Consider the following 57,671-nt stretch of genomic DNA (forward strand, 5'->3'; position numbering starts at 1 on the left):
TTGTTTTTGCTGTTGTGCATTACTCTGCTCCACTTCCGCGAGTTCTGATTGTAATTTTTCGAACAGGGCCAGTTGTTGCTCTTTATCCGCTTTTTGTGTTTCACTTTGTGCTTTAGCTTGTTTTAGGGTGCGTTCGGTGTCTTGTAATTGCTGCTGCTTAACGGCTAACTCTTGTTGAATTTGTTGCTGCTGTGCTTGCCACTGATTTTCAGTTTCTGCCACTTTCTGCTGTTGTTGCTGGCTATGATGTTCCATCTCAGACAGTTCTTTTTGCAATATTTCTAATTGGTTTTGATGCTGCCCTTTAGCCAACTTTTCTTGTTCTGCCAACTGCTTCGTTTCATCTAAAGCTTTTTGAGTGTTTTGCAACTGTTGTTGTTTAGCCTCTAATTCTTGCACTAACTGGCTTTGTTGCTGGTGCATATCGCCTTTTTGTTGACTCGACATATCTTCTAATTTTTGCATTTCACTTTGCAAGTGTTCAACATGGCGTACTTTATTCGATAACTCTGACTCGGCTATCTTATAGGTCTGCTCGAGTTTTCTGCGTTGCTCCTCAGCTCCTTGGCTAGCCTTTCGCTGATTAACCAATAACTCACGAAGTTTTTCACTGGTATTGCCAGCATTCATCAACTCAGACTGAAGTGAATTGATTTGCCCGCCAACTTCATTAATCTGGTGATCTTTTTGTTCAATAGACTCTTTAAGCTCATCAATTTCTAACGCGAAATTATCCATTTTTGTTTGTTGACTGTGTTGTTCCTGTTTTAAATTCTCAGTATTACGTTCACTTTCAATCAGCGCTTGTTGAGCCAACTTATATTTTTTATCACTGTGTTGAAGAGCGTCTGAAATTTGATTACGCTGAACCTGTAAGCCAGTGACTTTAGCAGTGGACTTTTCTAATTGAATGGTCAACTCACTGTTAACATGTTGCGCCTCACTAAGCTGAGAACGACTCTTATTATAATCCTTTTGAAGCGCTTGAAGATTATCAGTGACACTTTGGTGAGCCTGTTGTAGGTCGCTGAATTCACTTTTTTTATCGAATAAATCATCTTCAGCAGTTTGTAATCTTGTTTCTGTATCTGCTAAATTCTTCACTTTAGTCGCCAGCTGATCTTGGCTGCTTTGTTACAGTTGTTGTTTCTGTGCGACTTCTTTCTCGGCAGCGTGATGTAAATTCATCGCCTCAAGACGTGCTTCATCGGCTAATTTTAAGTCTCTAAAATCTGTCCAAATACATAGGATTGAATCAAAGTCTTGGCCTTTATACATAGGCACATAGGTCGCTTGGCAGGGCAATAAAACCTGCCCCACTTCATGTTCCCATTGTAATGATTTAGCCTTCCCATCCAGTTTCACCTTGGTTATATGTCTTTCTAGTTCTTCGGATGCTTGTTGGTCTAGGTTTAACTCGCCGGCAAAAGGGGTGCTACCCAATAACTGATGCTCATTTTCTATATTAAAAAATGCGCAAGCGGCGGGATTCAATTTGCTAAAGCCTGTTTCACCCAAAACAGCCATTGGCATACTGCTATGTTGCAACAACCCGTCAAACTTATCTTGATGGAACTGCTCTTTAGTACTATCTGAAATCCAGCACAGATATTCTTTTTTTTCTTTACTTAATAAATCGACATGTAACTCACTGGGATGTAATTTGTCATTTTTACCTGTTAAGTGTGCAGAAAATCCTCGTAATCTCCCAGTCTGATGAACTTGTTTAGCTGCCTTAGCTGCATTATTAGCGTCGTTAAAGAGTTGATAAAACGTGTGTTTTTTCAGCTCTTTTTCACTTAAGTCTAATCTGTCAGTCATGGAGATATTGGCTCTAATAATCCGGTCTTCGGCGTCAATAATCGCTACGGCAAGAGGTGCTAAGTCCAATATAGTAATAAAATGTTTTCGCTCTTGTTCCAGCTTATCTTTGGTCTGTTTAAGTTCAGTCACATCTTGAATAACGCCTACTACACCAGCGCGTTTATTATTTTTATCTGAAAAGAACTTTAACTTTAAATTAAGTGTGTGGTTCACCTCATCAGCAAGCTGCAGCTCAAACTCTTTATTATGGCCTGAATTCACAGCACTAAAATTTGAATGATTGTCTATATGAAGTCGACTGATTTCAGCTGGCAATAAGTTTAATTCTTGAATACTTTTATATTCTATTTTTGACATGTGTAGTTTAAACATCATCTCAAATGCTGAGTTACAATCAACAAATTTACCCTGTTCATCAAGCAAATAAACAGGATTGGGACTGGTTGCTAGTAATGTTTTAACTTTTTGCTGGCTAATGAGTAGAAGACTTTTTTGTTGCTCCAGTTCTGACAGGTTTTGAACAATAAAATCTAAACACGTGGTTTTGCCCTCATCATTTTTATTCCTACTGAGTCCAATCAACCTTAAGGGAATAGTGTTCCAAACCTGCTTTTCTTTTGGCTCACTGCCTAGACTCTCTGTATGGTTTTCATCTAACTGTAAAAACTCACAACATATATCCATTTGATGCTGTTTTTTACTGGCTTCTAAAGCCTGCTCCCACTCATACACAGAATGATTGTTAAGCATTTTTTTTAGTTGATTGAGATCTCCACTCAAAGGCGCGGTTGCTAATAGAAAATCGGCAAATAGCTGATCTGAGGTAAAGGTATTGTCATCAAAATTGATAGTGAGCTTGGCTAAGCCACTTTGTTGTAATCCTTGATTTAAGCTGTTTAGGTGAGAAGACTGTTGGTCTATTTGATGCTGATAATTACTGACATCAGCAAGAGAAATTACACTGGCTATACCATGATGAATATCGGACTGCTGAGTGAATCCTAAATGCAAATGACGTTTACTCGCTGCCACATACGTTTGCATAGCCACATACTGATTAGATGTTAAAGCCGCACTTATTGTTCCTTGCAGCGCATTATCAAAGACCTCAATCAGAGGTCTATTCATTAATTTTTCCTCTTTACTGCCCAGAAAAAATGCGGCAACTCGATTGGCAAAAATAATCTCACCGGCCTGATTGATGTGCAACATGCCCACTTTAAAGTCATTAAGTAAGGATTGTTTATCTGCTGAGGTATTGTAGGATTCTTTTTGTTCTTTACGGGCGCTACCCAGTTGAATCTTAGTGAAAATGACAAGCAATAATAAAAAAACTAACACGGCAACTAACGCCATTAGTCCAATTTTCATGGTGTCAGGGCTTTGTTCAAGTATTTGATCGAGAACTGTTTGGCTAAATGCAAAACACACAGGACTGACTAATACTGAAATAAAGCATAAAACCCTTAAAAACAGACGATTCCAAACACGGGGAGTCATTGCACACTTTCCTTATAAACGAACAACACCTACCACAATATAGCAGTGATATAAATTTAAATAGTATTGATAGCTAAACAAAGTATGAAGATTAATAACTATAAATGTTTAAATTTGACCCCATTTCCTATTTTGAATAACTCAGTTACATAGATTAGTTTGCTGGTGTTAAAAGAGAAATGGGTAGTCGCTTAAATGCAATAGGATAACTTGAAATAGTCAGTACTGTGACAAACATTAATAATAGAATTTAACCCAATCTGACAGAGAGCTATGTGCCAATTACAGCCGTTCGTAGTCATAGCGATTCAAGAGCAAGAAGCTTAAGTTTTAGCAAATTAGGATGCCTGTCTCTGCAACTGCTGTAAGATGTTTTGAGTTCGTAGCGCACCTTGCCGTAAGTCGTTATTGCCAACCTTTTTTCTGATACCCAAAAGCGGGTAATATAACGGCACGGTCACTCGAATTTACACCTATTCTGTGCGCTTCTCATGACACCTGCATGGAGACTGAAGCCTGCCACTTTTGAGGCAAAGCCTGACGCAAGCCTTTACTCTGCCAGAGATGCAATAGTTTGTAAGGTAAAGACCTTTCGTCCTTGCTGTTTACCTGTAGCGATGCGACAAGTAATGGAATACACCTGAATTTGTAACATTGGAGCGTCTTCCTGTCCATCCAAAGCCAGGTAGTCAATGTCACCGCTATTTAGGTTTAGGGCAATATCAAAGTAGTGTCGTATTTTTAAATTGATGATAAATAGGCTTGACTACAGCTTTTTATGAAAGGATTTGCGAACAATAAATGAATAGAATGTAAAGCTCTATAAGAAAAAAACTTGGTAACTTTATTTTGTTCTTGACGAGTTTAAGGGTAGGAATGTTTTGAGCATCATCGCCCATCAGGTAATAAGTTCGAATGGTGTAATGAGTGCCAGCAGACGGCAGAAAAATGGCCGCCGCTGGCCAAAACATCTCCGTTATTTAAGGTGTAAACTCCAGCACAACTCCACTGAGGTCGTTTGGATTTACCGCGTCGAACAATTCATAATGGGTTCCACTGGCTAAGAAATTGCCCAGTGCATTAAGATCACTCGCTCCCGGATCCGTTACGCCACCACCTGGTGAGCTACCTGCTAAGCCATCAAGTGCAGAAATAGCACCATATTCAATGGTATAACTACCGTCAGCACGTAGGGTCAAAGTAAAGCTATTGGCACCCGTACTAACAAATTCGGGCACGCTATCAAAGTTCAGAATAAAACTTCCAGCTTCTTGAGCATAACTGACGTTACCACCATTATTCGGCGACAAATCATCCCATAGTGGCGCTATCCTCGGTTGATCGCTTAGCAGTTCACCAATGCTTTCACTGAAATCCGTGTCGCCAGTACCAAAGGTCATGTTGCCATTAGAATTAACAAAGGCAGTGGTATAATCTACTCCGTTGAAAGAAAAGGTAAATCCCAATGGGAGTTCAATCGAATTGTCATCCCCCATAGTTAACGGCACATTGTTACTCTCGTCGATTTCTAACACGTATCTGCCTCCACTGCTTCCGGCACCGATTAAATCTAGATCGGCAAAGGTTGTAACCGCCAGATAATAACGTCCAGCAGGTAAGTCCAAGGCGAGAATTTTTGACAAGATACCGCTACCACCATCATCATCCGTGATAATCAGATTGCCACTATTATCAAACAGGGCAATAAGTGAGTCCAGAGGACCTGCAGTAATTTCAATACTGAGCGCTTTGTCACCCTTAGTTTCAAATCGGTACCAGTCTATGTCATTTCCAATGGGCTCTATCTCGGTAAAGCGACCTACATCGGCACTGCTAAAGGGCAGATTAAGGCTACGGGCCTTTCTAAAGCTATTATTTTTGCCTGCCCAGTTGTCGTTGAAGGTAGTGGTACCGTTAAAGCGCAGCTGACTATTGGCCAAATCATTGCCATTGACGGCATAAAATAATTCGAATTTCGCTGGACTGTTATGCAAATTTATACGACCGTTATACTCGCTCAGATCTGACGTGCCTTCCATCCCAGAGGTAACGGTTGCACCACAGGACACCCCCACCAAAGCATCTAAAGACGTCATATCGCCGTATTCAATATCAATACCATTATTAGCTCGGCGCAAGTTGATGCTAAAGCTATTAGCACCCGAGCTAAAATACTCAGGCACACTGTCCCAACTTACCGTAAAGCTGTTTTTACTTTGTTGGTAACTGACCGTACCGCCATTAGCGGGATTGAGATCATCCCACCAACCCGCGATGCGAGGTGGTCCACTGAGCATTTCGGCGCTGCTCTCAGAGAAGTCGCCGTTGGGCGCACCAAAGGTCAGATTTCCATTAGCATTGACCGAGACAGATGAGAATGCCATACCACATAGCTCAAAGCTAAAAGGTAGGGCCAGATTGACTGAACCATCATCACCGACCAGCAGAGGGTCACCCGGTGCCGGCGCATTGAAGATAATATCGACATCACTACTATTGGGTTGCACAAAATCGAATGCGGAGACCGGGTCGGCAGAATCTAAGTTATTAGACTCGGTCAAATTGTAATATTCCTCTGGTCCCGGAAAGGGGCCGCTGAGCACAGTAGAAAAGCCTCCCGCAAGGATCTGGTCTATATATACCCGGTAATTTGCCCCGGGTGTCAGCCCTTCAATCTGGTATTCTCCATCGACACCAAAATCTCCTGAAATAGCAGAGACCGCATCATAGAAAGGGTTGGCATCATTACGAGCGATGACATTGACCCCGGTCACTGGGATCACACCATTGGCAAGTAAAATCTTGCCGCTAATCTTTCCTGTGGTAACGAAGCTCGCATCAGGATACAGGGTTGATAATGAGGCCATATCATCCTGATTTAAATTTTGTGTACCTGTATTTGGTCCAAAATAAAAAGGGTACATGGTTTCGATAGGCTCAGCAGAGGGATCGGGGATGCCATAGGGATCGTCTGTGCCAGCCCCTGAAGTGTCACCCGCGCCAATAAACAACTGGCCGTTGACCACTGTGTGACCTAAGCCAGAATAATGCCCAAACTCATGTACCATTACATCCAGCGCAGCAGTGGGGTCAACAAAAGAGGGGCCATTGAGAAAGGAAAGGCCCTCGGTGATGGTACATGTGGCAGGGGTCCCCCATTCAGGACCTGCGAAGCCGAGAATGCCAGATCCCGGGCCAAACAGCAGATCAAATATTGCACCAGTATCGTCAAATACAATAGCCGATAAGCCGTCAGGCGCAGCGGCATTTAGATAGGGGCTAAAGTTACTGATATCCACATCCACAGGCAATAAGCCGTTGTTACTGTAAGTAGCGGAGGAAGTCGCTGTTGCTTGCCAAACAGCAAAAGCATCGTTGACGGCGGTGACCGCTGCCGCATTACTTAATGGACCTAGGTCACCCTGATCTGGGTTAAAAGGAATATTACTGCCACCACTACCCCATACAAAGGGTTGACCTGGTTGACAGTCTGCAATTGGGCCACCCGCTAAGACGCTGGAACTGGCCAATATGGCGAAGGTTAATGCTGTGGCTCGCAAACCATGAGATGTATAAGTGTTCATGCTGCGCTCCTTAATTTAAGTTAGTGAAAATGGCGGCTTTGAGGTCATCGTAGCTCACAGGACCAGAGAAAAGTCCTTGATTGCCTAAACTATTAACAACCATGTCGCGACCATTGCTGTCGTTGGATAAGTGAAATAAGCCTTGCCCAAGGCCAACAGTAGTCGATAAACCAACCGAACTGCGCGCGGTGGTAAATAACACATAGTCACTGCCTAACTGCAGATCGGGGTTAATTTGCAAGTTGGTCAAACGTTTTTGAGTGCCTACAACAAGCGATGATTTCATGCTGCCAAGCATAATAAATTGAAGAACTTGTCCCTCTTTTCCTGAACCAAAATCGCCCTTTATTGGATCATCAATGCGCAGGGTGTAAATAATAGTAGACAACTCACCGCCGCCGGCTTGTAAAGAACCAGGCTCCTTGCTCATTACAGTAGCGCGGAACACTTTGTCTGCATTGCCTACCATTTCCGATAGACTCATTTTTTTAACTAAGGCAGCATGTGTCGTCCATGATGCCGTTACGACTATTAGTGTGAGTGATAACAACCACTTGAGTTTTGGGTAAGACATAATATTTCCCTCTGAATGTGTTGGATTGGCGCATGTCAGGTAGACATGCTTAATTCCGTTTTAGTCAGTTGACCGATTAACATAGGCCTTTTGGCCATGTACGTGCTTGGGTAATCCATTGCGACAATACGGCACCAAAACTACGAACAGAGGAAATTGAAAGGCAACGGAGATACTGAAGTGGCATAGTTAATTTGGCCACCTAACTAGAGATGTTATGCTATTTGCATAGCAAGATTAGGTGCCAAAGATGAGCAAAAGAACAAGACGGACTTTTAGTCCTGAATTTAGATTGGAAACAGCACAACTGGTTGTTGATCAAAGTTACACTCACGACGAAGCCGCTAAGGCAATGGGGGTTGGTTTTTCAACGATAGGAAAGTGGGTAAAACAACTTCAACAAGAACGTAAAGGCGTGAGAGTTGAGCAAACCCCAATGACGCCTGACCAGCTAGAAATAAAGGATTTAAAGAAGAAGCTTGCGCGAGCTGAGCTTGAGAAGGAAATATTAAAAAAGGCTACCGCTCTGTTGATGTCGGACTCCATGAACAACTCTCTCTAGTAGAGAAACTGAGTCAGAGTGATGAACGCCGTTATTCGATAAAAGTGCTATGTGAGGTATTTGGAGTCCACCGCAGCACCTACAAATATTGGCTTGGGCGAGATAGACGCTTATCACCAGAGGTCGCTAAATTGTACGGCCAGGTGAAAGAAGTGCATCGGCAAAGCAACGGCTCAGCGGGCGCAAGAACGATAGCGATTATGGCAACCGACAATGGTTTCCCTTTATCTCGTTATCGTGCCAGTAATATCATGAAGAAGTTGAATTTAGTCAGTTGCCAACTACCGCAACATGCCTACAAGAAGGCGACTAAAGAGCATGTGGCTATCCCGAACATATTGGATAGGCAATTTGCCGTCATTGAGCCTAATCAATTGTGGTGCGGCGATGTGACGTATATTTGGACAGGCAACCGATGGGCTTACTTAGCGGTCGTCATGGATTTATTTGCAAGAAAACCCGTTGGTTGGGCGATGAGTCATTCGCCTGATAGTAATTTAACCTGTCAGGCGTTGACCATGGCATTTGAAAGTCGTGGAAGACCTAAAGAGGTGATGTACCATAGCGATCAAGGAAGTCACTACACAAGTCGCCAATTTAGGCAGCTAGTATGGCGATATCGATTAACGCAAAGTATGAGCCGACGAGGAAACTGCTGGGATAATAGTCCAATGGAACGCTTTTTTAGAAGCTTAAAAACAGAATGGATACCAACAACTGGCTATTGTAGTTTTAGTGAAGCTAAGCACGGTATCAATGATTATATTATTGGCTATTACAGTGAGTTTAGGCCGCATTCATATAATGGTGGATTGACACCAAATGAATCGGAATATCGGTATCGAAAATACTACAAACCCGTGGCCAAAATGACTTGACCACTTCAGATATAATGCTGTTTTATTTATAGTATCTTCGCATCTATATATTTATGCATGTAAGCTTAATAAATATTCAATTAAAAAGGATCAAAATGAAAAAGTTATTATTGTTATTGGCTGTAGTATTTACTACGTCAACGTTTGCTCAAAATATTGTTCATATACAATATAGATACGTTGCTTCAGAGAATGTAGCTGAATTTGAAGCTTTAGAAACAGAACATTGGTCTAAAATCAAGAAAAATGCTATTGAAAATGGAGATATGTCAGTATCTGCATTTTTTAGACTTTATGGCCGTGTAGATAATGAATCACTACCAACTCACGCCTTTGTTCAAGTATATAAAAGCTTTGAGCAGTATGAAGCTCAAATGAAAATATGGAGTAATGCTGAGGAAATCCTAGGGTTTAACCCAGCACTTGCTTCAACTAATGATATTTCTAAAACACTTCATAACGATACATATAAATTAGTTTCTGAGCTTCCAATGGGAGAATTTAAATATGCAGTTTGGAATTTGGCAAAACCAAAGGACTTGAATGGATTTATTAATGAAAATTTAAACTTATGGATGCCATATTTTAAGAAGAATTTAGGCAAAGAGGGAGCAAGAACAGGCTGGGGAATTTTAGCAAGAGTACATCCAAAGGGTATGAACGAGTCAAGTGTTCTCACCTACGATCACTATAAAGATTTGTCGAGTGCTCTAAGAGCTTTATCTCCAATGGATGTTGTTTCAAGTGAAGAGATTGATGAAATTATATCGAAATCTGAAATGAGCAAATATGACCCCGATGGATTTCGGTACACAGATATTTGGGAGTTAATTGAATTTATTGGAAGCCCTCAATAATATTAAAGACAGGAATTTCCTTTGTCAGTTGTTGGTTGAAGCCCTCCTTTAGGGGGGTTATTTCACACTAATATCACTTAAAACAATACCCACACTTTATAAATTATAATCTAAAATATGATTAATTTTACTTTAAGTATTGGTAAAATAAAACGTCATTATATTGTGTATATCAATATCCCTTCTACATCATAATACCTGGTCTGTCGGCGAAATATCCTCTATTACTCACCGCTTTTACGTAATTAAGAATTCAAAAAAAGGGTCTCCGCAGATAAATAAAACAGCTCTGAGGATTGCAATTTTTTATGATGATGAACTTGCTTTTATTCAAATAGACTTATCTGAGGTGGCGCTCGATTTTCACCGTTAGATACCTTTTTCATCGCGAATTCGGTATTTAAACGGTTAAAAAAGGGAATTCTCTAACGGTCTCGGTCACACAAGGAGGCATTCAACAAGACTTTTATGCAGCTACTACAGACGCATCACCTCGGTTACATATTAAAACAACTGAGGTCAAGCTCTGATATATTTATACCCCGATTTAATCATCACCCATCAACAAAACTTGTTTGTCTAACTTATCCAAAACCTTCATTAAATTTCTGTGTTCACTGGCTTCCAATACACTAATAAATTGCTTTTCCCATTGTAGCGCTTTAGGTGCGATTTTTTGATACAGGCTCTGGCCTTTAACACTTAAAGATAGGTAAACCGCGCGGTTATCCTTTTTGTCTGTTTGTTTTATCAAATAGTCTTTACTTTCTAAAGCCTTCACAGCCCTCGATACTTTGGACTTATCCATAGAGGTGATTTCACCAATGTCTTTGGAATACAATTTTTGTTGTTCGGCTAACTGCGCCAACACACGCCACTCCGGAATGGTGATATCAAATGTTTGTTTATAAATTTTTGATAATGCCAAGCTTATATTCGATGCCAGTTGCACCATTCTGTAAGGCACAAATTGATTCAGTTGCACTGAATCAATTTGTGCCTTTTCTATGCAGTCATTATCTATGTCATCATTTTTCATATTTTCTTAGCTAACTGTTCTTCGTAAAGAATAAAATACAACACAACCAAATTGAATAAAGGTTGATAGTAACAGCCATATAGTTTCATATGAGAGTATATGTAAAAAGATGCTTCGGGATAAATCGATGATTGAGCCAAATAATATTTGTTATTCCCATGGGTTTAACAATGAACATGAATCTGAAGCGTTGCAAGGCGCGTTACCGATTGGTCAGTTTAATCCACAAAAGTGTGCGTACGGTTTGTATGCAGAACAATTTAGTACCACCGCCTTTACTGCCCCTAGACATGAAAATCGCCGCACATGGATGTATCGTATTCGGCCATCAATCAGTATGGAGGATTATTCTCCTATTGATAAAGGTTTGCTACGCACCGCCCCTTTGTCTGGCCCACCATGTCCACCCAATGTGATGCGCTGGGACGCACAACCTATTTGCGAAACCCCCACAGACTTTATTGATGGGCTCACCACTATCGCTGCCAATGGTGATGCGAATACCCATATTGGCATCGCCATTCATCTTTATTCAGCCAATAAGGGCATGGAAAATCGTTATTTTTGCAATGCAGATGGCGAGTTAATGGTGGTGCCACAGCAAGGTGAATTAATAGCTCGCACAGAGTTAGGATTGCTCAAAGTAAAACCTGGCGAAATAATGGTGATCCCCCGAGGCATAAAATTTCAAATAGACCCTATTGATGAGCCCATCCGTGGTTACGTTTGTGAAAATTACGGTGCGCCTTTTACCTTGCCAGAAAGAGGCCCAGTAGGTGCTAACGGACTTGCTAATCAACGTGACTTTCACTATCCGGTGGCATGGTTTGAAGACACAGAACAAGCCAGTTGTTTAGTCACTAAGTTTATGGGTGAGTTGTATCAAGCTCAGTTAGGTCACAGCCCACTAGATGTAGTGGCATGGGTGGGCAATAGTGCTCCCTATAAGTACGATTTATCCTGTTTTAATGTGATCAATACAGTGAGTTTTGATCATCCTGATCCCTCCATATTTACGGTACTCACTTCTCCATCAGATACCGCAGGTACCGCCAATATGGACTTTGTCATTTTCCCTCCCCGTTGGATGGTGGCTGAAAATACCTTCAGGCCACCTTGGTATCATCGTAATGTGATGAGTGAATTTATGGGGTTGATCCATGGCGTATATGACGCAAAAGAAACAGGTTTTGAACCCGGCGGTATGAGTTTGCATAACTGCATGACACCCCATGGACCAGAAGCTGTGGTATTTGAAAAAGCATCCAATAACCAGCTTACGCCACAGGAATACGCTAGTACCTTAGCGTTTATGTTTGAGTCGCGTTATGTGATTGCACCGACAGAATTTGCGTTACACACAGCAACGAGGCAAAAAAACTACCTCGGTTGTTGGGGAAATCTAAAAAAACATTTTGATGGGAAAGCTTAAGAGCAGCTGCGAGTTTCTAGCTACGAGCTTAATGTGAATAAATAATTGAGAGAAAAAAATATGCTAATGATCAACGAAACACATGATATCGACCTTACCAGTTGGGTTAGTTCTGCCAATAGTGATAGTGATTTTCCTATTCAGAACTTACCTTTTTCTATATTTAAGCGTAAGGGGCAAGAAGAAGCTTTAAGAGGCGGCGTGGCCATTGGTAATAACGTGCTTGATTTAGCCGCTGTAGCAAAAATGAACCTCTTCAGTGGCAGTGCTCAAACAGCATTAGAAGCCGCCAGCCAAACGACTTTAAATGCTTTAATGAACTTAGGTGTTGAAGCCAACTCTGCACTAAGACTGGCATTATCTAAAGCACTACGCACAGACTCCCCATTACAAAATACATTAACGCCAATCTTGATTGCTCAAGATGAGATAGAGTTTGGTATGCCTTGTCAGATTGGCGATTACACTGATTTTTATACTTCCCTATATCATGCCACCGCTATAGGAAAATTGTTCCGCCCAGATAACCCATTATTACCTAACTATAAATGGATACCGATTGGTTATCATGGCCGTTCTTCTACCATTGGCATCTCTGGCCAAACGTTTCACCGTCCAGTAGGGCAAACCAAGGCACCTGATGCCACAGAGCCTAGTTTTGGCCCCTGTAAGCGTTTAGATTACGAATTAGAAATGGGCTTGTTCGTAGGTAAAAGCACCCAGATGGGCGAACTGATAAACATCGAAAACGCCGAGAAACATCTGTTTGGCGTGTGTATTTTTAATGACTGGTCGGCGCGAGATATTCAAGCGTGGGAATACCAGCCATTAGGGCCATTTTTAGCGAAAAGTTTTGCCTCGACTATTTCACCGTGGATAGTCACCATGGAAGCATTAGCGCCCTATCGCAGCAATTTCAAGCGCCCAAAAACAGATCCTCAGCCATTGCCACACTTAAGCAGTGAGCAGAATACTCAAAATGGCGGTCTAGATATCGACTTAAGTTGTTTTATACAGACCCAAGCGATGTTTGAAAACAAGCAACCGATGGCGCAACTATCAAAGTCTAATTTTAAATATTCATATTGGACCCCTGCACAACTAATAACCCATCATGCGAGCAATGGTTGTGCGATGCGTTCGGGCGATCTTTTAGGTTCAGGCACGCAATCTGGGCCAACATATGAAGAAGCCGGATCGTTAATTGAATTGAGTAAAGGTGGCAAAACCCCTATTGACCTACCCAATGGCGAAAAACGCACCTTCTTAGAAGATGGTGACAGTATCATAATGCGTGCTTCTTGCAGTAAAGAAGGCGCAGTCAGAATTGGTTTTGGGGAAGTGGTTGCGACTGTTTTGCCAGCAAAGGTATAGGCCTTAAACATGAAACTATATAGTTACTATCGCTCATCTGCAGCTTACCGAGTCAGAATAGCCTTAAATCTAAAGCAGATTGAGCATAGTATCGAGCCAGTCAATCTGCTAAAAAAAGAACATAAAAGCACTGACTACTTAACGAAACAACCACAAGGGTTAGTGCCATGTTTAGAAACCGATACAGGGCAATTTTTAGCTCAATCAGGTGCTATTTTGAGTTACTTAGATGCTTTATATCCTAACTCTACATTAATACTGACTGATCCCTTTGAGGCAGCAAAAATGCAAAGCTTTGTGGATATGATTGCTTGTGACATCCACCCTGTGTGCAATTTACGGGTACTCAATTATCTAACCGAAATTCTAACAGTAGACAGTGAGCAAAAATTAGCTTGGTATCAACACTGGATAGTCATAGGGTTTGAAGCATTGGAAACCCTGTTAGATAAAACACAATATTGTTTTGGCGAACAGCCCACCCTCGCAGATGTTTATTTGATCCCTCAGGTCTACAACGCGCTGCGATTCGAGGTTGATATAACGTTATTCCCCAAAATCATGAATGCCTACCAAAACTGTAATCAACTGGACGCATTCATCATAGCCAAGCCAGAAAATCAGCGAGACACAATGTAACAAACCAATCCTTTATTGATTTGATATAATTGAGCAAAAAGCACTATTCTGTCTTCAGAAAAAATTAAGTGATCATCAAAAAATATGAAAATAACAGCTCGCCTGATGCACTTATGATAATGTTAATTCAATTATATTATATCCATCAGGTTATCTATGCCATTACCATTTTCACTGCTTGATCTTGCCCCTATTGCTGAAGGTTCAAGTATTGCCGACGCACTTGATAATTCCCGTAAACTGGCGATACAGGCAGAACAATCTGGTTACAACCGTGTTTGGTTAGCAGAGCATCATGGCATGTTTGGCGTGGCTAGCTCTGCGACAGCCGTGGTGTTGGGACATATTGCCGCCGCTACATCTAAAATTAGAATAGGCTCAGGCGGGGTGATGTTACCCAACCATTCTCCTTTAGTGATTGCAGAACAATTTGGTACATTGGCAACCTTGTTTCCAGGCAGAGTGGACTTAGGTTTAGGGCGTGCACCCGGAACAGATATGGCAACCGCTAGAGCATTACGACGCAATCTCAATGCTGATGCAGAAAATTACCCTGAAGATATTCGTGAACTCCAACATTATCTAGCCGCACCGCAATCAGGGCAAAATATTATTGCTGTTCCTGGGGCGAATACACACATTCCCATTTGGTTGTTAGGATCAAGTTTATACAGTGCTAAATTAGCAGGACACTTTGGTCTACCCTACTCTTTTGCTTCTCACTTTGCGCCGGATCAACTGTTCGACGCAATCAGTCTTTATCGGTCGAGCTTTCAAGCGTCAGAGCAATCCCAACAGCCTCATATGATGGCAGGGCTGATGGCAGTGGTTGCCGATAGTGACGAAGAAGCCCAATATCTATTTACGTCAGTACAACAACAATTTATGAACATGCGTAAAGGGGCGAACCGAGCTTTTGCCAGACCAGTAGATGATATATCAACCATCTGTACTGCAGCAGACCAAGCCATGTTATCGAATATCTTACGCTACGCCATGGTGGGCTCAAAGCAGACGGTCACCGATAAACTCAGCCAATTTATTGAAGCCACTAACGTAGACGAAGTCATCGTGTCTATGCCCATACATGATATGCAAGCGCGCTTAAAAAGTGTGCAGATGTTGGCAGAAACAGGTCTTATGCAAGCCTACTAGCTTTTTAACGCCATGCTTAATCAAAAAGCCTAACGGGGCTGGTGTGATATATCCACTATTTCTAATCTGCGTGGTCAGAAACGCTGATTTATCAGATAATCACCGGCCGTTATGACTACGATGAGGACCTTTCAGATTAAGTTGAAATATTAATATAATTTTTTAAGACTGCGTGCAAACTACCCCACATCACCCCAACAATAATTAAGCTATTTGCATAGCTGTGCTAGCGCACTTATTTCTAATGCCTCGTAAACATTATCAACAAACATCTTGATACTGATTGAAAATTAGAACTAATTGATACCCATCAATACTCGTAGGTCAGATTTGAATAAGCTGCCTTTTGTTTATATCGATTAATGTGTAACCAAGCTTTAATCCTTCTACTAAAAGATGATGATTGATGATCCACACACAGACTTTTATACAAGACGCCAGTGGCAGGTCAGATAAAAAGTTATGTTATGTCGCGAGCGATCACCGAATTAATCTTAGTAAAACATGTCAATGATGAAAAACAGACTGAAAAATAGACTGAAAAACTTTATATTTTTACCCCTTATTATTGCTGCTGCATTAGTTTTTGTGTTTATACAGTTCAAGTCCAAGCAAGCCATTGAGCATCAAAATGTTGAGTTTCCGGTAAAAACAGTTGAAGTGTTAACCGTTAAATACATTCCCTTTCGCACGCGTGCTGTGGCTTATGGCAATGTTGAGCCAGCAACGATGCTAAAGGCTAAATCTGAAGTAAACGGCAAAATTAGCTATATACACCCTGAGCTAAAATCAGGGGGGAGTTTATCTAAAGGTACAACGGTTCTAAAGATAGAAACCACCACCTTTGAGATTTCACTGGATTCGAGTAAAGCAGGCTTGGCAAGCAGCCAGTCTTCGTTGCAGCAAATAGAAGCAGAAGAAAAAAGTGCGAAACGTTCATTGCAAATTGCACAACAAAATTTAAATTTAGAATTAGCAGAGCTTGAAAGAGTCAAGGTGCTTGTAAAGGCGCGAACACTGGCAAAAAACCAGCTGGCTATTGAAGAACAAAAAGTCCTGCAACTGAGTTCTACTGTGCAAGACCTACAAGGTAAAGTAGATACTTACGCAAGCCGCAAAGCGTCAATACACGCCCAAATCAAACAATCAAAGAGTCAGGTTGACCAAAGTGAAGATTCCCTGATACGGACCGAAATCGTACTCCCTTTTGATGCTCGAATAGGATCTGTTTCAGTAGATGTAGGAGAATTTGTGGCTGCAGGTGCGCTGCTATTTGAAGCCTTGGGAATGGAGGCGGTAGAAATTAATGCACAATTACCCATCAAACATGTGCGCCCTCTCGCGACGACAATGAACGATAACGATAGCACGCAGTTAGTCAACTTTCAGGGTAGTGCCAATTTGCAAAAAGCGGTCGCACAGTGGGACTTAGAGGCAAAAGTGCGTATTGTGGGGGGGGATATAAAAACTGTATGGGATGGCGTGTTACTGAGGATAAGTGAGTCCGTCGACCCTACGCGCGACACGTTAGGTATGGTTGTTGCCGTTAATAAGCCTTATGAAGGTGTCATCCCTGGTGTGCGTCCCCCCTTGCTCAAAGGCATGTATGCTTCGGTAGAATTTCTAGCTCAACCTAGAGATTTGTTAGTGATCCCACGCAAAGCCCTGCATGAGAGTCGTGTTTATGTGGTCAGTAAGCAAAACACGCTATCCATACGCCCTGTTCAAGTTAGTTATTCACAAGGCCAGTTAGTGGTGATTAAACAGGGCCTCAAAGAGGGTGATAAAATTATCACCAGTGATATTGTACCCGTTATTGAAGGCATTAAACTTGAGCTGATTGAATCTGATGCACTCCAAAAAGAAATAGCCGCACTCGCTTTGGGCTCAAAATAGTGATCCGCTATTTTGTCTGTCATCCCACAGCCGCCAACATCTTAATGTGGGCGATCATCGCCGTGGGTTTAGTCGTCCTGCCTAGCTTAAATAAAGAAACCTTCCCCAAGATAGACCTTAATCAGGTGCAGGTGACTGTTGCCTATCCTGGTGCTTCCCCATCTGATGTGGAAGAAGGAATTTGTCACCCTTTGGAAGATGCCACAGATGGCATTGGTTTCACCAAAGAGCAGCGCTGTGAAGCACGGGATAACATGGGCATGCTCACCATGGAGATGCAGGAAGATGGAGACATACGCCAGTTTATTGATGACATCAAATCTGCGGTGGACGGCATCATAACGTTTCCACAAAACACCGAAGACCCGGTGATCATGGAATTAGGTCGCACTGAACCTGTTGTCACGGTAGCGATAACCGCAAAAAACCTCTCCTCGCCGGAACTCAAAATGCTAGCAGAGTATTACCGCGATCACTTACTGGCTTTACCGCAAGTCCCCATTGTGTCCATTTCGGGTTTTTCTACCCATCAATTGACTGTTTTAGTCACACCTGAGGCGATGCTTAAGTACAATTTAAGCATTCAAGATATTGCTGATTTGATTCAATCACAGGCATTGGATCTGCCTGTAGGAGTCCTCGAGTCCAAAGATACGGCGTATCAAATTCGCTTTGACAATGCGCGTAAAACAGTAGCTGAGCTGACGTCGTTGGTCATTATTAACACTGACAAAGGAGGGGAAATACGCTTAGGTGATATTGCCACCATTGTCGATCAATTTGAAAATGTAGAAGAACGGGTAGAGCTTGATGGTAAGCAAGCTGCATTGCTAAAAGTCAATAAAAACACCCGCGATGACACCATCACCATTTTTGATGCGGTAAAAGAATTTGTTGTTCAAGAAAATGCACGTTTACCCGATGGTACCAAGCTCACACTGACTCAAGATGCGGCAAGTATTGTTAAAGATCGCCTGCAGTTAATATTAAAAAATGCATGGCAAGGTCTGCTGCTGGCAACGTTGGCGCTTTTTTTATTCTTTAATTACCGCTATACCTTTTGGATTGCACTAGGCTTACCCGTTTCTTTTTTAGGTGGGTTAGCCGTGATGAGCATACTAGGTATCAGCATCAATATGATCTCAATGGTTGCCCTGTTAATGGCCATCGGTATTTTGATGGATGATGCCATTGTCCTGTCTGAAAGTATCTCTGATGAATATAACCATGGCAAAACGCCCATGGAAGCCGCAATTTCAGGTACACAAAAAGTCGCCCGCGGTGTATTTTCGTCGTTTCTAACCTCCGCCTTATTATTTGGCAGTTTGTTATTTATGACAGGCGATATGGGCCAAGTAATGGGGGTGCTGCCTGTGGTATTACTGGCTGTTTTGACCATTAGTTTACTCGAAGCCTTTCTTATTTTGCCCCATCACTTAACCCATTCTTTAAAGCATTCGCATGGAAAAAAGACACCACATTGGCGCACTATTTTCGATGCTAATTTCTTAGCACTTCGCGACCACTTTACAGCGTTTGCCCGAACAGCCATTACCTATCGCTACATGACGGTAGGCATTGCTTTTGCGTTGTTTATACTTTCTATCGGAATGTTGGCAACAGGCACGATCAAATTCAAAGCGTTCCCTGATCTGGAGGGTAATAGGCTTGAAGCCCGTGTTCTCTATCCACAAGGAACACCTCTGGCGAAGACTGAAGCCTTGGTTGAAAAACTCATCGCAGCCGCACGTAAAACACAGCAGCAATTTCAGGAAAATGAGTCAGCCCCATTAATTAAAAATATCCAAGTTGCTTATAGCGAGAATAAAGACGCCAGTGGATCCGGTGCCCACTTAGCCACCGTCAGTCTCGATATGTTAGACACTGAATTACGGCATACATCACTGCTAGATTATACCTGGGCGTGGCGTAAAAATACGGGGGCAGTGCCAGGCATCATCAGCCTACAATTTAAAGAGCCTTCATTTGGGCCCAGTGGACGTGCTATTGAAATTCAGTTAAGTGGTGATGATCTTAGTGAGTTATCCAAAGCCTCTTATGAAATTCAAAACTGGTTAATCGGTTACCCGGGTGTGTCCAATATTCTTGATGATTTACGTCCGGGTAAACCGCAATACAAAGTGACCTTATTACCGGGTGCACTTGCAGCGGGAGTGGATGCGAAAATGGTTTCGGCACAGTTACGCTCAGCCTATCAAGGAGCAAAAGTGAACGATATTTACCAAGGTCGAGAAGCCTATGAAATTAACGTTAAATTAGACAGCCGTCTTGAATATGCCCTTGCTGATTTTGACGACATGATTATCTTTTCGAAAACCGGACAAAGCATACCTTTGGTAAGTGTCGCCACCATAACGCAAGACCGGGATTACGCGCGTATTGGTCATGTTAACCATCAACGTGTGGTAAATATTTTGGGTAATATTGACTCTACTAAGGCCAACACTGCAGAAGTATTAAGTGATACCCAAAAGCGTTTATTCCCTGCGCTTCAGAAACGCTACCCCAACCTAAAAATCTATATAAAAGGTGAAATACAAAGCAGTACCCAAACCAACAATTCAATATTTATGGGGTTTTTTCTAGCGCTTACTGGGGTGTTTTTATTATTGAGTTGGCAGTTTAAAAATTACCGAGAGCCATTAGTGGTGATGCTAAATATTCCACTGGCATTGATTGGCGCTATATTGGGTCACTATATTATGGGACTCGATTTCACTATGCCAAGCATGATTGGTTTTGTATCACTGGCAGGTGTGGTGGTGAATGATTCCATTTTGTTGGTTGAATTTGTTAAATACCGCGTTAAGGAAGGCATGGTGTTACATGATGCAGCCAGTCAGGCGGTGCATGACCGCTTTCGTGCCATTTTCCTGACCTCAGTAACCACTATTGCGGGTATGGCACCACTGCTATTAGAAACCAGTTTACAAGCACAAGTATTGATCCCATTGGTGACCAGTATCGTGTTTGGTATGTTGACGTCAACCATGTTAGTGCTGCTGGTTTTACCTGCGGCTTACGGCGTTATGGAAGATATTGGATTTATAGCGTTAACAAATGCAGAGGAAGGCATAAAAGCAGCTGAAATCTAGGCTAAAGAACAAGGCTATCGTTTGTTACATTTGTATTTTACTTAGGTCGAGTTTCTATTACTTTTAACCATAATATGGATTGGTCACGTCCTAAAGGTGAAAGGAAACGTGCTTATTAACCACACACGGTGCAGTTGACTTTTTTAGGCACTTTAAAGGTCTGCCAAGTAGAGGTCATGCCATCGAACAGCATCAATTTATTAACGTGACTTTGTCCGTAGTCACACAACACTTTAATTGCCTCTAATGCTTGCATCGCCCCAATAACACCTACCACAGGTGACATCACGCCGGACTCTACACAACTTAAATTTTGCTCGCCAAAGTAAGCGCTGATACAAGCATAACAGGCAGAGTGTTGTTGCGGCACTATACTCATCAGCTGGCCTTCCATACGAATAGCTGCGCCTGACACCAAAGGCGTACCTGCCTGATAACAAGCCTGATTAAGAGTGTTCCTGCTAGCCAAGTTATCCGTGCAATCTAGTACCATATCCAGGGGCTGAATAAGCTCAACATAGTCACTTAATTCAAGACGGTTTTGAATAACATGGATGTTAATATCACTGTTGAGTTGTGCTAATGATGCTTTAGCCGACACACATTTATTGACGCCTACATCAGCTTCACCATGTAACACTTGACGTTGGAGGTTGGTTTTTTCAACGTGATCATCGTCGATTAATGTCATCTCACCAACCCCCGCGGCAACTAAATACTGTGCAGCAGCACAACCTAAGCCCCCTACCCCAACAATGAGCACTTTGGCGTTAAGTAGCACTTCTTGTTTGTCTAAGTCGAAGTTAGGCAAGACTATTTGCCGGTTGTAACGCATGGCTTGTTCAGTGGTCAGTATTTGTTTAGGCACGTGGATCATTTAATTGAATTTAATTGAATTATTAACAATGATGAATTTGTACCACTTGGATAGCGCGCTCGCAATGTGCAAATGAAACTGAGAACAGATAACGGTCAAAAAATGTAATTAATCGGTGTAAAAGGCATAGTAAGTCTATCCACTGTCTGACAAAAACAGTTTATTATGTGCCTAGTTTTTTATCCTTTATCTGCAACCCGAAGAGCACCCCTAATAAAAATATCATTTACATGTAAAATTCGCATTTATAATGTGTACGATAAATTTCGTATGATGAAATAATAACAGCCGGAAATTTAAACACATGACGTTTTCAGATATTAATATGATGCAATTTTTAGAGAGCGATAATGAAATACGCTAATGTGTTTATTTGTTCAATTTTAGCATTGGCTATCTTGTTTGCGTGTACCTCAACACCCTTTGAAAGTTCAGAGCCAATTTCATCCAGTCATATCCCAAAACATCATACTAGTGTTGGATATCAAAACTATCCGTTTGTGGAAACGGCGGCGCCTAAAGGTTTGCTTTTCTATTTACGAAGGGTTTGGGGTTCGGTATTTGTGCCTGATATTCCTGGTGGACATACATTGTCTGAGCGGGAGTCGATTGAGCTTCTAGACTCAATTGAAAGCGACAGTATAACCTGGTTGGGGCACGCTAGTTTTCTCATAAGAGTGGCTAACAAAACGATTTTGACTGATCCTTTTCTTTCAAAATACGCCAGTCCAGTTTCATGGGCAGGGCCAACAAGACTTGTTGCGTCGCCGCTCCCTATCAATTCATTGCCTTCAATAGATATTGTGATTGTTTCACATAACCATTATGACCATTTGGATGATGAAACGGTTAGTAATTTAAAAAACAAAGATGATATTCATATAGTGGTGCCTTTAGGGCTTAAACCTTTTTTTATCGAGCGAGGGTATAGTAAGGTCACTGAGTTAGATTGGGGACAGTCGGTATCTGTTGAAGGCATAGAAATGACTGCAGAGCCGGCAGTACATGATTCTGCTCGCAGTATAGCGGATCATAATGAAACCTTATGGGCTTCTTGGGTAATTAATAGTGCCCAACAACGTATTCTTTTTATTGGCGATACAGGGTACTCAGGCAGCATATTTAAAAATCTTGGTGATAAATATGGCTCGTTTGATTATGCTATTTTACCCATAGGGGCTTATGAACCTAGGGAGTTGATGTGGATGTCACATACCACTCCCGAAGAAGCGGTTTCCATTGGAATAGATGTGCGAGCAAAGACCTTGATTGCTTCTCATTGGGGAACAGTCAGCAGTTTGTCAGACGAACCCATGTTTTCTGCTGGGATACGTTTTAAACAATCAGCAGCGGATAGGGGTTTATCCAACAACGAGCTGTGGACCATGAAAGTGGGCGAGACAAGGCCGCTGTTACCAAACAATCATGCTAACTATGCAAACTATGCAGACTATGCAAAGCAGCAGTAAGATTAACGTTATATCAGTTTGACTAACAATATGATTAAAAAAGTACAACTTATATGCCAATATGCGTGGCGTAACACTATCCAACAATGATGAGGAATGAATGATGAGTGAGGCAATTCGAGCATCTGATACACCATATGCAGTAGAAGTAGAATCGGGTAAAAATTACTATTGGTGCTCTTGTGGTAAAAGTGGCAAACAACCTTTTTGTGATGGCTCACATGGCGGTACAGGTTTTACACCCGTGAAGTACACGGCAACCGACTCCAAGAAAGTGTTTTTTTGTGGCTGCAAATCGACAGCATCTCAGCCTATGTGTGACGGCAGTCACAAGTAAATAATAAGTAACTAGATAACTGAAGCAATCAACCTACCCAAACTCGCTGGCTGGTATTTCAAACAGATATGTTGAAATGAAAACCAACCCGTTTGGGTGAACGATTGTCCATTAACATTCCACCATCAAGGTTGCGGTTTTACAGTTCGGTATTGGCTGTCAGCTATAAAAAGTAGCGCTGAGTAGTTTCTGATGAACGCAATGTAGCCATATTGGACATTATTTTCAATTGGGTAATGAAACCCATTAGCAAGTATGGGTTTTCAATATTGAGACAAAGCATGGGCAAATATGCTCATGTCGCCTAAAGCTAAAAAATGTTAGCGAATTAGCAAAACTGTTATGGCATATCTTTTTATGCTAGTTTGATTGAAAAATAGTGTCTGTTGTCAATATGATATCGATAAGCTTAAAACAAAGTGTTGCCGCAATGCCCTCACAGGTCAGAGACACTTTGCTTGAACATGAACATTTACATCGATTTTTTAATGCTAGGTTTTTACTCTTAAAAACCCAAAATGCAGGTGATATAAGCGGTGGCAAAGGCTCGATTAGGCAAGTCAGTATGCTTGGCAGCCAATTTCAAGAGCAGATCATTAGCGCAGATGACTGTCATATTAGTTATCAAATAATGGGCAATAAACCTGTGGCCCATCACCGTGGCGATATATATTTTAATACCAGCAATAGTAGTGCAGTGCCGACAACTGACATCACCTACAACATAAGCTGTGAAGCGCCATGGTGGATACCCAGTATTGTACTTGGGTTTTTCATTAAAAAAGATATCACCCAAGCACTCAAAAAATTAGCCTCTCACTTTAAAGATGGTGCCCTATGACCATTGAAATCATTTTACTCGCCCTAAGCCCCGTATTTATGCTGTTTATCAGTTATGAATTTATTAAACATAGGCGCTATTACGATATAAAGGATAGCTTGGCCAATACTGCACTCGCACTTATGCACCAAGGCTCAGAGGCGATTGCTCTACTTTTATTAATGCCGTTTTTTTATTGGCTGTATGGGTATCGATTATTTGATATAGAGCTTTCAGCCATCAGTATTTTGGTTGCCTTTATATTGCAAGATTTTTTATATTATTGGTTTCATAAAGCGTCGCACCATATTCACTGGTTATGGGCTGCGCATGTGGTGCATCATAGCTCGACTAAAATGAACTTTAGCACTGCATTTAGACAAAGCTTAATGTATCCCATTGCGGGTATGTGGGTGTTTTGGATGCCTATGATATTACTGGGTTTTGACCCCATCACTGTCTTTACGGTCGTGGCACTTAATTTGGCCTATCAATTTTTTGTACATACTCAAACAGTGAATAAATTAGGCTGGTTTGAAAAAATATTTAATACACCTTCGCACCACCGAGTGCACCATGCGATTAATAAAGGTTATCTAGATAAAAACTTTGCAGGGGTGCTTATTATTTGGGATAAATTATTTGGTACTTTTGCTGAGGAAGACGCATCAAAACCCTGCAAGTACGGCATTATTGGTCAGCTAAATACTCACAACCCATTCACCATTACCTTTCACCAATGGGCTTATTTGGCTAAAACCACACTTAATTCAAAAGGCCTTAAAGCAAAACTAAAAGTGTTATTTAGTTACCCTTCAAGCGCCTAATATAATAAATAATCGTTTGTAGATATTTAGGTATGTGATGGATAAAACATGAAAGGGGCCGTGATTTTTAAGGTGTCAATGTTCTCACTTATCAATGCCAGCGCCTGTCAATCTCGTCTAGGTTGAGTAAACTACCAGCAAGCCAATGTTTAAAGATGATGCCAGGATGGTTAAGTGGCACCCTAGCCACTTTTTAATGCAAAAGAACCATCACCGCATAGCGTTTGCTTGCATTTCACATAACGACTTATATATTGGATTATGTAATTGAATGATAGAGAACAATATGCAAACCCAAGTCGTCATTAAGCCGTTTGAATCTGCCCTCGCCCACCATTTTGAAATCATTAACAAACAATGGATTGACGATATGTTTGTGTTAGAAACTGTCGATAAACAAGTACTCGAAGATCCACAGAGCCATATTATCAATCAAGGCGGTAAAATTTGGTTTGCCAAACACCCTGCGCTCGGTATTGTGGGTACATGTGCGTTTTTGAATAAAGGCGACAACCACTTTGAGCTGACTAAAATGGGAGTATTAAAATCTACAAGAGGGCTTAAAGTTGGCGAAATTTTACTACAGCACGTACTCAATGAAGCTAAGTCACTGGGTATCAAAAAGCTATTTTTATTGACTAACTCAAAATGTGAAGCGGCTATCCATCTATACGAAAAGAATGGCTTTGAGCATGACAAAACGATCATGCAAGATTACGGGCAGAAATACGCACGCTGTAACGTGGCTATGTTGTATAAAGGTTTAATCAGTGACTCACACAACCAATCTAACGTTTAACGATATTAGGAAGCAATTTGGTGGGACAAGCTCCACCTTTCAATTGCCTTTCACTTGCCTTTCACTTGCCTTTCACTTGCCTTTCAAGGCCAACAAAGCTGCATGTGCCAACAGTCAGGGCTTTCTATTGAATCAACACTTTGTACCATAAACAGACGCAGCCGAGCCACCCATTACTTGGCTTAAACTAGCAGTAAACTGCCGTTAATTGATAAACAAATTATTGTCTATTTTAGCTATTTTAGCTATTTTAGCTAATATTTAAAGCGGATCATGTAAATACAGAAGGTATTATGAAAAGCATAACTGCAACACAAGCAAAAAATAATTTTGGGGATTTGTTAATGAATGCACAATCTACACCTATTGCCATAACACGCAATGGTAAAGAACAAGGCGTGCTAATATCTGCGAAAGAATACCTAAAACTTAAACAGCAAGCTCTCCAAACAGCAATAAGCGAGGGTCTTTCTAGCGGCGACGCCGGTACACTAGATATGGACTCTATTAAAGTATTGGCACGAGCACGGTCTGGGAAAAAATCTTGACCGTAAATTTATCTAAGATCGCCAAAGAAGATCTCATAGACATATGGTTATATGGAGAAAGTAATTGGGGCGCGGTTAGCGCAGATCACTATCTAGATTCTCTTGGCGTATTCATACAGACATCGACTGATTTCCCTGAAAAATTTGCGATGCGGCGTGATTTTCAGCCATCTGTAAGATTAGCCCCCTTTAGAAGCCACTTGGTTATTTATATAGATACAATCAGTCATATACAAATAATTAGAGTGCTACATCAGAACATGGATATTCCACACCATTTATAACGGACTCATTTTACAGTCATAAAGGCATGTTGGTGTCAATTGCCACCAAACCTGCGGGATCAAGTTCGTTGAACAGTAAAAGTCATTTGATTTTGGTGAATATCGGGGTCAAAACCTGGAAAACCTGACCCCGGTGGTTTTGAATGCTTGTGTTTAAGATTACCTGTTTTAACTTCCTGCTCATTGATGCGGTATCGAAAGCACCCGCCTTGAAATACATTCCATGGCGGGTGTGTAGCCAGTCATTATTCTGTGATTTACAAATGTAAGCGTTTTAGAATACTAAATTGACGCCTTATAAAAAGTTAAAATGCTCGTTGTCCATTTGCATCAATGATTTTGTCGAAGACACGGCAGATTGTTTATGAGCAGAGGCTCTTGGAAGTAAACGGTCAAAATAAAACTCCGCCGTTTGAATTTTTGAGGTATAGAAATCATTTGATTCTTCACCTTTACCATTTTCAAGTAAGGCGGCCGATTTTTCAGCTTGTAAAGCCCAAAAATACCCCATCATCACATAACCAGAATACATGAGGTAATCCACTGACGCTGACCCAACCAATTCCCGGTCTTTAGCCGCGCCTAGCATAATTCGCAGTGTCATGATGTTCCACTCTATTGCACGTTTGCATAACGTGCGAGCCATACTACCAACAGGACCACGTGAGAATAAGTGCGGTTTAGCGAATGAAAATATCACTTTGCTAAAGTCACGAATGGATTGTCCTTTGTTTGACATCAGCACTTTACGGCCTAATAAATCGAGGCTTTGTATACCTGTTGTGCCCTCGTAGAGAGTCGCTATTCTAGCGTCACGAGCGATTTGTTCCATGCCATGTTCATGAATATAACCGTGCCCACCAAACACTTGTATACCTAGATTTGCAGACTCTAATCCTAATTCAGTGATAAAGCCTTTGAGGATAGGCGTATAAAACCCCAACTCATCATCATAAGCTTGCTGTTTCTTAGTATCACCAGCAACGGTCGCATTAAACATTTTATCAGCAATTTTTGCGGCATGAAAAATCATCGCTCGACCGCCTTCAGCAATAGCTCGTTGAGTTAATAACATTTTACGCACGTCAGGGTGCCAGATAATCGCATCGGCAGTGGATTCGGGTTGTTTTTTACCTGATAAAGCCCGCATAGATTGGCGCTCTTTGGCATAAGCGAGTGAGCCTTGAAATGAGGCTTCAGCATGACACACGCCTTGAAGCGCAGTACCAATTCTAGCCGTATTCATAAACGTAAACATGGCTTGTAAACCTTCATTCTCTTTGCCTATCAAGTACCCCGTGGCGCCATCAAAATTTAACACCGATGTGGATGAAGCACGAATACCCATCTTGTGCTCTATGGAGCCACAATGTACGGTATTTCTGTCGGTTAACTGCCCATCATGATCAATGTTTATCTTTGGAACAATGAATAATGAAATGCCTCTTGTCCCTTTGGGCGCGCCAGGAATACGCGCTAAAACAATATGGATAATATTATCTGTTAAATCATGTTCACCAGCCGAAATAAATATTTTGGTGCCCGTCAATCGGTAACTTCCATCTTCTGCGTTTAACTCGGCTTTTGTTTTTACTTGCGCCAGATCAGTTCCACATTGGGGTTCAGTGAGGCACATAGTACCTGTCCACTGTCCACTCACTAGTGGGGCCATGAATTGTTTTTTCTGTAGGTCTGAACCATATTCTAAAATGGTATTGATACACCCCATACTTAGCCCTGGGTACATCGAAAAAGACCAGTTGGCACTGCCGATGAGCTCTGATTTAATTAAGTTGATTGATGTGGGTAGGTTTTGACCACCGAACTGTTCAGGGAAAGATAAACCTTGCCAACCACCATCGACATAGGCTTTATACGCCTCTTTAAACCCCTTGGGAGTTGTCACCACGCCTTCATTAAAATGGCAGCCTTCTTTGTCACCAGACAAATTGAGTGGTGCCAAGACTTCCTCACTTAGGGTTGAGATACCGTCTAAAATAGCGTCGACCATTTCGGGGGTTGCATCTGCCCCATTTGCTAACGACTCATAATGAGGAAAATAATCTAATACATCCCTCATTAAAAATTTAATATCTCTTAAAGGTGCTTTGTATATTGGCATGCTGTTTACCTGTGTTTATTCGGTAGCTTTCAAAAATTTTAATAGTGATTATAATTGACCCATTAACAAACAAAGGGTTAAATACCATCAATCATGGTGTTAAATACCATCAACTTACGCATAGAATTGATTATCCAACATGCATGCATATTATATAAAAACGTTAATTAAAGTGCTCAAAGCAGGAAAACCAGAGGCAGAGTGTCTGTTATATAATTCAGGCATTAGGGACGTTGATCTTGAAAAAGAGCTGAATCTAACGGCTCAACAACTGGATATCATCTCAAACAATGCGATTGAAATGAGCAGAGATAGTCAACTTGGCTTACTGGTTGGATCGAGCATGGATATTTCATCCCAGGGCATTTTTGGATATGCGATTATTACCAGTACCACGATCGGCGACGCATTGAAGTTGATGCTGCGATATAACAAAGCATTATTACCCAGTATAGATGTCAAAATGTTGTCTCGGGAAAACCGCGTAGAAGTCATCATTAAAGCCCCCCATTTACCCGATAACTTAGAAAGGTTTTATATTGAACTGCTTTATGCTGCCATTATGCGAAGCGGAAATACTCTCATTCCAAAAGGCAGAGCATCAGTGCATGTGGAATTTCAATATGATGTGCCATACGACAAAGCTCCTTATCAACAATTATTTGGTTCAAAGGTAAAATTTAACAGCACTAGAAGTGTGTTGAGCTTTGATGAAACCAGTCTAAATTTGGCTATTGTGACCGCCAATCCTGTGGCGCGAGATATTTTTCGAAGAGAGTGTGACAGGCTATTATCCAGAGATACTCATAGAGGGATGATAAGCGAGCGAGTACAAGAAGTGCTTTTACAGTCCGGAACAGAATTTCCAACGAGTATGCGAGTGGCCAATCAATTACATATGAGTGAAAGCACCCTGCAGCGCCGCTTAGCTAAAGAGGGTTATAAGTTCCAACAATTACTCGATCAAGTTAGGAATAAACTTGCTCATGAATATTTAACCGGTACACAGCTAACCATCAATGAAATAGCGTCACTTTTGGGTTTCAGTGATGCGGCAAACTTCCGAAGAGCTTTCAAACGTTGGTCTAAGCAAACTCCAACAGCAGTCAGAAATCAAACTTTATCGATAACCTAGCAAGCCCTCGCGCCATTTTTTATCAATGCTCATACTCAATGAATATGAACAGCGTTGAAGAACACGTTGACCATATACCAAGCCCCAAATAACAGTCTGCGTGAGACTGCAATTTGTTTAGTTTAACCTTGATTACACCCCGCGCATTATCAAAAAAGGCATCAGTTGAATGAGTGATATAAAACCTTCATCAAGTGTTAGCCATTTATGTGAATTATGCCACTTATGCCACTTATGCCTCTTATGCCACCTCTGCAGCAGCGACTTTCAGGTGCTTATCTTTAGTGTGATTTGACGCTAAAACCATATACACGCTTGGCAATACTAAAAGCGTAAACACGGTGCCAACTAACATACCAGCAACCAAAATTATGCCAATGCTATTTCTGGCTTCAGCCCCTGCACCACTCACTAAGACCAAAGGAAAGTGTCCTAGTACTGTAGCGGCAGTTGTCATCAATACAGGACGTAATCGTGTTTGTGCCGCGAGCTGAATGGCTTCAATTTTAGCGTACCCTTGCATCTGCATATGATTGGCAAACTCCACGATCAGAATACCATTTTTAGCTATCAGACCGACCAATGTGATAAAGCCCACTTGGGAGTAAATATTGATAGTGGTGAAATCAAGAAACGTGAACATCATCGCCCCGGCAAGTGCCAAAGGCACTGAGCCCAGCAACACCACAAGGGGGTCTCGAAAGCTATTAAACTGAATAGCCAAAACTAAAAAAACAAATACCAATGCCACTAGAAGCACCCCTTCTAGAGAATTGCCTTCTAAGCGAATTTGCCGTGACTCGCCCGCATAGTCAATATTGTAATCTGTGGGTAATAGTTCAGCCGCGGCTTGTTCTAGGGCACTGAGCCCCTGCTCTTTTGTTGTGCCTGGGATAACCTCGCCATAAATACGAAAGGCATTTTTCTGTTGAAACTTAACTAACACTCTGGGCGCCACTTCGGTTTCAAGTTTAGCGATAGACCGAATAGCGACCAGGGCGCCGCTGGGTGTGCGGATTTGCAAGTCTAATATAGCGTCGGGATTCACTCGTTGGTCCTCATCCACCATCGGTATAACGCGATAAGCACGACCATCTTTGTTGAATCGATTCACAAAATTGCCAGATAACATCACATCTAACTGGCGGCTGACACTCGCCAGATCCATGCCTAAATCCGCTATGCGTTGTCGATCTAATAAAAATCGCGCTTGGGGTAAATCGATTTTCAAATCTGTTTCGGCGAATAAAAACTTACCACTGGCCATAGCCGCGGCCACCATTTTATCAGCGTAAACTTTCATGTCTTGGTATGTGTCAGTGCTTAATACCGCCATTTCAACAGAGAAATTACCGGACGTAGGTAAAGCTGAGTCCAATACTGGAAATGCTTTTAAACCGGGCACCGATGACAGTGCACCAAAAGCCTTCCAAAATATATCTTGTACCCCTTCGCTGCGGTCTTTTAATGGTACAAATTCAATTCCCCCAAAGGCACCAACAGGATTGATAATTTGCCACATAAACTGACTACCATCGAGTTGCTTCATCATATCTACCACATCGTCCATATGTTCAGTGGTATATTGCAAAGATGACTCGGGTGCTGCTTCGACAATGACTGTAATACTCGACTGATCTTCAGTGGGTGCAAGTTCTTTGAGCGACAATAAATAAAAAGGCACACTCAACAGAGCCAAAAACACCGCTCCGGTTAATACTTGCGCTTTAAAATCTATGGTGCGTAACAACACTTTACCGTACCACTGCTGTAAACGTGCAAAACCAGCATTGATTTTAAGTGTGAACTTGCCTTCTTTGCCTCCTTCAGGGCAAGCATAGGCACTCATGATGGGCGACAGGGTCACCGCCACAAATCCTGAAATTAATACGGCAATCGCTAGGGTAAAAGCAAACTCTTTGAACAAGGCGCCTGTTAACCCAGACAACAAACCAATGGGTGCATAAACAGCAGCCAAGGTGATGGTCATACTGATGATCGGAGCTAATAATTGCCGCGAACTAATTAGCGCAGCTTGCATTCTGCTCATGCCACTGCGCATGTAACGAGCTACATTTTCCACCACCACTATGGCATCGTCTACCACCAGCCCCACCGATAACACTATGGCTAAGACGGTTAATAAGTTAAGTGTGAACCCCATCAGTGTCATGGCCGCAATGGCGCCCAAAATTGAGATAGGAATAGTAATCAGTGGTACAAGGGCGGTACGAAAAGAGCCCATCATGACCACCACCACAATACCGACTAAAAGAATGGTCTCGGCTAGCGTGATAAAAATTTCTTGCAGCGCGTTTCGCATGTATAAGGTGCCATCAAAACCACTGGTAATAGACAGGCCCTTGGGTAATGTTTGATTGATACTGTCGAGCTTTTTATACAACCTATCGCCGATATCAATTTCGTTTGCACCAGGCAATGGCCAGACAGATATAAAAATGGTGGTTTCTTTATCAAAACGTGCGGTCACTTGCCCTTCTACTTCGCCCAGTTCTACTTTAGCGATATCGCTAATACGAATTTGTGCACCATTCACTTCACGCACAATAAGCTGCTTAAATGCCTCTACATTGGTCAAAGAACTGTCGGTAACTAAGGCAATACGTTGTTGATTGTTCTCGCTTGCACCTATGGTGGCAATCAAGTTGTTATTACGCAGTGCATTGGCCACATCATCGGCAGCCACATTAAACGCGGCCATTTTTTTAGTATCAAGCCATATTCGCATAGCAGGTGAACGACTGCCTTCAAGTCCCACTCTTTGCACACCGATAATGGTTGATAGATTTGGCACAACACGCCTAGATAAATAATCGGTCACTTCTAAGCGTGACATCCCCGCATTTTCTTCATCGTATTGAACGTTGAGATAAAATACCGCAAAGGGTCTGTCGGCTCTGACAACTTGTACAGAGGGATCTTCAGCTCCTTCTGGCAACTCGAAGCGAATTTGATCAAGTCTTGCAGACAGCTCGGCCAATGCATCGGTGCTGTCTTCATTCAACTTCAGCCAAACGTTAACAGTACTTAAACCCAGGGTAGTATTCGAGTCGATATAATCGACACCGGGAACTGACGCAGCCGCACGCTCGATAGGCTCGGTAATAAAGCCTTGCACCACATCAGCGGATGCACCGATGTAAGGCGTGGTAATTTGTAATGAAGCGCTGGCGATTTTAGGAAATTGTAAAACGGGTAAATCGATTGATGCACGAATACCCACCAGCACTAATACCAAAGATAAAACAATGGCCACAATTGGACGCCGACAAAACACATCCATAATAGAAGGTTGGGTATCTTCCTCGCTAATCAGCAACTCGCCTTGGTTCTTATTCATTAACGGCATTCCCTTCCTCTGAGGGAGCGATATTGACTAATATGCCTTCTCTGAGTTTAGATGACCCTATTGAGGCAATATTCTGACCAAGGGTCAGGCCATCCGAGACGATGGCAGTTTTGTTAACGTTGGCCTGCACCACTATACTTTGACGTGTTGCACGCCAATCCCCATTTTTATCTTTATTCAAGATAAATACATAGGTGCCAAACGCATCGTAACGCACCGCTACACTGGGTACTCTGACTATATTAAGGTTGTTGCCAATTGATAGTTTCACTTCAATTAACGCACCCGGTTTAATCAGCTTAGGGGGATTAAGCCACAAAGCTCTTGCACGCAAGTTTCTTGAAGTTACATCTATTTCCTGACTTAGTGCAATAACCTTAGCGTCATACACATCAGTTAACAAAGCGTCTGAGCTTACTTGAACAACATCTCCCTTGGCTAAATTAGCGTGCTCTTGAGGTATTGAAAAGTCCACCCAAACAGCGTCACTATCACTCACCAAACGAGTGATGAAAGTATTGGCTGACAAATAACTTCCGACTTCAAGTTGATGTAACCCAACCATTGCATCAAAAGGCGCCAGCAATGTCTTTTTGGTAATAGTTGACTGTAAAGCTTGCACATCGGCTTGAGCGATAGCTAATTGGGCCTTAGCTCTGTCAAGTTGCTCGCGGCTAGAAGCATTACTCTTGATCAGCTCTGAAAATCGATTGACCTCCAACTGCGCTATACTCACTTGTGCGGTTAACGCAGCTAATTGTGCCTCTTCATTTTCCACGTCTAATTGTAATAACAGCGAACCTTTGGTCACTTTACCACCTGAAACAAATCCCACCTTGGTTATGACGCCAGCTAATTCATTACGCAGATCTAGGCTTCGAGTCGCCACAACCTCACCCATAACAATTAAACTAGATTGCCACTGGCTCTGTTTGGTTACAATACTATGCACAGTCTCACTAGGTTCGGGAAAAGACTCACCAAAAGCAATGGCCGCTTTTATCTGATTAAACTTCACAAAACCCAATATACTGACCACAATCAAACAAAACAAAAATGTCCATACCCAACGCCAAAGATGCATAGCGGCTCCTAAAAATTAAAAAAGAAAAATCCATGAAAGACTACGGTAAAATAAGTCTTTTAGTTCGTTAGATATTACAATAAAGCACAGAAGTGAACAGCGTTGATTTAATGCAATTTGGCACAAGTTAGAATAAAATTGGTGATAGGATCTGAAAAATGCAGGAACTTGTTAATAGCCTTATAATTTGATGTTGCCAGGTTACCCTTTAATCACTCAAGCAAAAAGCAATTTGCAACCTATTAATACCAACACTATGCCACCGAATAGCTCAGCTTTACTTTCAAGCCAAGTGCCACTTTTTGCGCCAACAAAGATGCCCATTCCACTAAAAACCAGTGTGGTCAGTCCTATTATTGCACAGGCCACAAATGGATTTACATCCAGTATGGTAAGTGTAAAACCTGCAGCTAAAGCATCTATACTGGTTGCTACAGCGAGAGCGAACATCACTTTATGGGTTATTTTGACTATATCTTTTTCAATGCCCCCTGAAAAAGACTCATAAATCATTTTGCTACCAATGATAAGAAGCAGAAAAAATGCTATCCAGGCTGCATATGCTTCAAGCCAACCAAACACTTCTTTGCCTCCTAGGTAGCCAATCAACGGCATTAATCCTTGGAAAAAACCAAAATATAGTCCAGCCATAATGGCAAGAGATAGGGTTTTATCAGTATGCTTCGCACCCAAGCCGATTGAAACGGCAAATGCATCCATACTCAATGCTGTCGCTAAGATTGCAACGTCAATCACTCGTAAAATCTCTATTTAATGCCATGTTTTTAAAAAATAAGAATCAGATATAAAAAATGACGAATTAATGTATCTCAAACCAGGTTCTCAATACTTGGTAAATCTCAGGATCATTTAACAGCTGCATATGATTAATGTGAGTACCGACCCATTTATGCGTTTCGGGAAACTGTAAATGAAACACTGAATTTCGGTGCTCGCCCAATGCACTTTTTATCCTGACCAGCCCATCACCTAAGGGGTAATGGATACTTTCCTTAGCACTCGTTGCTACTGCAAAACAGCATACTGAATCAGGCAAGGGCACAGGTTGCCGTTGATCACCGCTAAACTCAAAGCGTTCGGTAGTATGCCAATCGGATTGCTGCACATTGCCATAACGTAAATCAGTGATCCCAGCGCTGCGCACTTTCACCAGGCGTGCAAACGGAACAGTGTATGCGTGAGCCCCTAAAATTAAATCAATCCAGTTACCGGCTTTTTCAAGAGCAGCTCCATGGTGTGGAGTCCCTAAAAACACTAATTTGTTGAGTCGTTCGGGCCACTTATGGCCACTACTTTGTGCCACATGAAAAGCACTGCGGGATACCAATCCCCCCATACTGTGGGCTAATATATTGATGTCTAACTTTTTATCTGTTACCTGCACCAAAGATTCCAACAAAGCGGCAAACTGTTTGCCGTTGTCAGAAATATGCCGCCCAGAATTATAATGCAAGTAGATGGCTGCCATACCCGACTCTTTTGCCAACTCCGCGCCATGATCATGACCCTCTCGGCACCACTGTATGTCGTTCATACACAAACCATGAGCCATGATCAGCAGTGTGCCATTACTTTGATTGATGATCTCTATGAGTTGTTCATCAGTGAGGATTTGGCCATCTCTTCGAAAATGCATAAGAATAGCTAAAGGATTATCACGCACAAACAGATAATCTCCTAACACACCGTTTAATGCCGCAAGTAGAGTCTGTGCCGAGGCAGAATCAGGCTCAGAGGCTAAGGTTTTGTTTATAGCCTCAAGAGGTACATCAATATTCTTACCTACCCATTGCGTCACATTGCGGATATTGCGATACACCAATCCGCTTATACCTGAAAGCGGTTCCTCTTCAGATTTTTTATGTAACCCTGAAAGTGGACTTATGCGGCTATGCAATGATTCAACTATGTCAGTGACAGCTAATACTGCATCAATAGTTAAACGACCCACGCCATGAATTTTGGAATCAGCAGATTGCTGAGGACTTTTGTGGCTTTTATTTTGGGTGCTATCGTTCATGGATATCAATTTAAATATTCAATAATAGGATGTCATAATAACATGTTATGTTGAACCGCAGTCGAACACTTTCAAAGACAAGTGGACTCCCGGCAAACAGGAGATATGGCTCATAGGACCCGTTTCTTTCATTCGCACATCCGCACATACAACATAGAGGTCGATTTGTGTGGCTGTAATCATGAGCTGTTAATTTTTAATGTCAGAATGGGCAATAAATGAGTATGATCTAAGCCGCAACACAATTTTCTTAAAATAGGCTTTCAGTGATGATGTGCCGGTTGGCAAACCATCATAAAAAACAAGTATTGTCGTTATGATTAAATATTGGCACCAAGCCAGACCTTTTCACGCTCTATGTCTTGCATTAGCGCTTTGACAGCGCTGATATTACAATTACTTTTCTCACACTGGTTTTCGATATATTTCAATGTTTCAGAATGAGCGTTAGCCAATGCCCAAAGATGAATGGCACGATTACCGGTGCGGCAAAAAGCATGTACCTTGTCATCTCCAGTGGCTAATTGTTTAAAAAATGCTGCTATATCTTTCTGTGAATAACTGTTTGCTTTTACCGGTATGTGCACATATTCGATACCATGGGAGCGCACCTTAATAGCCAACTGTTCTGCGTTTTCTTGCCCTGGCTCTTCATCATCTAGTCTAACATTGACAATTTTGGTGACACCTTGCGCTTTGAGCGCTTCTAAAGCCTCATCATCTATGGGACCGGATATAGAAAAATTACTTGATACTTTTTTCATACTTAATGCCTGTTTAGAAAATGTCATAAATTGTTGTGCCAAATATATATATGCCCAGTACAACTAACACTATGGCAAAAAGCTTTCTTACCTGTTGTTGCGGAATTTTATCCATGATGCGCACGCCTAACATTGAGCCTAAAATCCCCATAAACACGATCACCAAAACGGTTTTCCAGTTCATCGTCAAAGCAAATTGTTGAAGTACATTTTGGTATTTGAGATAACCCATAAAGGATTGCATCATAATGATGACTAAACTGCTGCCAATAGCTTGTTGAAAGGCTAATTTCCCAAGTAAAAACAAAGCAGGTACAATCAAAAATCCGCCACCCACCCCAACAAAACCAGCGATACCACCCACTAAGATACCAGCGCTCATAACAAACAGATTACGCGACGCCGCCACCTCGCTGCTAGTTGACGTTACGGGCGAAAACATTGAACGACTGGCAATTAGCATAACAATTGAAAAGGTCAGTAACTGAAATTCACCAGAAACAAACTGTGATGTCCACGCCCCAAAGTATGTACCGAACATACTGGGCAAACCAAATAGCAAAACAAATTTCCAACTGACTAATCCGCGTTTGATATAAGAGATACTGCCAAAGGCAGATATGCAGCCTACGATAAAAAGTGATTCCGCAATGGCAAGTTTGGCAGGTTCGTCTGCGACATAAATGAGCAGCGGTACGGTAATAATTGAACCACCCGAGCCTAGCAAACCTAAACTCAAACCTATCAAAACAGCGCCTAGTACAATAAAAACATTCAATTCAGAGACTCTACATTATGTTTAAAGGGATTTTTAAATAGACATGGCCATTCGACTCTTTTGGTGGCATTGCTCCTGCCCTGATATTAACCTGGATCGCAGGTAGCAACAAACGCGGAACACTCAAGGTAGCATCTCTGGTATTTCGCATATCGACAAACTCATTTACTGACACACCAGCTTGAACATGCACGTTGTTACGTTGCTGTTCAAGCACTGATGTTTCCCATGCAAACACATCCCTATCTGGGGCTTTATAGTCATGCCCAACAAACATTTTTGTTGAGCTGGGGAGTGACAGGATTCTTTGAATCGAATGATAGAGTATCGTTGCACTGCCAAGGGGGAAATCAGTTCTCGGGGTGCCATAATCTGGCATAAACAAAGTATCACCCACAAAAACATTATCTTCGATTAGGTAGGATACACACGCAGGAGTATGCCCTGGTGTATGCAGCACTGTGATATCCACATGACCTAATTTAATGATTTGTTCATGTGTAAAAAGATGATCAAACTGACTACCGTCGGTTTTAAATTCGTTTTCTAAATTAAAAAGAGATTTAAAGGTTTTTTGAACACGGCATATGTGTTCTCCAATACCAATACTGCCCCCCAAAATACCTTGTAAATAATACGCTGATGATAAATGGTCAGCATGAGCATGGGTTTCTAATATCCATTCTACGTTATAGTCATTTTTGACAATATGATTGACAATTTTGTCAGCAGAAACGGTACTAGTGCGACCTGATGCAGAGTCATAATCCAGTACAGGATCGATAATGGCACAGTAAGATGTTTCCCCATCGACTACTAAATAGCTGATTGTATTAGTATTTTCATGAAAAAACGCAGTGATTTCGATTTCATTCACAAGTCAAATTCCGTTTACCGTTGGGACTACCTAGTTGAATTTTCAAATACCCGCCACTCCTAGCTGAGCAAAATCACAGCGCGCTGATTTATCCGGCTAGATATGTTGTACCCTATTCTTGTAGCCATGAGTGTATCAAGACCATTGAAAAGCCCATGTAATATCAATCCATATTAAAAGGTCCTAATGGCACAGAATATTCCAAAAAAACAGTTCAAACATACCTTATTACAGTGCTTTTTCTGCTTTTATCACTAAGTTAAACAATTGATCCTTGAGGTGGACCCTTCGCGTTTTTAGAGAGTCTAAATATTCGTCCGAAACAGGCTCATTATTTTCTTCAATATGATGAACTTCGCTATCTAATTGATGATAAGCGTCAAACAATTTCGCAAAATGATTATCGTTCATCTTTAGGTGGCGGATGGTGTGCTGGTGTTTGGGGAAATCGTTAACTAAGGTATGTTTGTCTAATTGCATGTGATAAACCTTTTATGTCAGTTTTCTTGGTAACACCATTGTATTGTGTGAAATTTTACTGACATTGATCCATATCACTTTTTAATATTCGACTAAATGCGCATTAGCTAAAAAGCAGAATGCCAATTTTGGCCAGATAAAAACACGTTATTACCAAGTACATTACTGAGCACTAAAACTCTCGGCTGATCCATAGCGCCGGACGTTTAATTATCTAAAAGGTCAGAAGTCAGAATGAAGTATTACCGGGGGAAATGATTGATAAGGCTCCACTTAAGGATGAGTATCTCGAGTGATGACAAGAGTTCTTTTGAGTGTCAGGTTATTTTTAACACCGCCATAAATAAAAACGGAGAGGAAATTCTATGCTGAACACTAAAATTTTAACGTATCCAATTTACGGTGCAGTGAAGCATGAATTAATTCAACATTACTGCTTTGCAAGCTAGCCAAGAAATGTTCAAACAGGCCCAATATGCGATTATCTTTTTCTGAATACATCTGCTTCAATAGTAAATCACTTATCGCTTCATCCATTTGACTGGATGACCCACACTGGCCATTAATATGGTGAAATAAAGCTTTCAGGACATCCTTTTGCCAATTATCAACATAGCTGGTTTTCAGTCGCGTTGGATACTTAAATAAGTCGGTAATGTCCAATTCTAGATCTTCATTCGGTTCACTAGAGCAAAACAATAGTCGATACTTTAGAAGCTCATTTAAATTGAGCTGAGATAGGTGCTGTTTAATTAATTCACGCTTTTTCATAAATTTGATTACGCACAGAACCCCATAAGGAGATCAATAGGAGATCAAAATGAGTGAAGTATTAGTCAGCTCTCGATTGACCACGTAAAACTGATATAACGCATGCTACGACAACAAATGCTAGAGACATGTGTAATGCCATCTCTACTGTTTTGATAAGTGCTGGATTCTGCTCTGGTGTAAACTGAGTGTTACCCAAATAAAAATGTACCATAAGATTCACCAGGCTCATTCCCAAAAGGTTGCCTATGGTTCGCGCAAGATTCATCGATGCTGCAGCCGCCCCCACCTCGTGACGCCTAGCAGCGCCCATGATGGCGTTATTATTAGGAGTAGAAAATAAACCAAAGCCTATCCCAATTAATAAAAACGAACTGGTAATAAAAGTCACACTGGTTTGGATATTCATGCTGCTCAACACCCACAGCCCGCATGCAACAATCACACAACCTAAGGTTGCCACCATCCGTGGCTGAAATCTATCAGCCAACTTGCCAGATAACGGTGCCATTATCGCCATTGACAATGCCTGAACCAATATAACCTGCCCAGCATCTGAAGGACTGAGACCTTTTACATATTGTAAATATAAACTCATCAAAAATATCAGCGGAAAATTACTGGCATACATCAACAATGATGTGGTTAATGACATCGAAAACATACGATTATCACGGAACATTTGTACACGAATAAGTGGTCGGCGACTGCGACTCTGATGAAAAATAAAAAGTGTCAGACTGATAGCTGATAATCCAAGTATCACCCCCCCTAAACTGTTAGGTAGCATACTTAACCCATATACTAAGGATGACGCGAACACAGCAAAAATACATGTTCCCCACCAGTCATATCGGGTTTTTTCATCATTTTTCCATTCACCTGACAAACGCATTTTAATCAACAATAAAAGTGCCATTACTATGGGTACCTGAAAGAAAAAGACCGAACGCCAGCCCCATAATTCAGTTAGCCAACCACCGACTGCTGGTGCCACGGTTAATCCAACATAAACACATGCAGCAGCGATACCAAGAGCTGCCCCTCGTTTATGGGAAGGCGTAACTGATGTAATAATCGCCACACCCGGACCAAAAATCATCGCCGACGCAGCACCTTGAACAAATCGCCAAAACAGCACCCACTCGATACTGGTTCCCAGTCCACACATCAAAGAGGAAAACGCATTTAAAGCCAGTCCATAGGCATATATCCGCTTTCTTCCGTAATTGTCTGCTAACTTACTCGCAGGCAGCATAAAAATCACACTGCTTAATATAAACAAAGTGGGTAGCCACGAAACCATCTTAGCATTGGCCTGTAAATCAGCGGCTAAATCTGGGATTGCGATATTCACAGAAGCCATTCCCAAAGGCCCAATAATGGAACCCATACAAACAATGATTAATGCAAATTTGGCGACAGCAGCATTTTCAGTGGAAGTTTCTGACAAAACGTGGAAAAACCTTATGACTGAGTGAGATTAAGATCATACCCAATCAATAGCTCAAGTACAGGTATTAATTGGTTTGGTTGTTTGCAGTTAATAATTTTATCAAGCAGCAGCGTGCTCTTACAGAAATCAATAAAGTGAATCAATGCTTATATCGCTATCCGCTTTTTTACTGCTAAACAATAAATGGGACCACTCTTTTAACCCGCTGCATATAATCTAAGTAGGTATCACCAAATTCTTTGATGAGATCTTGTTCTTCAAAATACAAACCGATAAATATATAAGCACTGATGCCTGCGGCAAAAACCACGTGACTGGCAGTGGACACTGGTATGGCCCAAACGCCAATCAGTATGCCTGTCTGAATAGGATGGCGAACTATCTTATAAAACCCTGCCGTTTTAAATGCAGCAACAGGCGCGGCCTTGCCTTGCAAAGGGTCAAAGGTTTGGCGTAGACCTAATAATTCAAAATGATTGAGCATAAACGTGGCTAAAAACAGGAATAACCATCCAAAAACTGCGATGCCGCGGATCACATACACGCCCATTTCAGACTCTACTTGCCAGATAACTGAGCCAAAAGGTACCCACAGATAACACATACCTGCAATGGCCACAGCGGTCGCAAGCACATAGGTTGAACGTTCAATACTCGGATCGATAAAACGAGTCAGCCAACTTTTAAAATAAGGCCTTGCCATGATGCTGTGCTGCAGACCAAACAGCAAAAGTGCAAAAGTATTGGCGACAAAAACAGTCACCCAAGAAGCAGACGGCTCTATACTGTTGACTGTTTGTGGCAGCCAAAGATCGTTCATAAACAGAATAAAATAAATCAGTGATGCGATTCCGGCGCAATAACACATCAAAGAATAAATAAAACATGCTGTTTTTTTAATTGAAATAGTAATCATGTTTTTAATAATATTTTTTAGCGTAGTGTATGAAATTGTGTGCAGCTAGTTATAGCAGATTTTAAGGCCTGAGAGTTAATACCACCCAAAAGTACACTTTAAATACATCCAAACACCCGAGCTTATTGTCAAAGTTCAAAAACCCATGATGACTAACAGCCTTGATAGTCATAAAACCTTAAAAAGATAAACTTAAAAACTCAATATATAACTATTTTAAACACATAGTTTATTTATATGTTATAAAAGCATGGGATCCTGCTTTATTTAACGTGTGAGGTGATAATGAATACCCATGACAAAAAACCACTTTTAAGTGACATTGAAGTGGTACAGAAGATTTTCAATCATATCGACCACGCCACGACAGATAAGGGTAATCAAAGCTGGAAGGAGCCGGTGGATAACTACCGATCGAAAGCACGACTTGATGCTGAACTAAAAATATTGCAAAGCCGCACTGTTGTTTTTTGTCCTTCGAGCGCCCTTGCCAAACCTGGTGATTATATTGCCCGCGATGTAGCGGGAATACCCTTGATAGCGGTACACGGGTTAGACGGAATTGTGCGTGCTTTTAGGAATGCCTGTCGCCATAGAGGAGTGCAACTTGTCAATGGCCAAGGTTGCGCCCGCGCCTTAGTATGCCCTTATCATGGCTGGGCCTATAGTCTTGATGGAAGTCTGCGAAGTATTCCCCACGAACATGGGTTTCCTGATGTTGATAAGGCAACACGAGGGCTGGTTGCTGTGGCGTGTATGGTGAGCAATGGTTTAGTGTTCATCAACCAAACTTCCCAAGCCAACATAGAGCACGATGTTGCGTGTGTGCCAAAACTCATTCCTGACGGCTTCCGTTTGCTGAATTCGGGTAGCCAGATAATCAAAGCGAACTGGAAATTACATCTCGAAAGTTCGCTCGAGGGTTATCATATTCGGCAAACCCACAAAAATACTTTTTTCCCCGTGCAATACGACAACCTAACCGTGGTTGAAGCCTTTGGAGAAAATAGCCGTGTGGCCTTTCCCTACCAGTCAATAGAAGGATTACGCAATAAGAAAGGCACTGACATCTGCGTTGATGGACGACTGACCTACGTATATCATTTGTTTCCAAACGTGGTCATTTCAACTTTCCCAGGATGTATGCAAGTGGTGGTGCTTGAACCCATTGATGAGTCAACCACCCGACAACATACTTATCTTGTGAGTGATATTGATGAGAAAGATACTGAATCACTTAATAAGGTTTTCGAAGGGCAAAAATTCGCAGCCAAAGGCGCCATTGAAGACCAACAGATAGTATTATCAGCGCAACGAGGACTGTTGAGTGGGGCCAACGAATTTCTAGAATTTGGTCTATTTGAGGCTGCCATCGTTCGGCTGCATACCCATCTAACAAGAGAAATTGAACAATTAGATAAACCTTTGGGTCATTGATAGTTATGCCCCCATCTCCCCCAACCTCCTTTATGGAGACATCTCTGGATAATGATAATGATAGTTATAATAATTATCACACAAAGATATTAGCTGACTATCCTTCGTCAAATCGATTACTGCTTTCACTATTCAGCCAACCTAACCTAACGCATATGTCAATTAAGCAACTGATCGCTTGGGGGGCGTTATTTGCACATGAGCCCGCAACAATCCGCGTGGCTGCTGGGCGATTAGTGAAACAAAGATTGCTAGCAGCACAACAACGTGGGCATTACACCGCAGGCACAACAAACAAGTCGATTAATCAGCTCGCAGCAACATGGCGCCATTCACAGGAAAGAGTTGCCCCATGGAAAGGCGGATGGTTAAGTGTCTATACTGCACATCTTGGACGCACCTGTAAACAAAGCATCCGATTGCGTGAGCGCGCTTTTAGACTAACAGGATTTAAACCTCTTGAGAAAAACCTTTGGTGTCGTCCGGATAACCTTATAGAAACAACCGATGCAACATTTACTAGGCTCGTCGATATTGGGCTCGAAGAAAACGCGATCTTGATGAGAGTCGATCATTTCAACGATAACCTAGCCACAAGTCCCTTGTCTCTTTGGTCACCACAGCAGTTAGAAAAGACTTATGGACTTCTGGTATCACTCATGGAAAAAAGTGCAGCAAGACTAGTAGATCTTGATGTCAAACAGGCCACCAAAGAGTCTTTTTTAATTGGCGAACATGTCATACGTCACATCAACCAAGACCCCTTATTACCCGAAGAGATGGTGGACGTAGCGGCAAGGCAAAATTTACTCACCACTATGGTTGAATACGACAGAATCTGCCATCCAATATGGCATGAATTTCTATACAATGGTTGAGACAAGTTGACAGCCTTATCCAGTAATTGCTGTCGTTAATAGTTCACAAATGACAGAGACATGGTCGTTGAATTTGAATCTGCCCCCTTTTATCACTTTTCTCTCAATCAAATTCATAAAACTCAATTGATACAGCAACCGTAACAAAGCACTCAATTTTAAACGTTATCTCAATGGGTGCCCCCCCTTAATTAGCTATTACTGGACTTCCATAAAAATGGCCACTATTGTGCCCTTACAAAAAAGTTAATAAAAAGCCACATCTCATGCCTAATAAAAAACTAATAACCGTGATTTTTGCACGCTTTTCTATCGTTTTAATTGCGTTTTTCATATTGCAGACACAGGTTTTTGCAGCGCCGCTGGTTGAACAACGGGTCACAATGGATGATGGACATAAACTCACCTTATATAGTCGAAGCGCTGAAAATCCAACAGCAGCAATTTTATTAATTCATGGCCGTACTTGGAGTGCCCTGCCGGATTTTGATTTGGTCACGGCACAAGAAGACTTATCAATGATGAATGCATTGGTAAAAGAAGGCATGGCCGTTTACGCAATTGATTTACGTGGATATGGCAAAACACCCAGGGATAAAAGTGGCTGGAATACGCCTGAGCAAGCGGCTAAAGATACCTCGATGGTGTTGGATTATATTGACAGTCGTCACAAAACACTCAAAGGTACAACAGTCTTCGGTTGGTCTAACGGCTCCCTAGTCGGAATGCTAACGGCACAAAAGTATCCTGATAAAGTCAAAAACCTAGTGCTATACGGGTTTCCAATTGATACACAGATGACATTTGAAGACAGCCTGACAGGCCAAATACCGCACAAAAAACTAACCACAGCCGAGGCTGCCGCTGAAGATTTCATTGTACCTGGCACCATTTCAAAAGAAGCGATCGATGCCTATGTTAAAGCCGCTCTCGCAGCTGATCCTGTGCGCGCCGATTGGAATAGGCTGAGCCAATGGAACCAACTTGATGCTGCCAACATTCTTGTTCCGACCCTGCTCTTGCAGGCAGAGCACGATCCTCTCGCCAATCTGGATGCGGATGCGCTGTTTTTTAAAAAGCTGGCTACTCAGGACAAGCAGTGGGTCATTTTATCAAATGCGGACCATGCTGCCTTGTTAGAGAGTGCAAGGTTCAGGTTGTATCACGCGGTGGTGAGTTTTATGCAATGGAGTGAGTTGTAGGCGAGTGAATATTGCACTCGCCATTGGTGGCATTGTCGGTTTGATGAAAGCCTATGGTGGCTTAACGTGGTTAATGAATATGATTTGCGCCAAGGTAAAAGGTAAAAAAGGGGCTGAATTTGGCATTGCTTCACTGGCTTGTTTGTTAGACTTATTCATTACCAATTGAATCACTGGGGGTCGGAACAAAATTTAATATCTACTCGCAGTGACTTAACTGCCAAAAACAAGTTAATGATATATATCAACATAAACGCCCCTATTAACTGGCTAAGGGCAGTTCTTCTAACACAAACATGGGATTACTTAAAAGGAGTTTTCAAGCACCTTAAGTAAAGAACAATTTGGGCTCAATTGTTGGAGATTTAGCTTAGACAACTGTGGCCTAATTAGGGTGCACATATTGTTTTAAACGTTTGTCATCGCTCAAAACAAGTTTGGTTAATGTTAGCTGGCCCTGCCCCCTATTCGTTTACCTTGAACATTGGTAATCGCTTGGCTATATACCTAAAAATGCCCTCTGCTATTCTCATTAGCGCTCAAAAATCTTCAAATTTTATTAACTGAGGATGGAAATTTAATTACCTAGAAATAGAAGTGTAATTAAATTAAAATACATGACTAATCTACTAGGGAAAGACAACGATGCAACAACAATTAGATAACCATTCTATATTAAGAGTTAATTTAAATTCTTTTAGACATTATATTGGCATGGCCTTTTTTGCTATTACCCTTAGCGCCTGCGGTGGCAGCAGCCAGTCCACAAAAGCTGTCGAGACTACTACTCCTGTCAATACTATTCCCTTGGCCGTGGCGGACAACTTTAGTACTAATCAAAATACCACTTTAACTGGTGACCTTGCTGCCAACGATACTGGTCTTAATGATAGTCCAGTCACCTTCAGCATTGATACACCTGCCAGCAATGGTGTGGTTACTGTTACTGGTAACGGCATTGCAAGCTATATTCCTGGGACGGATTTTAGTGGTACCGATAGTTTTATTTATATGGTTACTGATGCAGATGGTGATGAGTCCACAGCCACGGCTTCTATCACCGTTATTGCAACCGTTGTGACTCCTGTCGACACGATGCCCTTGGCCGTGGCAGACAGCTTTAGTACTCATCAAAATACCACTTTAACTGGTGACCTTGCTGCCAACGATACTGGTCTTGATGACAGTCCGGTCACATTTAGTATTGATACACCTACCAGTAATGGCGAGGTTACTGTTACTGGTAACGGCATTGCAAGCTATATTCCCAACACAGATTTTAGTGGTACCGATAGCTTTGTCTATGTGGTAACTGATGCCAATGGTGATGCGTCTACTGCCGTGGTGTCTATCACTGTTATCGCTGCCAATGCTTCTGTTTCGTGGCCTGCAGTCAACAGTGTCATAACGGCTAATGTAGACGCCACGGTTGGCTTCATTTTAGCTGAAATGACGATTGGCGAAAAAGTAGGACAGATGGTGCAAGCTGAAATTGGTGGAGTGAGTGTCGCTCAAGCTCGACAATATGATTTGGGCTCTGTACTAAATGGTGGTGGGAGCTGGCCTAACGGCAAAAACTCCAGTATTGCAGACTGGGTTGCGCTGGCTGATAGCTTCTATGAAGCCAGTACTGATATTAGCGATGGTGGGGTTGGTATTCCGCTTATTTGGGGTACTGATGCGGTACATGGACATAATAATGTTATTGGGGCCACTATTTTCCCTCATAATATTGGTCTGGGTGCAGCCAATGATCCCGAGTTGATGCGCCAGATTGGTAAGGCTACGGCTTTGGAAGTTGCGGTTACTGGGATCGACTGGGTATTTGCTCCCACACTGGCCGTTGTGCGCAATGATCGCTGGGGGCGAACCTACGAAGGTTACTCCGAAGACCCAGAAATAGTAAAAGCCTATGCAGGTGAGGTGGTTATTGGCCTGCAGGGAACGGATGCAGATCGCTTTGGCCCTGCCCATGTGATTGCCACAGCAAAACACTTTATTGGCGATGGTGGTACGCAAAATGGTACCGACCAAGGTAATACTGTTGTAAGTGAAACCGAGTTACGTGATATCCACGCCCAGGGCTATCTGTCTGCATTAGGCGCTGGCGCGCAGACGGTTATGGCTTCTTATAACAGTTGGAATGGCGTAAAGTTACATGGTGATAATTACCTGCTAACCAAGGTGCTAAAAGAGCAGATGGGGTTTGATGGCTTTGTTATTGGCGATTGGAACGGTCATGGTCAGGTACCGGGTTGCACCGACAATCAATGTGCGCAGGCAATTATGGCGGGGGTCGATATGATTATGGTGCCCTTTGCGTGGCAGGAATTTATTCAGAACACCATTGTTCAGGTTGAAAATGGCACTATTCCGATGTCACGTATTGATGATGCGGTCACCCGCATTCTTCGAGTGAAAATGCGCGCGGGTTTTGCCGAAAAAGTTAAACCGTCTCTTCGTTTATACGCTAACGACAGCACATTGATAGGGTCAACGCCTCATCGAAATATCGCTCGCGAGGCGGTGCGCAGTTCATTGGTATTATTGAAAAACAGTAATAATATTTTACCCCTAGCGCCCAATACTAACGTACTGGTGACGGGTAGTGGCGCCAATAATATTGGCATGCAAAGCGGCGGCTGGACCTTGAGTTGGCAAGGTATAGGGAATTCCAATGCTGACTTCCCTGGTGCCACATCAGTCTACGGCGGGATTGAAACCTTAGTTAATGCTAGTGGAGGTACCACAAGACTCAGTACTAATGGTGCTTTTAGCGGCACTACTCCGGATGTGGCTATTGTAGTATTTGGTGAGACACCCTATGCAGAGGGTGTAGGTGATTTAAACAATATCGAGTATAAGGCTGGGGATAAGTCAGATTTGGCATTGCTGGAATCTCTGCGTGCGCAGAATATTCCTGTGGTATCCATTTTTTTAACAGGTCGTCCACTGTGGGTAAATAAGGAGCTTAACGCCTCTAATGCCTTTGTTGTCGCCTGGCTGCCAGGCAGTGAAGGCGCTGGTATAGCGGAGGTTATTTTTAAAACTGCAACAGACACCATCAATTACGACTTTACTGGGAAACTCTCTTTCTCCTGGCCAAAGCGTACTGATCAGATTGTGATTAATCGCAACGACACAGACTATGATCCGTTGTTTGCTTATGGATTTGGCTTGACCTATCAAGATACAGATACTTTGGGTGACAATCTGGACACTGGCGACAACGGCACAGGTCAGCCATCCGTTGTTTTCTCAGTTCCAGGGACTATTGAGGCAGAGCAATTTATAGCCATGAATGGCGTTCAGACTGAGGCTTCTTCTGATAGCGGTGGCGGTACTGGTGGGAGTATCAATGTAGGTTATATCAATACCGGTGATTGGCTGGAGTACAACATTGATGTGCAGACTCCTGGTCAATACATTATTGAATACCGACTTGCCAGTGATATCGGGAGCAGCGGTTTTATTACTCTTAGCGATGGCACAGAGATTGATAGGCAGTCAGTTCCTAACACCGGTGGTTGGCAGTCATGGATAACTAAATCAGCAAATGTTGACTTGACGTCAGGCACGCAAACCCTGCGCATTAATGCGGTGGGACCTGATTGGAATATAAACTGGATACGCTTTAGCCTCACTGATTAAGGAATATAAAAAAAGGGGCAGTGTCAAATTTAAGGATTATGCCCATCATCTTAACCTGTTTTTCTTGACTCTATTGACGGCCCTTTTTTTCAGAATAGAAGGGTGAAGTCAATTTAAAGAATAGCTTCCGGCCAGTCTTCGCAAAAATAAATATGACAGCCAGCTTAAGGTCAGTGGCAGAAGACCCAAGGTGTTTAACGCATTATAAATTTAGTGACAATATCGTGACATTGGCGCTGTTACTGAGGATTATGTAACTTACTCCTGATATAGAACCACAATAAGGCAACTCTTATAGCCTGTTATTACACAGTTACAAATGCCATTTATTACAGTATCTTTACTAAGCCATTAATGCTCTCATCAAGGCAAACTAAAAACCAACTACTCAGGTAAAGTAATATTCAATTCCAATACGGAACGAGAATCATCGTTCTCGACCTGCACAGTCACCTGATCATCATCAATATTCACATATTTACGGATCACATCAATGATCTCCTGCTGCATCTTCGGTAGATAATCAGGCTGGTGACGTTTATGACGTTCGTGGGCAACGATAATTTGCAAACGCTCCTTGGCAAAGGAAGCCGAGCTTTTTTGTTCTTTCTTTAAAAAATAATTAAAAATACTCATTTTTCGCCTCCTAGTAATCTCTTCAGAAATCCTTTTTTCTTCACGTCAATAAAACGATGTTCAACTTCTTCGCCCAGTAACCGTAATACTGCATCAAGATAAGCCTGTCCTGCCTCTGACTTCTGATCTAAAATAACGGGAACACCTTGGTTCGATGCTTTTAGTACAGCTTCTGATTCTGGAATAACGCCCAACAAAGGCACAGCCAGTATATCTTCAACATCGCTCACACTGAGCATCTCGGCTGACGCAACACGTTCAGGGTTGTAACGCGTTAATAGTAGATGCTCTTTAACTGAGCCGCCTTGCGATGCTTTAAGAGACTTGCTCTGCAAAATACCAATAATACGATCCGAGTCGCGTACAGAAGAGACTTCCGGGTTAGTGACAATAATCGCTTCATCTGCAAAATATAGCGCCATCAGCGCACCTTGCTCGATACCTGCTGGTGAATCACAAATGATATATTCAAAGTCCTCAGCCAAAGCATCTAAAACGCATTTTACACCTTCCGTAGTTAACGCATCTTTATCACGTGTTTGTGATGCAGGCAGAATATACAAACCCGACGTGCGTTTATCTTTAATCAGTGCCTGATTTAAACTAGCTTCCTTATTAATTACGTTAACAAAGTCATACACAACTCGTCGTTCACAGCCCATAATCAAATCAAGGTTACGCAAACCCACATCAAAATCGACCACCACAGTTTTACAACCCCGCAGCGCCAAACCTGTTGCGATTGCAGCACTCGTCGTCGTTTTACCTACGCCACCTTTACCAGATGTTACTACAATAATTTTCGCCACACTATTCCTCATTGTCAGTTTTGATAAACCCATTCATCGGCACAATACCGTGCGCTAAATAGCTTTAACTTGAATGGATTCATCTTCTAAAAATACATATGCTGCTTGTTTCCAACACTGCTGACGTAGTTTATCATTCATCATAAAAAAACCAGCAATAGAAACTAATTCTGCTTCCATCTGACGACAGAAGACGCGTGCGCCTTTATCGCCTTTAACACCCGCTAAAGCACGTCCACGCAACGGGCCATAGACATGAATGTTACCATCCGCTAACACCTCAGCTCCTTCGCTGACCCCCGCCATCAAAATCAAATCCGCGCCTTCTGCATACACTTGCTGACCGGAACGAACCGGTTTGGCAATCACTTTACTGGGGTGAAAAACGGCGACTTTTTCATCAACTGGTTGAACAGGCTCAACCTGAATATTAGTAGTTCGGGTATTTGAAGCAGGTAAGGAGGCTAGACCTAATCCGATGACGGTTGAGACCAACTTTTTGGGCACCGCCCTACAAGCAATCGGTTGCAATCCTAGCTCACGACAATACCCGACAACTAGATTCAGTTGCTCAGCCTGAAACTCACCAGAATAGGAAGCTAGGTTTAGCACAAGAGGAGATGCATTAAAAAACTGTGGTGCTGAATCAATTTTTTGCCTTAACTGCTCAAAAAACTGGTCCTTTGAATAATTATAAAGATCCATAACAATCGCTGTAAAAGCGCTGCCTTTCATCTGAAAACAAGCATTTTCCATTGGACAATCCTGTACTACGAATAAAAACTGACACACTCACTAACTTGTCCAACTCAGATGCCCATGCTGTTGAGCAGATTAATCAAAAGCAACTAATTGAAGTACAACTTTAGCAAATAGACTCTAAATCAGGAAACAAAACGAAATAGATTTATTATAAAAACCAACAGTAACTGACTTTTTGCTTATTGGTGTAATGAAAAAATTTATTATCGGTACCATTATAAGCAGAGATTAGCTGATTGTGCAGCATTTTGTGACATCGGCGAGATGTTAACTCCTATTAAAGGCAACAGTAAATGCATGCAAAGTGAATTCCATCCCTATTCCTTCCCCCCTTTTTTCCACTGCCGTTACTCTGCTGACACTTTTGGTTTGACTCATAATACCGCTTAAATCAAGCAAGGATAACACGCTCGTATTTGATAACATGTCGTAGTTTTATGTCGTGATTTTAATGAGCAGCGTTACAGCTTTAAAATCACTGCCAATGGTATACTTTCTTAACGAACTGCCTTTAAAATAATAAATACTTCTCCATTTAACGCAGGTTAATTTTAAAGGAGCATGAATAATTGCCATGTTTAACAATCGATTAGGTATTTGTTTTTCCACAAAATGGCGATTATAGCGATAACAAAATTCATTTAAGTATTCTTGTAAGTAGTTACCCGTAACGCCATGAAACGTGCCCAACAATAACGTTTTCAAATTACCTATCGCGATATGAGCCCAAGGCAACCATTCGTCTACCTTTTCACTTGGCGTGACTCTTGGCTCATGTTGCTGAGTTTTATCTATAATATTCAGCGCAAGATAATCATCCGTTCTAACATGCTTTTTTAGCTAAAAGGTGATGTGATACAAATTCTTTTATTGTTTTAAAATTCACATTTTTAGCCGCTTTCATCGCGATAAACCCTGCCTTTTTATGCTTGTTTTCACATGCAATGATAACGGGGGTTTTCCCTTGAGCTCCACGACCTCGCTTGCCTTTGTGCTTACCGCCAACAAAGGTATTAACTCACTTATTGTGCCCGACAATCGGTAGAGGCTACCCCTGTGTCCCATAGCCGCTCTCACTTTCGTTAACATAAGCCGAGCAGTCTTCCAGTTCACTTCAATAAGCTTGCTTAGCCTTAACGCTGAAATACTGCCTTTGTCTGAGCCGATAAAATACAGTGCCCAAAACCATTTAAGTAACGGTAGATGACTACCATGATATAAAGTACCTGACATTACCGACGTTTGCTTGTGGCAATGGCTGCATTCGGTTAATTCTCAACAGTGAAGGTCAATACCATAGTCGTAACCACAGTGAGGACACATAAACCCATTTGGCCATTTCATTTCCTTCAGATACTGGAGACAATCTTTATTCGTTCTGAATTGCTGTTGCCAAGTTAAAAAACTGGCTTCTGGCCTGAGCAAAGTGGAGAAGCATCTAAATCTAATGACCTGACTCCTTAGCTCTCAAACTTGAGTTGCAAAGCACATACGTAAACATGTAGTCTATGGAAGTTTGCAATTATGCAACAATATCATGTGTTTAATCACTAGGAGTAACGTATGAAAAAATTAGCGCTTTCTGCATTATTGATAAGTTTCAGTACATTTTTGTTTGCTGGCCACCATGAGAATTCGAGTGAATCGGAAGTTCTAAAAGCTTTATCTACTTACATGGATGCTAGAAATAGTCGAGATTTTAAGACGGTTGTCGACATGTCTAGTAAAAGTGGCACATTGGATACAAATTCTGATGGAAGTTTTCATAAACCACTTACCCAACAATCTGTCGACGATTGGAAAAAGAGTGGCGAAGCCTTAACACAATACTTTTTTCCTGAAGCTACTATGATTGCAGAGGGTGTAGTCCATGTACGCTTCTATTCAGAAGGCATGGTAGGCTCCAAAGAAAAAATGTATGATTACAGAACTCGAGTCACCATGAACTGGATAAAGGAAGAGGGGAACTGGGTTATCAAAAGTGCTCATTACTCACCGGCAAGCTATGGTGGTGTTCATAAGACGCAAGCCTCAGACTTTGAGGATTAAACCATCAGTTAATCTATGATATTAAAGCCCTCGGAAATAACCGAGGGTTTTAATAAAAGGAATAAAATGGATAGTATTCGATTTAAAGAATAGCTTCCCGCTGATCTGCACTGAAATAAATAAACAAAAATAAGCAAGACGCCCATACCTGAAGGCTATTATAAAAGACTCAGGGTGTAAAACGCATAAACTATCTAATAATGTCTATTTCCAATAAACCTGCCCCGCAGGCTCAGTTATTAAAATTTAGCTAACAATAGTGAGATTGACGGCTTTTACAAAAATGAAATGAAAAGATAATTAAGTTGAGACCCATCAACATGCAGTTCTGGCGAAGCTTAAAAAGCCTCTACTTTTTAAGTCGCAGCTTTATGGATTATGCTTAAAGCCAACCGCACCAGTTAATTGTTAATACTTATTCAAACCAAATCCAAATGGATACAATGCTTCTTCTGCATCCTGTGCCAAAGGTAAATCCTCATACTGATCAGGCCATGATGTTGGCAATTTTCCAACGGGTATAAAGCCATTAGCAGCAAACAAAAAATCAGCTACCCCTGCGCCTTCAGAGCCTGGTAACCATGCTGCAATAAACGCATCACTTTGGTTAATAATGTCGGTAACCGTCATTACTCGCCCTGAAATCAATACGACTATGACCTGTTTCCCTAACGACTTGCAGTGTGTAATCATCTTTCGCTGGGTTTGGGTTAAATTCAGCTTGGTTGAATCGCCCATAAATTCTGCATAAGGTAATTCACCTACTACGGCAATGACTTTACTGGCCTGCATGTCTGCTGTGCATCCCATTGGCTGATATTGTGCCTCGGGAGCAAATCCATGAATACCATCTAATATTGTTGTTGCACTAGCATAACCGTGCTTTTGGCCTTGCCAATGAATAGACCAACCACCACTTTGCAAGCCGCTATTGTTAGCATGCTCACCCACAACGGCTATCTTGTCTGTAGATTTAAGGGGTAATGCGTTTGCTTCAGATTTCAGTAAAACAAGGGATTCTCGCACTGCCTGTCTGGCAACCTCACGATGCATAGTAGAGCCCACTAATGCTGAAAGCTCCTTTTTTACGAAAGGGTCTGTAAATAAACCGAGGTCAAATTTTAATCCTAATATCCGTGCTACCGCATCATCGATCCGTTTCATGTTAACGTTACCATCAAGAACTGTTGCTTTAAGTTTTGCCATAAACTCGTCATGGTTAGCAGGTTGCATCGCAATATCAATACCCGCATTAATGACCGTGTAAGGCTCCCCCCAGCGAGTTCCGCCTAACCAATCAGTTACCACGACGCCATCAAAACCTAGCTGACCTTTTAATACATCTTGCACCAAATATTCATGTTGATGCATGTTGGTTCCATTTACTGAATTAAACCCCACCATTATTGAAGCAATTCCCATATCTACGGCCGCTTGATACGGGGGTAAATATCTGTCTTTTAATGCTTGATCACTGATAATAGCGTTTCCGCCTTCTTTTCCGCCAGTCGTTGCTCCATCACCTAAATAATGTTTGGCGGTCGCCGCTATGGTATGGCGCTGTTTTAAATGCGTACCTTGATGGCCCTGTATAGAAGCAATAAGCGCTTTGGTGGTGACATTAACATCTTCAGAAAAGCCCTCGTAAACTCGACCCCAATGCTCATGTTCTGGCATGGCAATAACTGGAGAAAACGTCCAATTAAAGCCAGTTCCAGCGGTTTCAATGGCAGTGATTTCAGCAGCACGGCGGATTAAATCATAATTACGAGTGGCCCCCATTCCAAGATTATGAGGAAAGATAACTGCACCTTCAAAGGTATTTTGACCATGCACAGCATCAACCGCAATGAGTAGCGGAATACCGAGGCGAGTTTTTAAAGCATAACTTTGAAAGGTATCGAACGTTGTTACCCAATCACTGATTTTAGGGCCTGGCGTTCTTCCTTCTGTATGAATGATTGAGCCGATGGTTCTATCTTGAATAATCTTGGGCGAAACATTGTTGTGCCAAACCGATTGTGTCATTTGGCCAATTTTTTCATCCAGTGTCATCTCTTTTAAGAAGGCGGTTATTATCGCTTCTTTGCTATCGTATGCACAGATATCAAATTGTGCACTACCCCAAATGCATTGTACGTCAACCATTTTGGTTGGCGTGGGCTCTGTCGTTTTTTGAAGCGTACAAGCCTGGATCAATATCAAGCAAAGACATGCGTAAAAAAGGGTTTTAAACTTAAGTAGAGTCATTAATAGTAGTTCACAGTCTGATTTTTTTCTGTTGCGGAGTTTACACAATCCAAAAGGTTTTTAAAATATCGTGACATTAAAATGCTTGCACTTACCAGACACTTGGCCATTTTAATAATGAATGGACGGTACGTTTAAATAAACTCTAGCGCTGTTATTTTTATCTTTTTATCACTGTTTGCTAAATACCATGACATGCTGCTGTGGTAAATAATCGTCGGTGCGTAACCATTGTAGACCAACCGCACTCATTTCTTTTTTGACTTGCCGTTGTGTCATTTTATGAAGCGGCTTGATGGCCACACTGCTGTCTTCACCACGGTATTCAACCAGTACCACCCGGCCGCCCGGTTTCAATCCCTTCACTACCCCAGCCATCACCTCACGTGGATACGAAAACTCATGGTAAGCATCGACCAATAACACCACATCGACACTGGCATTAGGGATATTAGGAGACCGTTCACTTGCCACAACAGTATCAATATTGTTAACACTGTCAGCTATTTTTCGTCGCTCAATCAATTTCAGCATTTCAGGCTCTATATCGACCGCAAGTACTTTGCCTGCAGTTAATTTAACAGCCATAGGGAAGCTGAAGAAACCAGTACCAGCACCGAGATCGGCCACATGATCGGTGGCCTTTAAAGTCAAGTTTTGAAGTAATAAATCAGTGCGTTCCTCACGCTCGCGCCTGGGACGCTCAAGCCAACCGGCACCAAGATGGCCCATAACACGGGATATCTCACGACCCTTATAAAATTTTCCGATACCATCGCGACTGGCCTCCCCTATTTGGTAATAGGACGCGTTGTTAGCAGTGTCGGCCTGGATTTGAGCAGGTGCCAGAACCAATGTGAGGATGATAATAATGGTGATGATCATAAAAACCCCTTAAATTTTAAGCCTATTTTATAACAATTATTCGTGCTTTTTATCATCACTTCGTTACGCGAGGCTGGAGCCTAACGATCAGTTTACTGATGATTTCCTTATCTTGCTGTCACCAGAACTATTCAAGCAAAAATAGCATCCGTAAAGTGCAATTCTTAGGTGTCTTTGTTTAGAAAGTACATTATTCCCTGTGATATGCTTTTGTGCGATGCCCAGGATGCAGTTACGAAATGCACTAACTTTAAAGGCACGTCGATGGCAAGTTGGAATGAGTGAAAAGTAACTCGTTAGCCTGCCAGTAAACTTACATTAATATTTCCCCCCGGTGGCAGCATTAGTCTATGCAGACATCAGTAGCTGAAGGGGACTACGAACACTGAGCACAACTGCCTTATCGTCGTCTCTAGTGTGTATAACTGAAACAATCATATGGACTGACTAACGATTTTGTTTCAATAATCAGGCCCATGAATGGATATTATCCGATGAAAAATACCGTAGCCTCTTTATTAAATCAGCAAGCTCAGTGCGTGCTAGCCACCCTCGCTGACAAAGAGCTAGCATTACATCTAATGGCTTATGCTATTTCGACAGATTTGGATGAAATCTACCTTGCCTCGTTAGAAAACACTCAAAAAATAAAAAACATGCGTGCTAACCCTAATGTGACCTGTCTTTGGGATAATCGCACAGGCAACAATAAGGATCATACCAAGGGCTTAGCTATGAGTGGCTTTGGCAAGGCCCGCGAACTAACAGGCGATTCGGCTCGAGCGGCGCAGCACTTGCTGCTGCAGCGTAATACGACACTGGAGCCACTATTATCTGATCCCAGTGTGGTAATTTTTGCGATCAACATTGATCGTTACCAGTGGGTACAAGGCTATACTCAGGTGGTGATCTATGAACCAAAAATCA

General features: G+C 41.9%; 46 protein-coding genes and 2 pseudogenes (1 of these 48 running past the window's edge). 23 read left to right on the top strand and 25 right to left on the bottom strand.

Annotated elements, in window-relative coordinates:
* The 5 genes and pseudogenes from Q0Y52_RS10975 to Q0Y52_RS10990 form a co-directional block, all read right to left on the bottom strand.
* Positions 1–1,104 (bottom strand): annotated as a pseudogene (locus Q0Y52_RS10975) (PAS domain S-box protein); the annotation flags it as partial.
* A 30-nt stretch (positions 1,105–1,134) separates the two neighbouring features.
* A complete protein-coding gene (locus tag Q0Y52_RS10980) occupies positions 1,135–3,324 on the bottom strand; it encodes a PAS domain-containing protein (RefSeq protein ID WP_297821524.1) in 2,190 nt (729 codons plus the stop codon).
* Between the two features lie 298 nt (positions 3,325–3,622).
* A complete protein-coding gene (locus Q0Y52_RS19535; protein ID WP_366939287.1) occupies positions 3,623–3,769 on the bottom strand; it encodes a hypothetical protein in 147 nt (48 codons plus the stop codon).
* Positions 3,770–4,304: 535 nt separating this feature from the next.
* A complete protein-coding gene (locus Q0Y52_RS10985; RefSeq protein ID WP_297821525.1) occupies positions 4,305–6,908 on the bottom strand; it encodes a pre-peptidase C-terminal domain-containing protein in 2,604 nt (867 codons plus the stop codon).
* Positions 6,909–6,918: 10 nt separating this feature from the next.
* Entirely contained in the window at positions 6,919–7,482 is a 564-nt protein-coding gene (locus tag Q0Y52_RS10990) for a hypothetical protein (RefSeq protein ID WP_297821526.1), read from the bottom strand.
* A 250-nt stretch (positions 7,483–7,732) separates the two neighbouring features.
* Between Q0Y52_RS10990 and Q0Y52_RS10995 the strand changes: the two genes are divergently transcribed.
* A protein-coding gene (locus tag Q0Y52_RS10995; protein ID WP_297817896.1) for an IS3 family transposase occupies positions 7,733–8,922 on the top strand; the annotation gives its coding sequence in 2 pieces (ribosomal slippage) (positions 7,733–7,991 and positions 7,991–8,922; 1,191 coding nt in all).
* Between the two features lie 95 nt (positions 8,923–9,017).
* Positions 9,018–9,779, top strand: a complete 762-nt coding sequence (locus Q0Y52_RS11000; protein WP_297821527.1) for a hypothetical protein — start codon at positions 9,018–9,020, stop codon at positions 9,777–9,779.
* A gap of 547 nt (positions 9,780–10,326) precedes the next feature.
* Here the strand turns inward: Q0Y52_RS11000 and Q0Y52_RS11005 are convergent.
* Positions 10,327–10,818, bottom strand: a complete 492-nt coding sequence (locus tag Q0Y52_RS11005; protein ID WP_297821528.1) for a MarR family winged helix-turn-helix transcriptional regulator — start codon at positions 10,816–10,818, stop codon at positions 10,327–10,329.
* A gap of 127 nt (positions 10,819–10,945) precedes the next feature.
* Between Q0Y52_RS11005 and hmgA the strand changes: the two genes are divergently transcribed.
* The 6 genes from hmgA (at position 10,946) to Q0Y52_RS11035 (ending at position 20,430) form a co-directional block, all read left to right on the top strand.
* The gene (gene hmgA / locus Q0Y52_RS11010) at positions 10,946–12,250 is read left to right on the top strand and encodes a homogentisate 1,2-dioxygenase (RefSeq protein WP_297821529.1); all 1,305 of its coding nucleotides are present in this window, start codon (positions 10,946–10,948) and stop codon (positions 12,248–12,250) included.
* Positions 12,251–12,310: 60 nt separating this feature from the next.
* Positions 12,311–13,624, top strand: coding sequence for a fumarylacetoacetase (fahA, locus tag Q0Y52_RS11015; protein ID WP_297821530.1), 1,314 nt, complete (start codon positions 12,311–12,313; stop codon positions 13,622–13,624).
* A gap of 9 nt (positions 13,625–13,633) precedes the next feature.
* Positions 13,634–14,263 (top strand): maleylacetoacetate isomerase, encoded by a 630-nt coding sequence (maiA, locus tag Q0Y52_RS11020; RefSeq protein ID WP_297821531.1) that lies wholly within the window; start codon positions 13,634–13,636, stop codon positions 14,261–14,263.
* A 156-nt stretch (positions 14,264–14,419) separates the two neighbouring features.
* Complete coding sequence (locus tag Q0Y52_RS11025) at positions 14,420–15,418, top strand: LLM class flavin-dependent oxidoreductase (protein WP_297821532.1); 999 nt, start codon at positions 14,420–14,422, stop codon at positions 15,416–15,418.
* A gap of 510 nt (positions 15,419–15,928) precedes the next feature.
* A complete protein-coding gene (locus Q0Y52_RS11030; protein WP_297821533.1) occupies positions 15,929–17,314 on the top strand; it encodes an HlyD family secretion protein in 1,386 nt (461 codons plus the stop codon).
* Complete coding sequence (locus Q0Y52_RS11035) at positions 17,314–20,430, top strand: efflux RND transporter permease subunit (RefSeq protein WP_297821534.1); 3,117 nt, start codon at positions 17,314–17,316, stop codon at positions 20,428–20,430. Before Q0Y52_RS11030 ends, Q0Y52_RS11035 begins: the two co-directional genes overlap by 1 nt.
* A gap of 115 nt (positions 20,431–20,545) precedes the next feature.
* Here the strand turns inward: Q0Y52_RS11035 and moeB are convergent, their stop codons facing one another.
* The gene (moeB, locus tag Q0Y52_RS11040) at positions 20,546–21,298 is read right to left on the bottom strand and encodes a molybdopterin-synthase adenylyltransferase MoeB (RefSeq protein WP_297821535.1); all 753 of its coding nucleotides are present in this window, start codon (positions 21,296–21,298) and stop codon (positions 20,546–20,548) included.
* Between the two features lie 359 nt (positions 21,299–21,657).
* Here moeB and Q0Y52_RS11045 point away from each other — a divergent pair, with 359 nt between their 5' ends.
* The 7 genes from Q0Y52_RS11045 (at position 21,658) to Q0Y52_RS11075 (ending at position 26,391) form a co-directional block, all read left to right on the top strand.
* On the top strand, positions 21,658–22,776 hold the full coding sequence (locus tag Q0Y52_RS11045) for an MBL fold metallo-hydrolase (protein WP_297821536.1): 1,119 nt from the start codon (positions 21,658–21,660) through the stop codon (positions 22,774–22,776).
* A 103-nt stretch (positions 22,777–22,879) separates the two neighbouring features.
* On the top strand, positions 22,880–23,113 hold the full coding sequence (locus Q0Y52_RS11050) for a CDGSH iron-sulfur domain-containing protein (protein WP_297821538.1): 234 nt from the start codon (positions 22,880–22,882) through the stop codon (positions 23,111–23,113).
* Positions 23,114–23,507: 394 nt separating this feature from the next.
* Positions 23,508–23,954: an SRPBCC family protein gene (locus tag Q0Y52_RS11055; RefSeq protein WP_271862239.1), complete on the top strand. Its 447-nt coding sequence runs from the start codon at positions 23,508–23,510 to the stop codon at positions 23,952–23,954.
* Entirely contained in the window at positions 23,951–24,760 is an 810-nt protein-coding gene (locus tag Q0Y52_RS11060; RefSeq protein WP_271862236.1) for a sterol desaturase family protein, read from the top strand. The genes Q0Y52_RS11055 and Q0Y52_RS11060 overlap by 4 nt, the downstream gene beginning before the upstream one ends.
* A 286-nt stretch (positions 24,761–25,046) precedes the next feature.
* Positions 25,047–25,559 (top strand): GNAT family N-acetyltransferase, encoded by a 513-nt coding sequence (locus Q0Y52_RS11065; protein WP_297821542.1) that lies wholly within the window; start codon positions 25,047–25,049, stop codon positions 25,557–25,559.
* A 293-nt stretch (positions 25,560–25,852) separates the two neighbouring features.
* Positions 25,853–26,107, top strand: a complete 255-nt coding sequence (locus Q0Y52_RS11070; protein ID WP_271862234.1) for a type II toxin-antitoxin system Phd/YefM family antitoxin — start codon at positions 25,853–25,855, stop codon at positions 26,105–26,107.
* Positions 26,104–26,391: a type II toxin-antitoxin system RelE/ParE family toxin gene (locus Q0Y52_RS11075; protein WP_297821546.1), complete on the top strand. Its 288-nt coding sequence runs from the start codon at positions 26,104–26,106 to the stop codon at positions 26,389–26,391. Before Q0Y52_RS11070 ends, Q0Y52_RS11075 begins: the two co-directional genes overlap by 4 nt.
* Before the next feature lie 295 nt (positions 26,392–26,686).
* Here the strand turns inward: Q0Y52_RS11075 and Q0Y52_RS11080 are convergent, their stop codons facing one another.
* Positions 26,687–28,513 (bottom strand): acyl-CoA dehydrogenase C-terminal domain-containing protein, encoded by a 1,827-nt coding sequence (locus Q0Y52_RS11080; RefSeq protein WP_271862233.1) that lies wholly within the window; start codon positions 28,511–28,513, stop codon positions 26,687–26,689.
* Between the two features lie 139 nt (positions 28,514–28,652).
* Here Q0Y52_RS11080 and Q0Y52_RS11085 point away from each other — a divergent pair, with 139 nt between their 5' ends.
* Positions 28,653–29,648 carry an AraC family transcriptional regulator gene (locus Q0Y52_RS11085; protein WP_297821547.1) on the top strand — a complete coding sequence of 332 codons (996 nt, stop codon included), beginning with the start codon at positions 28,653–28,655 and terminating at the stop codon, positions 29,646–29,648.
* A gap of 241 nt (positions 29,649–29,889) precedes the next feature.
* On the opposite strand, the gene Q0Y52_RS11090 is transcribed toward Q0Y52_RS11085, so the two are convergent.
* The 11 genes from Q0Y52_RS11090 to Q0Y52_RS11140 form a co-directional block, all read right to left on the bottom strand.
* Positions 29,890–33,009, bottom strand: a complete 3,120-nt coding sequence (locus Q0Y52_RS11090) for an efflux RND transporter permease subunit (RefSeq protein WP_297821548.1) — start codon at positions 33,007–33,009, stop codon at positions 29,890–29,892.
* Positions 33,002–34,102: an efflux RND transporter periplasmic adaptor subunit gene (locus Q0Y52_RS11095; RefSeq protein ID WP_297821550.1), complete on the bottom strand. Its 1,101-nt coding sequence runs from the start codon at positions 34,100–34,102 to the stop codon at positions 33,002–33,004. Before Q0Y52_RS11095 ends, Q0Y52_RS11090 begins: the two co-directional genes overlap by 8 nt.
* A gap of 216 nt (positions 34,103–34,318) precedes the next feature.
* Positions 34,319–34,858, bottom strand: coding sequence for a manganese efflux pump MntP family protein (locus Q0Y52_RS11100; protein ID WP_297821552.1), 540 nt, complete (start codon positions 34,856–34,858; stop codon positions 34,319–34,321).
* 64 nt (positions 34,859–34,922) lie between these two features.
* Entirely contained in the window at positions 34,923–36,143 is a 1,221-nt protein-coding gene (locus Q0Y52_RS11105; RefSeq protein ID WP_297821554.1) for a hypothetical protein, read from the bottom strand.
* A 320-nt stretch (positions 36,144–36,463) separates the two neighbouring features.
* Complete coding sequence (locus tag Q0Y52_RS11110; RefSeq protein ID WP_297821556.1) at positions 36,464–36,907, bottom strand: sulfur transferase domain-containing protein; 444 nt, start codon at positions 36,905–36,907, stop codon at positions 36,464–36,466.
* 13 nt (positions 36,908–36,920) lie between these two features.
* Complete coding sequence (locus Q0Y52_RS11115) at positions 36,921–37,685, bottom strand: sulfite exporter TauE/SafE family protein (protein WP_297821558.1); 765 nt, start codon at positions 37,683–37,685, stop codon at positions 36,921–36,923.
* Positions 37,686–37,695: 10 nt separating this feature from the next.
* Positions 37,696–38,562 (bottom strand): MBL fold metallo-hydrolase, encoded by an 867-nt coding sequence (locus Q0Y52_RS11120; protein WP_297821560.1) that lies wholly within the window; start codon positions 38,560–38,562, stop codon positions 37,696–37,698.
* A gap of 228 nt (positions 38,563–38,790) precedes the next feature.
* The gene (locus Q0Y52_RS11125; RefSeq protein WP_297821562.1) at positions 38,791–39,042 is read right to left on the bottom strand and encodes a DUF465 domain-containing protein; all 252 of its coding nucleotides are present in this window, start codon (positions 39,040–39,042) and stop codon (positions 38,791–38,793) included.
* A 375-nt stretch (positions 39,043–39,417) separates the two neighbouring features.
* On the bottom strand, positions 39,418–39,813 hold the full coding sequence (locus tag Q0Y52_RS11130; RefSeq protein WP_297821564.1) for a hypothetical protein: 396 nt from the start codon (positions 39,811–39,813) through the stop codon (positions 39,418–39,420).
* Between the two features lie 61 nt (positions 39,814–39,874).
* Positions 39,875–41,206, bottom strand: coding sequence for an MFS transporter (locus tag Q0Y52_RS11135; protein ID WP_297821719.1), 1,332 nt, complete (start codon positions 41,204–41,206; stop codon positions 39,875–39,877).
* A 235-nt stretch (positions 41,207–41,441) separates the two neighbouring features.
* Positions 41,442–42,089, bottom strand: a complete 648-nt coding sequence (locus Q0Y52_RS11140; protein ID WP_297821566.1) for an isoprenylcysteine carboxylmethyltransferase family protein — start codon at positions 42,087–42,089, stop codon at positions 41,442–41,444.
* 381 nt (positions 42,090–42,470) lie between these two features.
* Between Q0Y52_RS11140 and Q0Y52_RS11145 the strand changes: the two genes are divergently transcribed.
* From Q0Y52_RS11145 to Q0Y52_RS11165, 5 genes are all read left to right on the top strand, one after another.
* Entirely contained in the window at positions 42,471–43,622 is a 1,152-nt protein-coding gene (locus Q0Y52_RS11145; protein WP_297821568.1) for an SRPBCC family protein, read from the top strand.
* Positions 43,623–43,627: 5 nt separating this feature from the next.
* A complete protein-coding gene (locus Q0Y52_RS11150) occupies positions 43,628–44,500 on the top strand; it encodes a transcriptional regulator (protein WP_297821569.1) in 873 nt (290 codons plus the stop codon).
* Positions 44,501–44,766: 266 nt separating this feature from the next.
* On the top strand, positions 44,767–45,702 hold the full coding sequence (locus Q0Y52_RS11155; protein WP_297821571.1) for an alpha/beta fold hydrolase: 936 nt from the start codon (positions 44,767–44,769) through the stop codon (positions 45,700–45,702).
* A gap of 4 nt (positions 45,703–45,706) precedes the next feature.
* Entirely contained in the window at positions 45,707–45,871 is a 165-nt protein-coding gene (locus Q0Y52_RS11160; protein ID WP_297821573.1) for a hypothetical protein, read from the top strand.
* A gap of 476 nt (positions 45,872–46,347) precedes the next feature.
* Positions 46,348–49,353 (top strand): glycoside hydrolase family 3 N-terminal domain-containing protein, encoded by a 3,006-nt coding sequence (locus Q0Y52_RS11165; protein WP_297821575.1) that lies wholly within the window; start codon positions 46,348–46,350, stop codon positions 49,351–49,353.
* Between the two features lie 384 nt (positions 49,354–49,737).
* Here the strand turns inward: Q0Y52_RS11165 and minE are convergent, their stop codons facing one another.
* From minE to Q0Y52_RS11185, 4 genes and pseudogenes are all read right to left on the bottom strand, one after another.
* On the bottom strand, positions 49,738–49,989 hold the full coding sequence (gene minE, locus Q0Y52_RS11170) for a cell division topological specificity factor MinE (RefSeq protein ID WP_297821577.1): 252 nt from the start codon (positions 49,987–49,989) through the stop codon (positions 49,738–49,740).
* The gene (minD, locus tag Q0Y52_RS11175) at positions 49,986–50,798 is read right to left on the bottom strand and encodes a septum site-determining protein MinD (protein WP_297821579.1); all 813 of its coding nucleotides are present in this window, start codon (positions 50,796–50,798) and stop codon (positions 49,986–49,988) included. Before minD ends, minE begins: the two co-directional genes overlap by 4 nt.
* Positions 50,799–50,852: 54 nt before the next feature.
* Positions 50,853–51,554, bottom strand: coding sequence for a septum site-determining protein MinC (gene minC / locus Q0Y52_RS11180; protein WP_297821581.1), 702 nt, complete (start codon positions 51,552–51,554; stop codon positions 50,853–50,855).
* 558 nt (positions 51,555–52,112) lie between these two features.
* A pseudogene (locus tag Q0Y52_RS11185) lies at positions 52,113–52,985 on the bottom strand (IS1595 family transposase); the annotation flags it as partial.
* Positions 52,986–53,123: 138 nt separating this feature from the next.
* Here Q0Y52_RS11185 and Q0Y52_RS11190 point away from each other — a divergent pair.
* On the top strand, positions 53,124–53,609 hold the full coding sequence (locus tag Q0Y52_RS11190) for a hypothetical protein (protein WP_297821583.1): 486 nt from the start codon (positions 53,124–53,126) through the stop codon (positions 53,607–53,609).
* A 408-nt stretch (positions 53,610–54,017) separates the two neighbouring features.
* Here the strand turns inward: Q0Y52_RS11190 and Q0Y52_RS11195 are convergent, their stop codons facing one another.
* Together Q0Y52_RS11195 and Q0Y52_RS11200 are read right to left on the bottom strand one after the other, a co-directional pair.
* The gene (locus Q0Y52_RS11195; RefSeq protein ID WP_297821585.1) at positions 54,018–55,757 is read right to left on the bottom strand and encodes a glycoside hydrolase family 3 N-terminal domain-containing protein; all 1,740 of its coding nucleotides are present in this window, start codon (positions 55,755–55,757) and stop codon (positions 54,018–54,020) included.
* Positions 55,758–56,030: 273 nt separating this feature from the next.
* Positions 56,031–56,744 (bottom strand): class I SAM-dependent methyltransferase, encoded by a 714-nt coding sequence (locus tag Q0Y52_RS11200; RefSeq protein ID WP_297821587.1) that lies wholly within the window; start codon positions 56,742–56,744, stop codon positions 56,031–56,033.
* Positions 56,745–57,238: 494 nt separating this feature from the next.
* Here Q0Y52_RS11200 and Q0Y52_RS11205 point away from each other — a divergent pair, with 494 nt between their 5' ends.
* Positions 57,239–57,671, top strand: partial view of a pyridoxamine 5'-phosphate oxidase family protein gene (locus Q0Y52_RS11205; RefSeq protein ID WP_297821589.1) — the 5' portion only. The gene runs 32 nt beyond the window's last position; 433 of the gene's 465 nt are visible here — the first part of the coding sequence; the start codon lies at positions 57,239–57,241; its stop codon lies beyond the right edge, outside the window.

Origin of the sequence: uncultured Paraglaciecola sp., from assembly GCF_943787955.1 — a bacterium.
Classification (GTDB): Bacteria; Pseudomonadota; Gammaproteobacteria; order Enterobacterales; family Alteromonadaceae; genus Paraglaciecola.

What these genes read in the sequence shown, in the direction of transcription:
- Q0Y52_RS10980 (WP_297821524.1), bottom strand. Translation starts at nt 3,324, where the DNA reads ATGACTCCCCGTGTTTGGAATCGTCTGTTTTTAAGGGTTTTATGCTTT.
- Q0Y52_RS10985 (WP_297821525.1), bottom strand. Translation starts at nt 6,908, where the DNA reads ATGAACACTTATACATCTCATGGTTTGCGAGCCACAGCATTAACCTTC.
- Q0Y52_RS10990 (WP_297821526.1), bottom strand. Translation starts at nt 7,482, where the DNA reads ATGTCTTACCCAAAACTCAAGTGGTTGTTATCACTCACACTAATAGTC.
- Q0Y52_RS11000 (WP_297821527.1), top strand. Translation starts at nt 9,018, where the DNA reads ATGAAAAAGTTATTATTGTTATTGGCTGTAGTATTTACTACGTCAACG.
- Q0Y52_RS11005 (WP_297821528.1), bottom strand. Translation starts at nt 10,818, where the DNA reads ATGAAAAATGATGACATAGATAATGACTGCATAGAAAAGGCACAAATT.
- hmgA (WP_297821529.1), top strand. Translation starts at nt 10,946, where the DNA reads ATGATTGAGCCAAATAATATTTGTTATTCCCATGGGTTTAACAATGAA.
- fahA (WP_297821530.1), top strand. Translation starts at nt 12,311, where the DNA reads ATGCTAATGATCAACGAAACACATGATATCGACCTTACCAGTTGGGTT.
- maiA (WP_297821531.1), top strand. Translation starts at nt 13,634, where the DNA reads ATGAAACTATATAGTTACTATCGCTCATCTGCAGCTTACCGAGTCAGA.
- Q0Y52_RS11025 (WP_297821532.1), top strand. Translation starts at nt 14,420, where the DNA reads ATGCCATTACCATTTTCACTGCTTGATCTTGCCCCTATTGCTGAAGGT.
- Q0Y52_RS11030 (WP_297821533.1), top strand. Translation starts at nt 15,929, where the DNA reads ATGATGAAAAACAGACTGAAAAATAGACTGAAAAACTTTATATTTTTA.
- Q0Y52_RS11045 (WP_297821536.1), top strand. Translation starts at nt 21,658, where the DNA reads ATGAAATACGCTAATGTGTTTATTTGTTCAATTTTAGCATTGGCTATC.
- Q0Y52_RS11050 (WP_297821538.1), top strand. Translation starts at nt 22,880, where the DNA reads ATGAGTGAGGCAATTCGAGCATCTGATACACCATATGCAGTAGAAGTA.
- Q0Y52_RS11055 (WP_271862239.1), top strand. Translation starts at nt 23,508, where the DNA reads ATGATATCGATAAGCTTAAAACAAAGTGTTGCCGCAATGCCCTCACAG.
- Q0Y52_RS11060 (WP_271862236.1), top strand. Translation starts at nt 23,951, where the DNA reads ATGACCATTGAAATCATTTTACTCGCCCTAAGCCCCGTATTTATGCTG.
- Q0Y52_RS11065 (WP_297821542.1), top strand. Translation starts at nt 25,047, where the DNA reads ATGCAAACCCAAGTCGTCATTAAGCCGTTTGAATCTGCCCTCGCCCAC.
- Q0Y52_RS11070 (WP_271862234.1), top strand. Translation starts at nt 25,853, where the DNA reads ATGAAAAGCATAACTGCAACACAAGCAAAAAATAATTTTGGGGATTTG.
- Q0Y52_RS11080 (WP_271862233.1), bottom strand. Translation starts at nt 28,513, where the DNA reads ATGCCAATATACAAAGCACCTTTAAGAGATATTAAATTTTTAATGAGG.
- Q0Y52_RS11085 (WP_297821547.1), top strand. Translation starts at nt 28,653, where the DNA reads ATGCATGCATATTATATAAAAACGTTAATTAAAGTGCTCAAAGCAGGA.
- Q0Y52_RS11090 (WP_297821548.1), bottom strand. Translation starts at nt 33,009, where the DNA reads ATGAATAAGAACCAAGGCGAGTTGCTGATTAGCGAGGAAGATACCCAA.
- Q0Y52_RS11095 (WP_297821550.1), bottom strand. Translation starts at nt 34,102, where the DNA reads ATGCATCTTTGGCGTTGGGTATGGACATTTTTGTTTTGTTTGATTGTG.
- Q0Y52_RS11105 (WP_297821554.1), bottom strand. Translation starts at nt 36,143, where the DNA reads ATGAACGATAGCACCCAAAATAAAAGCCACAAAAGTCCTCAGCAATCT.
- Q0Y52_RS11110 (WP_297821556.1), bottom strand. Translation starts at nt 36,907, where the DNA reads ATGAAAAAAGTATCAAGTAATTTTTCTATATCCGGTCCCATAGATGAT.
- Q0Y52_RS11125 (WP_297821562.1), bottom strand. Translation starts at nt 39,042, where the DNA reads ATGCAATTAGACAAACATACCTTAGTTAACGATTTCCCCAAACACCAG.
- Q0Y52_RS11130 (WP_297821564.1), bottom strand. Translation starts at nt 39,813, where the DNA reads ATGAAAAAGCGTGAATTAATTAAACAGCACCTATCTCAGCTCAATTTA.
- Q0Y52_RS11135 (WP_297821719.1), bottom strand. Translation starts at nt 41,206, where the DNA reads ATGGGTTCCATTATTGGGCCTTTGGGAATGGCTTCTGTGAATATCGCA.
- Q0Y52_RS11140 (WP_297821566.1), bottom strand. Translation starts at nt 42,089, where the DNA reads ATGAACGATCTTTGGCTGCCACAAACAGTCAACAGTATAGAGCCGTCT.
- Q0Y52_RS11145 (WP_297821568.1), top strand. Translation starts at nt 42,471, where the DNA reads ATGAATACCCATGACAAAAAACCACTTTTAAGTGACATTGAAGTGGTA.
- Q0Y52_RS11150 (WP_297821569.1), top strand. Translation starts at nt 43,628, where the DNA reads ATGCCCCCATCTCCCCCAACCTCCTTTATGGAGACATCTCTGGATAAT.
- Q0Y52_RS11155 (WP_297821571.1), top strand. Translation starts at nt 44,767, where the DNA reads ATGCCTAATAAAAAACTAATAACCGTGATTTTTGCACGCTTTTCTATC.
- Q0Y52_RS11165 (WP_297821575.1), top strand. Translation starts at nt 46,348, where the DNA reads ATGCAACAACAATTAGATAACCATTCTATATTAAGAGTTAATTTAAAT.
- minE (WP_297821577.1), bottom strand. Translation starts at nt 49,989, where the DNA reads ATGAGTATTTTTAATTATTTTTTAAAGAAAGAACAAAAAAGCTCGGCT.
- minC (WP_297821581.1), bottom strand. Translation starts at nt 51,554, where the DNA reads ATGGAAAATGCTTGTTTTCAGATGAAAGGCAGCGCTTTTACAGCGATT.
- Q0Y52_RS11190 (WP_297821583.1), top strand. Translation starts at nt 53,124, where the DNA reads ATGAAAAAATTAGCGCTTTCTGCATTATTGATAAGTTTCAGTACATTT.
- Q0Y52_RS11195 (WP_297821585.1), bottom strand. Translation starts at nt 55,757, where the DNA reads ATGGTTGACGTACAATGCATTTGGGGTAGTGCACAATTTGATATCTGT.
- Q0Y52_RS11200 (WP_297821587.1), bottom strand. Translation starts at nt 56,744, where the DNA reads ATGATCATCACCATTATTATCATCCTCACATTGGTTCTGGCACCTGCT.